Here is a 57,028-nt window from a genome sequence, read left to right on the forward strand (position 1 = left end):
ATCGGTGAAGTGGGCGTCCACCAGCAGGGCCGCGGCCTCCTCGGCCAGCGGGGTGTCCGCATCGGTCCCGGCCAGCGAGCGGCGCAGCAGCTCCGCCGTGCGGCCCGCGACCCGGGCCAGCGTCGGCGGCGGCAGGGCCAGCCCCTGGCCGGAGCGGAGCAGCCGGTACCAGGCCTCGGTGAAGTCGCGGGTGCCCACGGGGGTCAGCGGCTCCGTCACGGCCGTATCCCCACCCCGGTCAGGCCCGACAGCAGCTCCGGGTGCGGTCCGACCGACTCGGGGTCGTCCGGGTGCCACTCGTTGAGCCACACGATGCCGGGCTCGACCATCTCGAAGCCCTCGAAGAACGTCGCCACCTGCTGCCGGGTGCGCATGGTCAGCGGGGTCGCGGTCCGGGCGTAGAGCGCCTCCAAGGGGGCGGCCTTCTCGGGGCGCGACTCCTGGGAGGCGTGCGAGAGCACCAGGTAGCTGCCGGGGGGCATGGCCTCCCTCAGCGTGGCCACGATCTTGGCGGGCGCGGCCGAGTCCGGCACGAAGTGCAGGACGGCGACGAGGAGCACGGCGACCGGTTCCCCCGGCCGCAGCAGGTCCTCGATCTCGGGCCGGGACAGCAGGTCGACGGGGTCGGTCATGTCGGCCGCCACCATCGCGCAGCGCGGGTCGTCCTTGAGCATCAGCCGGCTGTGCGCCACGGCGATCGGATCGTCGTCGACGTACACCACCCGGGTGTCGGGGCGCACCGGGCGCGCCACCTCGTGGACGGCGCCGTACGTCGGGATGCCCGACCCGATGTCGATGAAGCGGCTCACGCCCTGGGCCGCGACGTAACTCACCGACCGGCGCAGGAACGCGCGGTTGGCGCGCATGATCTCCGGGAGGTCGGGCCAGAGCGCCAGGGCCTCGCGGGCCATGTCGCGGTCGGCCGCGAAATTGTGCGACCCGCCCAGGTAGTAGTCGTAGACCCGGGCGGCGTTGGGGGTCTCCACGTCGGTCCCGGCCGGCACCCATTCCGGACGTTGCATCGTGCACCTCTCCCGAGCCGGTCGGACGTCCCGGCTCCCCGGATCAGCCTAAAGTCCCTAGTGTCTTATATGTACGTATTCTCGCAGTGATCGGTTCACCATGAGCAGGCTCATCGAGGACTACGGCCTCATCGGGGACCTCCAGACGGCCGCGCTTGTCGGCCGGGACGGCTCCGTGGACTGGCTCTGCCTGCCCCGCTTCGACTCGCCGAGCTGCTTCGCCGCGCTCCTGGGCGACGAGCGCCACGGGAGCTGGCGGCTGGCCCCGGTGGGCGGCGGACAGTGCGAGAGCCGCGCCTACCGCGCCGGCACCCTGGTGCTGGAGACCTACTGGCGCACGGCCGGCGGCGCCGTCAAGGTGATCGACTTCATGCCCCAGCGCGAGCGCGCGCCGCACCTCATCCGCATCGTGGAGGGCCTGAGCGGCACCGTGGACATGCGCAGCGAACTGCGCCTGCGCTTCAACTACGGCCGCACCGCCCCCTGGGTGCGGCGCACCGGGCACCACCGCGTCGCGGTCGCGGGCCCCGACTCGGCCTGGCTGCGGGCGACCCCCGGCGTGCACACCTACGGCTCCGACGGCTGCACCCGCTCCGACGCCACCGTTGAGGCGGGGCAGCGGGTGCCCTTCGTCCTCACCTGGCAGCCCTCGCACCTGAGCGCCTCGCACCGTACCGACCCCGAGGCCGCGCTGCGCGCCACCGTCGCCCGGTGGCAGGACTGGGCCGCCGGGTTCCGCTACGCGGGCGACTACCCGGACGCCGTACTGCGCTCGCTGATCACCCTCAAGGCCCTGGCCTACCAGCCCACCGGGGGCATCGTCGCCGCCCCGACCACCTCGCTGCCCGAGCTCATCGGCGGGGTCCGCAACTGGGACTACCGCTTCTGCTGGCTGCGCGACTCCAGCATGACCCTGTCCGCCCTGCTGCGCGGCGGCTTCCGCGAGGAGGCCGCGGCCTGGCGCCAGTGGCTGCTGCGGGCGATCGCCGGCGACCCCGGCGACCTGCGCAGCCTGTACGGCGTGGCGGGGGAGCGCCACCTGCCCGAGACCCACGCCGACTGGTTCCCCGGCTACGAGGGCTCCGGCCCGGTCCGGCTCGGCAATGCCGCGGTCGGGCAGTTCCAGCTCGACGTGTACGGCGAGGTCGTCGACACCCTGCACCTGGCGCTGCGGGCCGGCATCCCCATGGAGCGCCAGGTGTGGGCCTTCCTGCGCAGGATGCTGACGCACCTGGAGGGCCACTGGCGCGAGCCCGACGAGGGGTTGTGGGAGGTGCGCGGCGGCCGCCGGCACTTCGTGCACTCCAAGGTGATGTCCTGGGTCGCCGCCGACCGGGCCGTGCGCATGGCCGAGGCCACGGGACTGCCCGCCCCGGTGGAGCGCTGGCGGGAACTGCGCGACGCCATCCACGCCGACGTCTGCGCCCACGGCTACGACGCGCGGCGCGGGGTCTTCGTCCAGCACTACGGCGGCCGGGCCCTCGACGCGGCGACGCTGTTCATCGTCAAGACCGGTTTCCTGCCGCCCGGCGACCCCCGGGTGGCCCGCACCGTCGACGCCGTCCGCGACGAGCTGGACCTGCACGGCTTCGTCCGCCGCTACACGGGCCCCGACGGCGTCCCGGGAACGGAGGGGGCCTTCCTGGCGTGCTCCTTCTGGCTGGCCGACGCCCTGGCCGCGCTGGGCCGGGAGGACGAGGCCCGGGTGCTGTTCGCCCGTGTCCTGGACAGCGCCAACGACCTCGGACTGCTCCCGGAGGAGTGGGATCCGCTCGCGGCGCGGCACCTCGGTAACACTCCGCAGGCGTTCACACACGTAGCGCTCGTCAACACGGCGTTCACTTTGTCTCGTTGTCCCTCGTACGGGGGACACGGCACCATGGAACCCGGCACTTCCCGCGCATGACACGCGTTGGGCAGTGCGGCAGATCCCCGACCAACGGAACGGCGACATGGTGACTTCGGCGGTAGACACGACCCGCACCGACGGCGAGGACCTGGAGCAGCCCGCCCAGGACCGCATCGGCGCAGGCAGGGCGTACACCTGGCTGCTCGTGGTCTGCGGTGCCCTCGGCCTGCTCGCCTCGTGGGTCATCACGATCGACAAGTTCAAGCTGCTGGAGGACCCGAACTTCGTCCCCGGCTGCAGCCTGAACCCGATCATCTCCTGCGGCAACATCATGAAGAGCGAGCAGGCGCACGCCTTCGGCTTCCCCAACCCGATGATCGGCATGGTGGCCTACCCGGTGGTCATCGCCATCGGCATGGGTATCTTCGCCGGGGCCCGCTACCGCAGCTGGTACTGGCTGGGCCTGCAGGCCGGCACGCTCTTCGGCGTCGGCTTCGTCACGTGGCTGCAGTACCAGTCGCTGTACAGCATCGGTTCGCTGTGCCTGTGGTGCTCGCTGGCCTGGGTCGTCACGATCGCGCTGTTCTGGTACACGCTCGTGCACAACGTGAAGCACCGGATCATCCCGGCACCGGCGGCCCTGCGCAACGTCGTGCTGGAGTTCCACTGGGTCGTCCCCGTGCTCTGGTACGGCGTGCTCGTCCTGCTGATCCTGACCCGCTGGTGGTCGTACTGGAGCAAGCATCTCCTCTGACCGGGCTGTCGGTGCGGTGACATAGGCTTTCCTGCCGTGGAGCCCGACCTGTTCACCGCAGCCGCAGAGGAACGTCAGTCGAGGGAGCCGGGAGGCAGTCCCCTCGCCGTACGGATGCGTCCGCGCACGCTGGACGAGGTCGTGGGGCAGGGGCACCTGCTGCGCCCCGGCTCGCCGCTGCGCCGGCTGGTCGGCGAGGGCGGCGGCGGTCCCGCCGGTCCCTCCTCGGTGATCCTGTGGGGGCCGCCCGGCATCGGCAAGACGACGCTGGCGTACGTGGTCAGCCACGCCACCAACAAGCGCTTCGTCGAGCTCTCGGCGATCACCGCGGGCGTCAAGGAGGTCCGCGCGGTCATCGAGAGCGCCAAGCGCGAGTCCGGCGGCTACGGCAGGGACACCGTCCTCTTCCTCGACGAGATCCACCGCTTCAGCAAGGCGCAGCAGGACTCGCTGCTGCCCGCCGTCGAGAACCGCTGGGTCACGCTGATCGCGGCGACCACGGAGAACCCGTACTTCTCGATCATCTCCCCGCTGCTGTCGCGGTCGCTGCTGCTCACCCTGGAGTCGCTGACCGACGACGACCTGCGCGGCCTCGTGCGGCGCGCCCTCGACGACGAGCGCGGCCTGAAGGACGCCGTCACGCTGTCCGAGGAGGCCGAGGCCCACCTGCTGCGCATCGCCGGCGGCGACGCGCGGCGGGCGCTGACCGCCCTGGAGGCCGGCGCGGGCGCGGCCCTCGCCAAGGGCGAGGGGGAGATCTCGCTGGCCACGCTGGAGGAGTCCGTCGACCGTGCCGCGGTGCGGTACGACCGGGACGGCGACCAGCACTACGACGTGGCCAGCGCCCTGATCAAGTCCATCCGCGGCTCCGACGTGGACGCGGCGCTGCACTACCTGGCGCGCATGATCGAGGCGGGGGAGGACCCGCGGTTCATCGCGCGCCGGCTGATGATCTCGGCGAGCGAGGACATCGGCCTCGCCGACCCGACCGCCCTGCAGACGGCGGTCGCCGCCGCTCAGGCGGTGGCGATGATCGGCTTCCCCGAGGCGGCCCTGACCCTCAGCCACGCCACCATCGCGCTGGCCCTGGCCCCCAAGTCGAACTCCGCGACCACGGCCATAGGCGCGGCGCTCGCGGACGTCCGCGCGGGGAAGACCGGGCCGATCCCGGCGCATCTGCGCGACAGCCACTACAAGGGCGCGGCCAAACTCGGCCACGGGAAGGGCTATCTGTACCCGCACGACCTGCCCGGCGGCATCGCGGCCCAGCAGTACGCCCCGGACGACATCCACGGCACGCGCTACTACGAGCCCACGCGCCACGGCGCGGAGGCGCGCTACGCCGACGTCCTGGACCGGGTCCGGGAGCGCCTTGCGGGGGAGTAGCGGCGTGGGCGGCGTGCCCGCCGACGGCCGGTCAGCGGTCCCGCCGACCGGCGGCCGCCTCCTCGGCGGCGTCGAACAGCGCGTGCATCGCCCGGTGCAGCTCCTGGTGGCCGCGGACCGGTTCGGGGAACTCGAAGCGGGCGTCGAAGCTCCCCTCCGCCCCGGTGAAGCGCACCCGCAGCCCGAACCGGTCGAGTGCCAGCGGCACCGCACCGGTGGGCGCCCGCCGGCGGCCGGACGCGTCCGCGGCGAGCGCGCACAGCCAGGCCACCTGGTCGGCGTGGGACGCGGCCAGGTGCTGCAGCAGTTCCGCCTCGTGGGCGATCAGCGGGTCGGCCTCGGCCGCGGCGAAGTCGTCGGGCTCGACCCGGCCCGCGCCCCACAGGTCGTCCAGAAAGGCCTCGCCGACCTCCAGGCGCAGCCGGACGCGTCCGGCGGGGGCCGGCAGCTCGCGGGCCGCCGTGAGCCACCCCGCGATCCGGGCCCGCCCGCGGATGCGTTCGCGCACCGCCACGGGAGCCACATCGGTGATCTCCAGCACAGCGGTCAGCTCGTCGGCCTCGGCGTGCGCGGCGGCCCGTACGGCCGGGGAATCCGCGGGCAGCAGCAGGAAGAGATCGCCGTCGGTGCCCACGATGCGTTCCAGGGGGATCATCGACTCCGGGCGGTCCGCGGGGAGGCCTGGAACGACCAGTACCGCGGAGGCGGTACCCTGTACGAGAGTTCGTGTGCGTTCGGCTGCTGACGGCAACCGGACGATTTCATGCCCGCTGGGACGCGGCTGACCATGAGCTGATCGGACCTCCGTCAAGTCGGCGCCTGATGAGGCGTCGACGGCGCCCTGTGCGGCGTTGGCTTCGTCTGTGATGCGCGTGGTGTTCCCAGGGCGAGACATACGATCTCCTTCGCTAAGGTAAGGCTAACCTAACTTACATGGAGGTCCGGGAAACGTGAACCAGTCGCGTCCCAAGGTCAAGAAGTCGCGTGCGCTCGGCATCGCCCTGACGCCGAAGGCCGTCAAGTACTTCGAGGCCCGTCCCTACCCGCCGGGCGAGCACGGCCGCGGCCGCAAGCAGAACAGTGACTACAAGGTCCGTCTGCTCGAGAAGCAGCGCCTGCGCGCCCAGTACGACATCTCCGAGCGCCAGATGGCCCGCGCCTACGACCGCGCCCGCAAGGTCAGCGGCAAGACCGGCGAGGCCCTGATCGTCGAGCTCGAGCGCCGCCTGGACGCCCTCGTCCTGCGCGCCGGCCTGGCCCGCACCATCTACCAGGCCCGCCAGATGGTCGTCCACGGCCACATCGAGGTCAACGGCCACAAGGTCGACAAGCCGTCCTTCCGCGTGACCCCGGACGACGTCGTCATGGTCCGCGAGCGCTCCCGCGCCAAGACCCCGTTCCAGGTCGCCCGTGAGGGCGGCTGGGCCGGCGAGGGCGAGACCCCGAAGTACCTGCAGGTCAACCTGCAGGCCCTGGCGTTCCGCCTCGACCGTCTGCCGAACCGTCGTGAGGTCCCCGTGATCTGCGACGAGCAGCTCGTCGTCGAGTACTACGCCCGCTGACGCGAAACCCTCGCGGCACGTCGTACGAAGGCCCGCCGCGCACTGCCCCCCGGGGCGTGCGCGGCGGGCCTTCGCCGTTCGCCGCGGACCGCCGTCAGTCCGGCGGCGCCGTGCGCGGCCGGGCGGTGCCGCGGTGACACCTGGCGGCGTCCCCCACCGGGTCCGGGCCCCGGGGGCGGCTCCGGTTGCCCGCGAGCGCCGGCGGGCACCCGTCGAGGGCGCGGGCCACGGCGGAGTCCAGATCCAGGGCGCCGCCCTCCGCGAAGGCCCGCTCGTAGCCCGCCCGCCCCAGCTCCGCCCGGCTGAGCTCCTTGCAGTGGCTGTGCGGGATGCCGAAATAGCGCGAACCGAAGACCGGCAGGCCCACCGCGTCCCAGATGCCGCCCGCGGCCCCCTGGAGGACCGCCGCCTCCTGGGCGTCGTACGAGGCCGTCAGCGCCGCCAGCAGCTCGATGCCCAGCACGATGCCGACCAGGTCGCGGAAGGCGTGGTTGATCCGGACGCACTCCGCCGCGAGCTCCGCGGCCAGGCACGGGTCCTCCTGCCACCAGGCGATGACCGCCCGCGTGTACAGCGCGTACGCCAGCGCCCAGCGCTCCCCGTGGTCCTCGCAGGTCTCCCTGATGTGCTCGCACAGCTCGATCCCGCCCTCCAGGTCTCCCAGGAAGGCCACCGCCATGGCGAGTTCGACCTCGGCCATGATGACGTTGCTGTTGAGCTCGCCCAGCGTCCGGTAGTGGCCCAGCGCCTCCTCGAACAGCGCCTTCGCCCGCGGCAGGTCGTCACTGAGCAGCGCCCCGCAGCCCATCCGGTGCACCGCGTACGCGACCGCGGCGGCGTTCCCGGTCTCCAGGGCCTGCGCGCGGCACTCGTCGAGCATCCCTCGCGCCGCCGTGCCGTCGCCCTGCAGGATCGAGACGTAGCCGCACACCCACAGCGCCTTGGCGCGCTGCCCGGTCGGCGAGGCGTCGGCCGTCAGCGCCCGCTCCAGCCAGTAGCGCCCCTCGGCGAGCCGGCCGCAGCCGACCCAGAAGAACCACAGGCTCGCCGCGAGGTACTGACCCGTGCGGAACTCCTCGGGGACCTCCAGCGAGAACTCCAACGCGGCCCGCAGATTGGCCAGTTCGCGTTCGGTGCTCGACGAGACCTCCGCCTGCCGGGAGCCGAACCACTCCAGCTCGCCCCAGGTGGCGAAGCCCAGGTACCAGTCGCGGTGCCGGCCCCGCAGCCGCTGCTCCTCGCCCAGCGCGCGCAGCCACCCGAGCCCGTACTCCCGCACCGTGTCCAGCAGCAGGTAGCGGACCGCGCCCGCCGCGTCGCGGCGCAGCACCACCGACTTGTCCACCAGGTCGGCCAGCAGGTCGGCCATGCCCTCGGCCGGCACCTCCGCACCGGCGCACACGTACTCCGCGGCCTCCAGGTCGAAGTCGCCCGCGAAGACCGACAGCCGTGCCCAGAGCAGGCGTTCCTGGGGGGTGCACAGCTCGTGGCTCCATCCGATCGCGGTGCGCAGCGCGCGGTGCCGTTCGGGGCCGCCGGAGCTGCCGGGGCCGCGCCGGGTCAGCAACCGGAACCGGTCGTCGAGCCGTCCGGTGATCTGCCGCACCGACAGCGCCCGCAGCCGGCCCGCCGCCAGTTCCAGCGCCAGCGGGATGCCGTCCAGTCGGCGGCACAGCTCCTCGACCTCGGGGCGGTTCCCGGCGTCCACCCGGAACCCCGGCTGCGCGGCGGTCGCGCGCTCGGCGAACAGCTCCACCGCCTCGCGCGGATCGGCGAGCGGCTCCACGGGAAGCACGTGCTCGCCCGGCACCCCGAGCGGCTGCCGGCTGGTGGCCAGCACCTTCAGGCCGGGCGCCTGCCGCAGCAGCGCCTCCGCGAGGTCGGCGGCCGCGTCCACCTGCCCCTCGCAGCAGTCCAGCACGAGCAGCAGTTCGCGGCCGGCCAGAAAGCCGACGAGCGCGGCCCGCGGGCCGCGCATCGTGTGGTCGGTCAGGTCGAGGGCGGCGGCGACCGCATGGTCCACCAGGCCCGGATCCCGGACCGCGCCGAGTTCCGCCAGCCAGACCCCGGCGCCGAAGCCGCGCGCCGACGATGCCGCGCGCAGCGCGAGTCGGGTCTTGCCCACCCCGCCGACCCCCGTCAGCGTCACCATCCGGGCCGTGCCCAGCAGGCGGTCCACCTCGGCGAGTTCATGCCGCCTGCCGACGAAGTGGTTCAGCTCGCTCGGCAGGTTGCCGGGCGTCCTCTCATGATGCATGGGTCACGGAGGGTATCGTCAAATAAGCGGAACGTACAGTCCGAACGGTGCCGCGGGGGGTAATGCGGTACGGAGTGCGGGGCCCGTCACGATAAGGTCGTTACCTGGTTGACGTGGCGATCCGAGGGAGCAGCAGCGTGTCCGGTGGAGAGGTGGCCGGCCTCATCGTGGCGGTCTTCTGGGCGATCCTGGTGTCGTTCCTCGCCGTGGCGCTGGTGCGGCTCGCCCAGGCGCTCCGGCAGGCCACCCGGCTGGTCGCCGAGGTGACCGACCGGGCCGTACCGCTGCTCGGCGAGGCCTCCGAGGCGGTGCGCTCCGCGCACGCGCAGCTGGCCCGCGTGGAGACCATCACCTCCGACGTCGCCGAGGTGACCGCCAACGCCTCCGCGCTGTCCACGACCGTCGCCTCCACGTTCGGCGGCCCCCTGGTGAAGGTCGCGGCCTTCGGCTACGGGGTGCGGCGCGCGGTCAACCTGCAGACCAAGGGCGCCGCCAAGAAGCGCACCGTGGTCCTCGGCCGGACGCTCCCGTCCGCCCGCAGCCGTAAGTCGAGGGGCTGACCTGCCATGTTCCGCCGTGCTTTCTGGTTCACCGCCGGTGCCGCCGCCGGAGTCTGGGCCACCACCAAGGTCCAGCGCACCGTGCGCGGCCTGACCCCCGAGAGCCTCGCCGCGAAGGCGGCCGACAAGGCCCTGGAGGCAGGGGGCCGGTTGCGCACCTTCGCCCAGGACGTCCGCGCCGGCATGGCCGAGCGCGAGGACCAGCTGAACGACCAACTGGGCCGTACGGCCCCCGATCTCGACATGCCGGCTCAGCGGCCGGCGATCGCGTACCACCACCGGAAGGACGATCACTGATGGAGTCGGCAGAAATCCGCCGCCGCTGGCTGCGCTTCTTCGAGGAGCGCGGGCACACCGTCGTGCCGTCGGCGTCGCTCATCGCCGACGACCCGACCCTTCTTCTGGTGCCCGCGGGCATGGTCCCGTTCAAGCCCTACTTCCTGGGTGAGGTCAAGCCGCCCTTCCCGCGCGCCACCAGCGTGCAGAAGTGCGTCCGCACGCCCGACATCGAAGAGGTCGGCAAGACCACGCGGCACGGCACGTTCTTCCAGATGTGCGGCAACTTCTCCTTCGGGGACTACTTCAAGGAAGGCGCCATCAAGTTCGCCTGGGAGCTGCTCACCAGCTCCGTGGCGGACGGCGGTTACGGGCTCGACCCCGAGCGGCTGTGGATCACCGTCTACAAGGACGACGACGAGGCCGAGCAGATCTGGCGCGACGTGGTGGGCGTGCCCGCCGAGCGCATCCAGCGCCTGGGCATGAAGGACAACTTCTGGTCCATGGGCGTCCCGGGTCCCTGCGGCCCGTGCTCCGAGATCAACTACGACCGCGGTCCCGAGTTCGGCGTCGAGGGCGGCCCGGCCGTCAACGACGAGCGGTACGTGGAGATCTGGAACCTGGTCTTCATGCAGTACGAGCGCGGGGAGGGCACGGGCAAGGAGGAGTTCCCGATCCTCGGCGACCTGCCCGCCAAGAACATCGACACCGGCCTCGGTCTCGAGCGTCTCGCCATGATCCTGCAGGACGTGCAGAACATGTACGAGACCGACACCCTGCGCGTGGTCATCGACAAGGCCACCGAGCTCACCGGCGTCGCCTATGGTGCCGCCCACGAGTCCGACGTCTCCCTGCGCGTGGTCGCCGACCACATGCGCACGTCCGTCATGCTCATCGGCGACGGTGTCACGCCCGGCAACGAGGGCCGCGGCTATGTGCTGCGCCGCATCATGCGCCGTGCCATCCGCAACATGCGCCTGCTGGGCGCCACCGACCCGGTCGTCCTCGACCTGGTCGACGCCGTCATCACGACGATGGGGCAGCAGTACCCGGAGCTGGCCGACGACCGCAAGCGCATCGAGACGGTCGCCGTCGCCGAGGAGAACGCCTTCCTCAAGACGCTCAAGGCCGGCACGAACATCCTCGACACGGCCGTCACCGAGACCAAGGCCGCCGGCTCCTCCGTGCTCCCCGGCGACAAGGCCTTCCTGCTCCACGACACCTGGGGCTTCCCGATCGACCTCACCCTCGAAATGGCCTCCGAGCAGGGCCTGTCGGTGGACGAGGACGGCTTCCGCCGCCTGATGAAGGAGCAGCGGGACCGCGCCAAGGCCGACGCCATGGTGAAGAAGAGCGGCCACGCCGACCTGTCGGCCTACCGCGCCGTCGCCGACTCCGCCGGCACGACCGTGTTCACCGGCTACACCGACAACGAGGGCGAGGCCAGCGTCGTCGGCCTGCTGGTGGACGGCGTGCCGTCGCCGGCCGCCAACGAGGGCGACGAGGTCGAGGTCATCCTCGACCGCACCCCCTTCTACGCCGAGGGTGGCGGCCAGCTCGCCGACACCGGCCGCATCCGCACCGACTCCGGCGCCGTCATCGAGATCCGGGACGTGCAGCAGCCCGTGCCGGGCGTCACTGTGCACAAGGGCAGTGTCCAGGTCGGCGAGGTGACGGTCGGCTCCGGCGTCCTCGCCAGGATCGACCTGGGCCGCCGCCGCGCCATCGCCCGCGCCCACAGCGCCACGCACCTCACGCACCAGGCGCTGCGCGACGCCCTCGGCCCCACGGCCGCCCAGGCCGGCTCGGAGAACTCCCCGGGCCGCTTCCGCTTCGACTTCGGCTCGCCGGCCGCCGTACCCGGCAGCGTGCTCACGGACGTCGAGCAGAAGATCAACGCCGTGCTCGCCCGTGAACTCGACGTCACCGCCGAGGTCATGAGCATCGACGACGCCAAGAAGGCGGGCGCCATCGCCGAGTTCGGCGAGAAGTACGGCGAGCGCGTGCGCGTGGTGACCATCGGCGACTACTCCAAGGAGCTGTGCGGCGGCACGCACGTCCACAACACCGCCCAGCTGGGCCTGGTGAAGCTGCTCGGCGAGTCCTCGATCGGCTCCGGCGTGCGCCGCGTCGAGGCCCTGGTGGGCGTGGACGCGTACAACTTCCTGGCCCGCGAGCACACGGTCGTCGCCCAGCTCCAGCAGCTGGTCAAGGGCCGCTCGGAGGAGCTCCCGGAGAAGATCGCCGGCATGCTCGCCAAGCTCAAGGACGCCGAGAAGGAGATCGAGCGCTTCCGCGCCGAGAAGGTCCTGCAGGCCGCCGCGGGCCTCGCGGAGTCCGCCCAGGACGTCAAGGGCGTCGCCGTGGTGACCGGCCAGGTCCCGGACGGCACGAGCGCGGACGACCTGCGCAAGCTCGTCCTCGACGTCCGCCAGCGGATCACCGGCGGCCGCCCGGCCGTCGTGGCGCTGTTCACCGTGGCCAATGACCGCCCGCTGACCGTGATCGCCACCAACGAGGCCGCCCGTGAGCGCGGTCTGAAGGCCGGCGACCTGGTCCGCACCGCCGCCAAGACCCTCGGCGGCGGTGGCGGCGGCAAGCCGGACGTCGCCCAGGGCGGCGGTCAGAACGCCGACGCCGTCGGCGACGCCGTCGCCGCGGTGCAGCGTCTGGTCGCCGAGACGGTCTGATGTCGCTCGTACGCAGGGGTCGCAGGATCGCGATCGACGTCGGGGACGCCCGCATCGGGGTCGCCTCGTGCGACCCCGACGGGGTCCTCGCCACACCGGTGGAGACGGTGCCCGGCCGGGACGTCCCGGCCGCGCGCCGGCGCATCGCGCAGATCGTCGAGGAGTACGAGCCGATCGAGGTCCTGGTCGGCCTGCCCCGCTCGCTCAGCGGGCGGGAAGGGCCGGCCGCGGCCAAGGCGCGTGGGTTCGCCGAGGATGTGGCTAAGATCATCTCGCCGGTCCCGGTGCGGCTGGTGGACGAGCGAATGACCACGGTGACCGCCACCCAGGGGCTGCGCGCTTCGGGTGTGACGGCGAAGAAGGGACGTTCGGTCGTCGATCAGGCCGCTGCTGTCGTTATCCTGCAGAGTGCCCTGGAGACCGAACGGGTGTCCGGGAAAGCTCCCGGAGAGAGCGTCGAACCTTTTATCTGATCGCGGTACGGTAACGTTCCGCGCGACACAGCGGCTCCATCGCGGAGCCGAGGTGCCCAGGGCCGGTCGACCTGGGCCGTGCCACCGGCGCCGGCCTGCTGCCGCCTCGCGAACCGAACCGTAGGGGATCGATGACTGACTATGGCCGGAGCTCAGGCTCCGAAGCATGGCACCCCGAAGACCCTCTCTTCGGTGATCAGTGGGGTCAGCAGCAGCCTCAGCAGCATCCCCACCAGCAGCAGCCGCACCCTCAGGCCCAGCAGCAACAACAGCAGTACCCGCAGCAGCATTCCCAGCAGCAACAGCAATATCCCCAGCAACACCCGCAACAGCAACCGCAGCAGTACCAGCAGCAGGGCGGCTGGGACCCGTACGCCGGCACCGGCCAGCAGCCGCAGTACCCGTACGACCCCCAGCAGCAGCAGTACGACCCCTCCTGGGGCAATCCGGCCGGCTACGGCGGCGACCCCTACGCCGGCGGCCAGCCGCAGCCCGACTACTACGGCCAGAACGGCTACCCGCCGCCGCAGCCGCCGGACCAGCGGTACCAGGAGCAGCAGCAGGTCCCGCAGGGCTACGAGCAGACGCCGCCGGAGCAGGTCCCGCAGCGGCCGCAGCCCCAGCCCCAGCGCCCGCAACCGCAGCGCCGGCAGCAGGAGCCGTCCCGTCCCGAGTGGGACGACGAAGCGGAGGCCGCCGACGACCACGCCTTCTTCTCCGGCGGCGGTGACGACGACGAGGACGACGACGACCGCGCCGGCGGCCGCGGCGACCGTCGCGGGGGCAAGGGCGGCAAGGGCAAGGGCGGCAAGAAGCGCCGCAGCGGCATGGCCTGCCTGGTCGTGCTCGTGGTGCTCGGCGGCGGCCTGGCCGGCGTGACGTACTTCGGCTACGGGTACTACCAGTCGCACTTCGGCCCGGCCCCCGACTTCGCGGGCCAGGGCTCCGGAGAGGTGCAGGTCGAGATCCCGCAGGGCGCCAGCGGTATCGAGATCGGCAACATCCTCAAGAAAGCCGGCGTGGTCAAGAGCGTCGACGCGTTCACCACCGCCAGCAACCAGAACCCCAAGGGCAACTTCATCCAGGCCGGCGTGTACGTCCTCAAGAAGCAGATGTCCGCCGCCAGCGCCGTCAAGATGATGCTCGACCCCACGTCCCAAAAGGTCCTGATCATCGCCGAGGGTCTGCGGGACGCGCAGATCTACTCGACCATCGACGCCAAGCTGGGACTGGACGAGGGCACCACGAAGAAGGTCGCCACGGCCCAGGCCGACAAGCTCGGCATGCCGTCCTGGGCGGACGACGGGGCCGACATAAAGGACCCGCTGGAAGGCTTCCTCTTCCCCTCGCGCTACAGCATCGCCAAGGACATGAAGCCCGAGGAACTGCTGAAGCAGATGGTCAAGCAGGCCACGGCGGAGTACGAGAAGGACGACCTGCAGGGGCAGGCGAAGAAGGCCGGCATGTCGCCGCACGAGGTCATCACCATCGCCAGCCTGGTACAGGCCGAGGCGAAGGAGGACGACGAGTTCGGCAAGGTCTCGCGGGTCATCTACAACCGCCTCGACCAGGACATGTTCCTGGGCTTCGACTCGACGATCAACTACGCCAAGGGCCGCAGCACCCTCAACACGTCGACGGCCGACACCAAGGACCCGTCGCCCTACAACACGTACAACCACAAGGGCCTGCCGCCGGGCCCGATCGGCAACCCCGGCCACCAGGCGATCGAGGCGGCGCTGCACCCGACGAAGGGCAACTGGCTCTACTTCGTGACGGTCAAGCCCGGTGACACGCGCTTCACCAACAGCCAGGCCGAGCACGACAAGAACGTCAAGGAGTTCAACGAGTACCAGCGGGAGCACGGCGGTTGATGAGCGACGGCAAGCGGGCGGCGGTCCTCGGATCGCCGATCGCCCACTCCTTGTCGCCTGTGCTGCACCGCGCCGCCTACGCGGAGCTGGGGCTGGACGACTGGACGTACGACCGGTTCGACGTCGGTGAGGAGGCCCTGCCCGGATTCCTGGAGGAGCTGGGGCAGGGCGGCCGGCGCTGGGCCGGGCTGTCGCTGACGATGCCGCTCAAGCGTGCGGTGATCCCCCTGCTCGACGTGGTCAGTGACACCGCGGCGTCGGTGGAGGCCGTGAACACCGTGGTGTTCGCCGAGGACGGCCGCCGCACCGGCGACAACACCGACATCCCGGGCATGGTCGCGGCCCTGCGGGAACGCGGGGTCGGGCGGGTGGCATCGGCCGCGGTCCTGGGAGCGGGCGCGACCGCGTCCTCCGCGCTGGCCGCGCTGGCGCAGATCTGCGACGGCGAGGTCACCGCCTATGTGCGCAGCACGGCCCGTGCGGCCGAGATGCGGCAGTGGGGCGAGCGGCTGGGTGTGACCGTGCGCACGGCCGCATGGGAGGACGCGCACCGCGCGTTCGGCGCGCCCCTGGTGATCGCCACGACCCCGGCCGGCACCACGGACGCGCTCGCCGCGGCGGTGCCCCAGGCCCCCGGCACGCTGTTCGACGTGCTCTACGACCCGTGGCCGACCGCACTGGCCGCCGCGTGGTCCGAACGCGGGGGAGCGCTGGTCGGCGGGCTCGACCTGCTCGTGCACCAGGCGGTGCTCCAGGTGGAGATGATGACCGGCCGCCGGCCCGCCCCCCTGGCGGCGATGCGCGCCGCGGGCGAGGCGGCGCTGCACCGCTCCTGAGCCCCGCGGACCGACGGCGCCCGGTGTCCGCTCGGCGGACCGTGCTCGGCCCTTGCACGGATACGTGAAAGGATCGCAGTACGCACGGCCGGTCCGGCCCGCCCTGCCGCGGGACGGCCCATGGAGAAGGAGCGAGCACCGTTGAGCACGTTGCGCTGGCTGACCGCGGGGGAGTCGCACGGCCCCGCACTCGTCGCGACGCTGGAGGGGCTGCCCTCCGGCGTGCCGATCACCACCGCCATGGTGGCGGACCACCTCGCGCGGCGGCGGCTGGGCTACGGCCGCGGTGCCCGCATGAAGTTCGAGCAGGACCAGGTCACCTTCCTCGGCGGCGTGCGCCACGGGCTGACCATGGGCTCGCCGGTCGCGATCATGGTCGGCAACACCGAGTGGCCCAAGTGGGAGCAGGTCATGTCGGCCGACCCGGTCGACCCCGAGATCCTCGCCGGACTCGCCCGCAACGCCCCGCTGACCCGTCCGCGCCCCGGTCACGCCGACCTCGCCGGCATGCAGAAGTACGGCTTCGACGAGGCCCGGCCGATCCTGGAGCGCGCCTCCGCCCGCGAGACCGCGGCCCGCGTGGCGCTCGGCGCCGTGGCCCGCTCGTACCTCAAGGAGACGGCCGGCATCGAGATCGTCTCGCACGTCGTGGAACTCGCCTCCGCCAAGGCCCCGTACGGCGTCCTGCCCACGCCGGCCGACGTCGACAAGCTCGACGCCGACCCCGTGCGCTGCCTCGACTCCGACGCGAGCAAGCGGATGGTCGCGGAGATCGACCAGGCCCACAAGGACGGCGACACCCTCGGCGGCGTCGTCGAGGTGCTGGCGTACGGCGTGCCGGTCGGTCTCGGCAGCCACGTCCACTGGGACCGCCGCCTCGACGCGCGTCTTGCCGCGGCCCTCATGGGCATCCAGGCGATCAAGGGCGTCGAGGTCGGCGACGGCTTCGAGCTCGCGCGAGTCCCCGGCTCCAAGGCGCACGACGAGATCGTGGCCACGCCCGACGGCATCCGCCGCTCCTCCGGCCGCTCCGGCGGCACCGAGGGCGGCCTGTCCACCGGCGAACTGCTGCGGGTGCGCGCCGCGATGAAGCCCATCGCCACCGTGCCGCGCGCCCTGGCCACCGTGGACGTGACCACCGGCGAGGCCACCCAGGCCCACCACCAGCGTTCCGACGTCTGTGCCGTCCCGGCCGCGGGCATCGTGGCCGAGGCGATGGTCGCCCTGGTGCTCGCCGACGCGGTCGCCGAGAAGTTCGGCGGCGACAGCGTCACCGAGACCCGCCGCAATGTGCGCGGCTACCTCGACCACCTGGCGATCCGGTGAGCGCCCCGGTCGTCGTCCTGGTCGGGCCGATGGGCGTGGGCAAGACCACCGTGGGCGAACTGCTGGCCGAACGGCTCGGTGTGAGCTGCCGCGACACCGACGCCGACATCGTCGAGGCCGAGGGCCGGCCGATCTCCGACATCTTCGTGGAGGACGGCGAGGAGCACTTCCGGGCCCTGGAGGCCCGGGCGGTGCGCGCCGCGCTGGCCGAGCACCCCGGAGTGCTCGCGCTCGGCGGCGGTGCCGTCCTCGACGCGGACACGCGCGGGCTGCTCGCGGGCCTGCCCGTGGTCTTCCTCGACATGGACGTCGCCGAGGCCGTCAAGCGCGTCGGTCTCGACGCCGCCCGCCCGCTGCTCGCCGTCAACCCGCGACGGCAGTGGCGGGAGCTGATGGACGCCCGGCGACCGCTGTACACCGAGGTCGCCCGCGCCGTGGTCAGCACGGCGGACCGCACCCCCGAGGACGTCGCCGACGCCGTCCTGGACGCACTGGAGCTGAAGACCGCATGACCGAGCACGCCGCCCACGCCACCGTCCGCATCCCTGTCGGGGGCAGCCAGGGCACCGAGCCGTACGAGGTCCTGGTCGGCCGGCAGCTCCTCGGCGAGCTGCCCGGCCTGATCGGCGACAAGGCCGTACGGGTGGCCGTCATCCATCCCGAGGCGCTGTCCGCCACCGGCGAGGCGCTCCGCGACGACCTGGCGGAGCAGGGCTACGAGGCCGTGGCGATCCAGGTGCCCAACGCGGAGGAGGCCAAGACCGCCGAGGTCGCCGCGTACTGCTGGAAGGCGCTCGGCCAGTCCGGGTTCACCCGCACGGACGTCGTCGTGGGCGTCGGCGGCGGCGCCACCACCGACCTGGCCGGCTTCGTCGCCGCCACCTGGCTGCGCGGCGTCCGCTGGATCGCCGTCCCCACCACGGTGCTCGGCATGGTGGACGCGGCCGTCGGCGGCAAGACCGGCATCAACACCGCCGAGGGCAAGAACCTCGTCGGTGCCTTCCACCCGCCGGCCGGTGTGCTGTGCGACCTCGCCGCCCTGGAGTCGCTCGCGGTCAACGACTACGTCAGCGGCCTCGCGGAGATCATCAAGGCGGGCTTCATCGCCGACCCGGTCATCCTCGACCTGATCGAGGGCGACCCGGCCGCCGCCCGCACCCCTGACGGCGCCCACACCGCGGAGCTGATCGAGCGGGCCATCCGGGTCAAGGCCGAGGTGGTCTCCGCGGACCTCAAGGAGTCGGGCCTGCGGGAGATCCTCAACTACGGCCACACCCTCGGCCACGCCATCGAGAAGAACGAGCGGTACGACTGGCGGCACGGTGCGGCCGTCTCCATCGGCATGGTCTTCGCCGCCGAACTCGGCCGCCTCGCCGGGCGGTTGGACGACGCCACCGCGGACCGCCACCGTGCGGTGCTGGGGTCCGTGGGGCTGCCGCTGACCTACCGCGGGGACCAGTGGCCGCGGCTGCTGGAGACCATGAAGGTCGACAAGAAGTCCCGCGGCGACCGGCTCCGCTTCATCGTCCTCGACGCCCTCGCCAAGCCCACCGTCCTGGAGGCGCCCGACCCCGCGGTGCTCCTCGCCGCCTACGCCGAGATCTCCAAGTAGCCACCGGCACCACTGCCGCAGAACGGCCGGGCACCTCGCGGGTGACCCGGCCGTTCACACAACTGCGGCCGTTGACGGTACCGTTCGGTCGAACCTGAAAGCACTTGTACGGGACGGAGTGGCCGCGATGCAGCATGGCGTGGGCGCGCCTCTGCCACCGCCGCACGGCGGGCAGCCGGTGTCCGGCCCGCCGGGACCGCCGCCGCAGCAGCCACCGGCGGCGACCGGTCACTTCCCGATGGCACCAGGAGCCCCCGTCCAGCACCCGGGACGGCCGCCCGAGCAGGTCCACCAGGCCGGTGCCCACCCCGGCGCGGATCCCGGTACGAGCCCCGGCGCCCCCCGTCCGCGCCCCGGGTACGGCCCCGTGGCCGTCCTGCTGATCGGCGCCGCGGGAGCCGGGAAGACCACGATCGCCCGCCACTGGGCCGACCACCGCGGTGTCCCCACCGCCCACATCAGCCTGGACGACGTGCGCGAATGGGTGCGCTCCGGCTTCGCCGACCCCCAGTCGGGCTGGAACGACAACTCCGAGGCGCAGTACCGTCTCGCCCGCCGCACCTGCGGCTTCGCTGCCCGCAACTTCCTGGCGAACGGCATCTCCTGCATCATCGACGACGCCGTCTTCCCCGACCGCCCCGTCGTCGGCCTCGGCGGCTGGAAGCGCCACGTCGGCCCGGGCCTGCTGCCCGTCGTCCTGCTCCCCGGCCTCGACGTCGTGCTGGCCCGCAACGCGCAGCGCACCGGCAACCGGCGGCTGACCGACGAGGAGGTCGCCCGCATCCACGGCCGCATGGCCGGCTGGTACGGGTCCGGGCTGCCCATCATCGACAACTCGCACCTGGACGTGGCGGCGGCGGCCGCCGCCCTCGACAGCGTCGTCGCGCGCAGCCTGCAGGGACCGCCCGCCTGGTAGGCGGCCGGGCGGCCCGCCTCGACAGGCCGAGCGGCGGGACCCGACGTACGCTCACCACATGTCCGAGGTGCACGCTGCCCGCAGGGAACGACTGCGGGACCGTTGCGCGGCGTCCGGAGCGGCGGCGGCGCTGGTCTCCCGCCCCGCGAACGTCCGCTACCTGACCGGCTGCGCCCCGCCGGGCACGGTGCTGCTGATCACCCCGGGGCCCGAGGACGTGCTGGTGCACGGCCGCCATCCCTCCGGCGACCTCGCGGAGGGCCGCCTCCCCGACGACGTGCGCACCGTCGTGCTGCCGTCCCCCGACGCGGACCCGGCGGTGGCCGCCGCCGCCCTGGCCGGCGAGCGGAAGGCCGCGACCGTGGCCGTGGAGGAGCACCACCTCACGGTCGCCCGGCACCGCGCGATGGGCGAGGCCGCGCCCGGCGTCCGCCTGACCGACCTGGGGACGGCCGTCGAGCAGCTCCGGCTGGTCAAGGACGAGCAGGAGATCTCCGCCCTGCGCATCGCCGCCGAGATCGCCGACCAGGCCCTCAGCGAGCTGCTGGAGTCCATCCTGGTGGGGCGGACCGAACGCCATCTCGCGCTGGAGCTGGAGCGCCGCCTCATCGACCACGGCGCCGACGGCCCGGCCTTCCCCACCTGCGTCGGCACCGGGCCGCACTCCGGCGCCTCGCGCCATCTGCCCACCGACCGGCGGGTCGAGGAGGGCGACTTCCTGACCGTGCGGCTGGGCGCCTGCTACCGCGGCTACCGCTGCGAGGTCGGCCGGACCTTCGTCATCGGCACGTCCCCCGCCGACTGGCAGATCGAGCTGTACGACCTCGTCTTCGCCGCCCAGCGGGCCGGCCGGGAGGCGCTGGCACCGGGGGCCGCCTGCCGCGACGTGGACCATGCCGCCCGGCACGTCCTGGAGTCCGGCGGCTACGGGGACGCGCTGGGGGAGAGCACGGGACACGGGGTCGGCCTGGAGATCGGCGAGGACCCTCGGTTGTCGCCTGCCGCCATGGGTAAACTGGACGCTTGCGTGCCGGTCACCGTCGAACCGGGGGTTCACCTCCCGGGCCGCGGCGGTGTCCGGATCGACGACACACTCGTCGTGCGTCCCCCGACGGACGGCGGGCCCGAGCTACTCACCATCACGACCAAGGAGCTGCTCGCCCTGTAGCGGGCGGGCACCTGTTTGGTCCCCGAAGCAGCAGTGCAGGAGATTCCGCAACCGTGGCCACCACGAACGACCTCAAGAACGGCATCGTGCTCAAGCTCGACGGCGGCCAGCTCTGGTCCGTAGTCGAGTTCCAGCACGTCAAGCCCGGCAAGGGCCCCGCCTTCGTCCGTACGAAGCTCAAGAACGTGCTCTCCGGCAAGGTCGTCGACAAGACCTTCAACGCCGGCGTGAAGGTCGAGACGGCCAACGTCGACAAGCGCGGGATGCAGTTCTCCTACAAGGACGGCGAGAGCTTCGTGTTCATGGACATGGACACGTACGACCAGATCTACATCACCCCCGAGGTTGTCGGCGACGCCGCCCACTTCCTCCTGGAGGGCTTCGAGGCCGTCGTCGCCATGTACGAGGGCGCGCCCCTGTACATCGAGCTCCCGGCCGCCGTCGAGCTGGTCATCGAGTACACCGAGCCGGGCGTCCAGGGCGACCGCTCCACCGGTGGCACCAAGCCCGCCAAGCTGGAGACCGGCTACGAGATCGGTGTCCCGCTCTTCATCACCACCGGTGAGAAGATCAAGGTCGACACCCGCACGGGTGAGTACCTCGGCCGGGTGAACGGCTAACCGTGGCCGCTCGTAACAAGGCCCGCAAGCGTGCCTTCCAGATCCTCTTCGAGGCGGAGCAGCGGGGCGTGGACCCCAAGTCAGCCATGGCGGACTGGATCAGGCTCGCCCGCACTGACGACCGGCAGCCGCCGGTCAGCGAATACACCATGAAACTCGTCGAGGGTTACGCCGAACGGGCGAAGCGCATCGACGAACTGCTCTCGAAGCACGCCGTGGGCTGGACGCTCGACCGGATGCCGGTCGCCGATCGCAACATCCTGCGGCTCGGTGCCTACGAGCTGCTGTGGGAGGACGACGTCCCCGATGCCGTCGCCCTGGACGAGGCCGTGCAGCTGGCCAAGGAGTTCTCCACGGACGACTCGCCGTCGTTCGTGAACGGCCTGCTGGCCCGTCTGAAGGAGCTCAAGCCGGGCCTGCGCGAGGATCTGCGCGAGGACTGAGCCGCCGTCCCGCGACACCGGCCCGGAACGCACCGCGTTCCGGGCCCGTCGTACGCCCGGGTGCGGCGGGCCAGGACGGCACACTGCCGCGGGCGCGGAACACAAGCGCCCCTGTGCGGTGTCCCAGGGGGCCACCGCACAGGGGCGTGAACGTTTCTGCTTCCCGAGGGTGTCAGCCCTCCTCGTGCTGCACCGCGCGCCGTGCGTCCGCGTCGAGGACGCCCCAGCCGATGAGCTGCTCGGTCAGGACCGAGGGCGACTGGTCGTAGATGACGGCGAGGGTGCGCAGGTCGTCCTGGCGGATCGACAGCACCTTGCCGTTGTAGTCGCCGCGCTGGCTCTGGATCGTCGCGGCGTACCTCTGCAGCGGGCCGGCCTTGTCGGACGGCACCTGGCTGAGGCGCTCGAGATCGAGGACGAGCTTCGGCGGCGGCTCGGCGGCACCACCAGGTGCGGAACCGGGCAGCAGCTCCTGGACCGGCACGCCGTAGAAATCGGCGAGCTCGGCGAGCCGCTGCACCGTCACCGCGCGGTCTCCACGCTCGTACGAGCCGACCACGACGGCCTTCCAGCGCCCCTGGGACTTCTCCTCGACGCCGTGGAGGGAGAGTCCCTGCTGTGTGCGGATGGCGCGGAGCTTCGCTCCGAGCTGTTTGGCGTAATCGCTGGACATAACGCTCCCCGGACGGAAACTCAGTAACTCACTGTGAGGTTACGCAGCGTAATTGGAATCCGTCAAGCCGAATGGTCCACACCGGTACCCCCGGACGAGCGAGGTCGTCGGCGCGTCACCCGTGACAGAGCAGGTCAGCGGGCCTGGTACGGTGGTCTCGTACGTTTTGGCGTCCTTTAAGGCCCGTCCAGTGAGGCGGGGAAGGAGGTCCATTTTTCATGGCCGCACACAGCGAGGCCTCAACGGTGCCGTCCCGGCCCGTGCTGGAGGCGCAGGACATCGAGCGGGTGCTGACCCGCATCGCCCACGAGATCGTCGAACGCGCCAAGGGCGCCGACGACGTGGTGCTCCTCGGCATTCCGACCCGCGGCGTCCACTTGGCCCGCAGACTCGCCGACAAGCTCGACGGCATCACCGGCGGCAAGGTCCCGGTCGGCTCGCTCGACATCACCATGTACCGCGACGACCTGCGGCTCGGCCCGGCCCGCGCGCTCGCCCGCACCGAGATCCCGGCCGACGGCGTGGACCGCCGCCTGGTCGTCCTCGTGGACGACGTGCTCTTCTCCGGCCGCACCATCCGCGCCGCCCTCGACGCTCTGGGCGACATCGGCCGCCCGCGGGCGGTGCAGCTGGCCGTCCTGGTCGACCGAGGCCACCGCGAGCTGCCCATCCGTGCCGACTACGTCGGCAAGAACATCCCCACCTCGCTGCGCGAGACCGTCAAGGTCCATCTGACCGAGGAGGACGGGCGCGACTGCGTCCTGCTCGGCGTGCGCGACGGCTCCCCGGCGGACGAGTAGCGCGGCTCCGCCCCGCCTCCCGGGGCACAGCCATGCCCGCCCGTCCCCGGCACGAGCCGTCCGGGAGACGCCGCGTGCCGCCCCTTCGCCCGCCCCCGCACGCATCCTCCGGAGTGACCGATGAAGCGCCACCTGATCTCGGCGGCCGACCTCACCCGCGACGACGCCCTCCTCGTGCTCGACACCGCCGAGGAGATGGCCCGCGTCGCCGACCGCCCCATCAAGAAACTCCCCACCCTGCGCGGCCGCACTGTCGTCAACCTCTTCTTCGAGGACTCGACCCGCACCCGCATCTCCTTCGAGGCCGCCGCCAAGCGGCTGTCGGCCGACGTCATCAACTTCTCCGCCAAGGGGTCCTCGGTCTCCAAGGGCGAGTCGCTGAAGGACACCGCGCTCACCCTGGAGGCGATGGGCGCCGACGCCGTCGTCATCCGCCACCACATGTCCGGCGCCCCGCACCGCCTCGCCTACTCCGACTGGATCGGCGGCAGCGTGGTCAATGCGGGCGACGGCACCCATGAGCACCCCACCCAGGCGCTGCTGGACGCCTTCACCATGCGCCGCCACCTGTCGGGCCCCGGCCGCGACCTGGCGGGCCGGCGGGTCACCGTCGTCGGCGACGTGCTGCACAGCCGCGTGGCGCGCTCCAATGTGCTGCTGCTGAACACCCTGGGCGCCGAGGTCACCCTGGTGGCGCCGCCCACCCTGCTGCCGATCGGCGTCGAGAACTGGCCCTGCGAGGTCTCGTACGACCTGGACGCGGTGCTCTCCAAGACCGACGCCGTCATGATGCTGCGCGTCCAGCGCGAGCGCATGAACGCCGCCTTCTTCCCTACGGAGCGCGAGTACGCGCGCCGCTACGGCCTCGACGGCATCCGCATGGCCGCCCTGCCGGAGCACGCCGTCGTCATGCACCCCGGACCGATGAACCGCGGCATGGAGATCACCGCCGAGGTCGCGGACTCGCCGCGCTGCACCGCCGTCGAGCAGGTCAGGAACGGCGTCAGCATCCGGATGGCCGTCCTGTACCTGCTGCTCGGCGGCGCCGAGCCCGCCGTCTCCGGCCCCGTCCCCGCCCGCACCGCTGAGGAGAGCAAATGAACACGAGCGCGACCCCGAGGACGCTGATCCGCGGCGCGAGGATCCTGGGCGGCGACCCGCAGGACGTCCTGATCGAGGGCGAGACGATCGCCGAGGTGGGCACGGACCTGGCCGCCCCCGGGGGCGCCACCGTGGTCGAGGCCGCGGGCAAGGTCCTCCTGCCGGGCCTGGTCGACCTCCACACCCATCTGCGCGAGCCGGGCCGGGAGGACTCCGAGACCGTCCTCACCGGCACCCGCTCCGCCGCCGCCGGCGGCTACACCGCTGTGCACGCGATGGCGAACACCTTCCCGGTCGCCGACACCGCCGGCGTCGTCGAGCAGGTCTGGCGGCTCGGTCGCGAGCACGGCTACTGCGACGTGCAGCCGGTCGGTGCCGTCACCGTGGGCCTGGAGGGCAAGCAGCTCGCCGAACTCGGCGCGATGGCGGACTCCGCCGCCGGGGTGCGGGTCTTCTCCGACGACGGAAAGTGCGTCGACGACGCGGTCATCATGCGCCGCGCCCTGGAGTACGTGAAGGCCTTTGACGGCGTCGTCGCCCAGCACGCCCAGGAGCCGCGGCTGACCGAGGGTGCCCAGATGAACGAGGGCGTCGTCTCCGGCGAGCTGGGCCTGACCGGCTGGCCTGCCGTCGCCGAGGAGTCGATCATCGCCCGCGACGTGCTGCTTGCCGCGCACGTCGGCTCCCGCGTGCACATCTGCCACCTGTCCACGGCCGGTTCCGTCGAGATCGTGCGCTGGGCCAAGTCCAAGGGCTGGGACGTGACCGCCGAGGTCACCCCGCACCACCTGCTGCTGACCGACGAGCTGGTGCGCTCGTACAACCCGGTCTACAAGGTCAACCCGCCGCTGCGCACCGAGGCCGACGTCATGGCGCTGCGCGAGGCGCTCGCCGACGGCACCATCGACTGCGTGGCCACCGACCACGCCCCGCACCCCCACGAGGACAAGGACTGCGAGTGGGGCGCGGCCGCGATGGGCATGATCGGCCTGGAGACCGCGCTGTCGGTCGTCCAGCACGCCATGGTCGACACCGGCCTGCTGGACTGGGCGGGCGTCGCCGACCGGATGTCCTTCCGGCCCGCCGTCATCGGGCGCCTGGCCGGACACGGCCGCCCCGTCTCGGCCGGTGAACCCGCCAACCTGACGCTGGTCGATCCGGCATACCGTGGTGAGGTGAATCCCGCGGGCTTCGCCTCCCGCAGCCGCAACACCCCCTACGAGGGTCTGGAGCTGCCGGGCCAGGTGTTCGCGACGTTCCTGCGGGGCAAGGCGACGGTCATGGACGGGAAGCTCTCGTGACACCTCTGGTACTCATCGCGGCGGAGGGCAAGCACTCCGCCCAGGTCACCGACTGGTCCGCCCGCATCGGCTGGGTCGTCGGGCTGCTGCTCCTCATCGCCCTCGTCTACTGGCTGATGCGCCAGGGCTGGAAGTGGCGCGGCACCCTCCAGGGGGACGTGCCCGGCCTCCCCACAGCCCCGGAGGAGCCCGGCGACGAGCCGCGGCCGGTCCTGCTGGCCATGGACGGCCGCTACCACGGCAGCACGACCGCGGGGCAGTGGCTGGACCGCATCGTGGCCCACGGCCTGGGGGTGCGCAGCCGTGCCGCGCTGACCCTGACGGACCGCGGCGTGGACGTCGTCCGCGCCGGAGCCCCGGACTTCTTCATCCCGGCCGAAGCCCTGCGCGGCGCCCGCCTCGACAAGGGCATCGCGGGCAAGGTCCTCACCGAGGGCGGCCTGCTGGTGATCACCTGGGCGCACGGCGACCGGGAGATCGACTCCGGCTTCCGCTCCGACCGCTCCGCCGAGCACAGCGCGTGGGTCGAGGCCCTGAACACCCTTACGCACGACCAGGAAGGCGCACGATGACGACCTCCGCCCAGCGGCCCGCGAGGGTCCCCGCCGTACTCGTCCTGGAGGACGGCCGCACCTTCCGCGGCCGTGCCTACGGGGCCGTGGGGGAGACCTTCGGCGAGGCCGTCTTCTCCACCGGCATGACCGGCTACCAGGAGACGCTGACCGACCCCTCGTACCACCGCCAGGTGGTCGTGATGACCGCCCCGCACGTGGGCAACACCGGCGTCAACGACGAGGACCCCGAGTCCTCCCGCATCTGGGTGGCCGGCTACGTCGTCCGCGACCCCGCCCGCGTGCCGTCCAACTGGCGCTCCCGGCGCACCCTGGACGAGGAACTGACCCGCCAGGGAGTCGTCGGCATCAGCGGCATCGACACCCGCGCCCTCACCCGCCACCTGCGCGAGCGCGGCGCCATGCGTGTCGGCATCTTCTCCGGCGACAAGGCGCACACCGACGAGGCCGCACTCCTCGCCGAGGTGCAGGCCGCCCCGCAGATGTCCGGGGCCGACCTCTCCGCGGAGGTCGCCACCAAGGAGCCGTACGTCGTCCCGGCCGTCGGGGAGAAGAAGTTCACCGTCGCCGCCCTCGACCTCGGCATCAAGGGCATGACGCCGCAGCGCATGGCCGAGCGCGGCATCGAGGTGCACGTCCTGCCCGCGGCCGCCTCCCTGGAGGAGGTCTACGCGGTCCGGCCCGACGGCGTCTTCCTCTCCAACGGCCCCGGCGACCCGGCCACCGCCGACCTGACCGTCATCCGGGGCGTCCTGGAGCGCGGCACCCCGCTGTTCGGCATCTGCTTCGGCAACCAGCTGCTCGGCCGGGCCGTCGGCTTCGGCACGTACAAGCTCAAGTACGGCCACCGCGGCATCAACCAGCCGGTGCAGGACCGTTCCACCGGCAAGGTCGAGGTCACCGCCCACAACCACGGCTTCGCCGTGGACGCGCCGCTCGACCAGGTCACCGACACCCCGTACGGGCGGGTCGAGGTCTCCCACGTCTGCCTCAACGACAACGTGGTCGAGGGCCTGCGGCTGCTCGACACCCCCGCGTTCAGCGTCCAGTACCACCCCGAGGCCGCCGCAGGTCCGCACGACGCCGCGTACCTCTTCGACCGCTTCGTGAAGCTCATGGAGGGCCAGCGTGCCTAAGCGCACCGATATCCAGTCCGTCCTGGTCATCGGCTCCGGCCCGATCGTCATCGGCCAGGCCGCCGAGTTCGACTACTCCGGCACCCAGGCCTGCCGCGTCCTGCGCGCCGAGGGCCTGCGGGTGATCCTGGTCAACTCCAACCCGGCCACGATCATGACCGACCCGGAGATCGCCGACGCCACCTATGTGGAGCCGATCACCCCGGAGTTCGTCGAGAAGATCATCGCCAAGGAGCGCCCGGACGCCCTGCTGCCCACCCTGGGCGGCCAGACCGCGCTCAACACCGCGATCTCGCTCCACACCGCGGGTGTCCTCGACAAGTACGGCGTCGAGCTGATCGGCGCCAATGTCGAGGCCATCAACAAGGGCGAGGACCGCGACCTGTTCAAGGACGTCGTCGCGGCCGTCAACGCCAAGATCGGCCACGGCGAGTCCGCCCGCTCCGTCATCTGCCACACCATGGACGAGGTGATCGCCGGAGTCGGCACCCTGGGCGGCTACCCGGTCGTCGTCCGCCCGTCGTTCACCATGGGCGGCGCCGGCTCCGGCTTCGCCCACGACGAGGAGGAGCTGCGCCGCATCGCCGGCCAGGGACTCACGCTCTCCCCGACCACCGAGGTGCTCCTGGAGGAGTCCATCCTCGGCTGGAAGGAGTACGAGCTGGAGCTCATGCGCGACAAGCACGACAACGTCGTGGTCGTCTGCTCCATCGAGAACTTCGACCCCATGGGCGTGCACACCGGTGACTCCATCACGGTCGCGCCCGCGATGACCCTGACCGACCGCGAGTACCAGATCCTGCGCGACATCGGCATCGCCGTGATCCGCGAGGTCGGCGTGGACACCGGCGGCTGCAACATCCAGTTCGCGGTCGATCCCGAGGACGGCCGGGTCATCGTCATCGAGATGAACCCGCGGGTCTCCCGCTCCTCCGCGCTCGCCTCCAAGGCGACCGGCTTCCCGATCGCCAAGATCGCCGCCAAGCTGGCGGTCGGCTACACCCTCGACGAGATCCCCAACGACATCACCGAGCAGACGCCGGCGTCCTTCGAGCCGACCCTCGACTACGTCGTCGTCAAGGTGCCGCGTTTCGCCTTCGAGAAGTTCCCCGCCGCCGACGCCACCCTCACCACCACCATGAAGTCGGTCGGCGAGGCCATGGCGATCGGCCGCAACTTCCCCGAGGCGCTGCAGAAGGCGCTGCGCTCGCTGGAGAAGAAGGGCAGCCAGTTCGCCTTCACCGGCGAAACCGGCGACAAGGGCGAGCTGCTGCTCACCGCGGGACGCCCCACCGACGGCCGGATCAACACCGTCATGCAGGCGATCCGGGCCGGGGCCACTCCCCAGGAGGTCTTCGACGCGACGAGGATCGACCCCTGGTTCGTCGACCAGCTCTTCCTGATCAAGGAGATCGCCGACGAGCTGGCCGCCGCGGGCAAGCTCGACCCCGAACTGCTCGCCGAGGCCAAGCGCTACGGGTTCTCCGACGCCCAGATCGCCGCGATCCGCGGGCTGCGCGAGGATGTCGTCCGCGAGGTCCGGCACGCGCTCGGCGTCCGCCCGGTCTACAAGACGGTCGACACCTGCGCCGCCGAATTCGCCGCCCGCACCCCGTACTTCTACTCGTCCTACGACGAGGAGACCGAGGTCGCGCCGCGCGAGAAGCCCGCCGTGATCATCCTCGGCTCCGGCCCGAACCGCATCGGCCAGGGCATCGAGTTCGACTACTCCTGTGTGCACGCCTCCTTCGCGCTGCACGACGCGGGCTACGAGACCGTCATGGTCAACTGCAACCCGGAGACCGTCTCCACCGACTACGACACCTCCGACCGGCTCTACTTCGAGCCGCTCACCCTGGAGGACGTCCTGGAGATCGTCCACGCCGAGCGGCAGGCCGGCCCCGTCGCCGGCGTCGTCGTCCAGCTCGGCGGCCAGACCCCGCTCGGCCTGGCGCAGGCTCTGAAGGACAACGGCGTGCGCGTCGTCGGCACCTCGCCCGAGGCCATCCACCTTGCCGAGGACCGCGGCGCCTTCGGCCGCGTCCTGGACCGGGCCGGCCTGCCCGCCCCCAAGCACGGCACGGCCACCACCTTCGAGGAGGCCAAGGCCATCGCCGACGAGATCGGCTACCCGGTCCTGGTGCGCCCCTCGTACGTGCTCGGCGGCCGCGGCATGGAGATCGTCTACGACGAGACCCGCCTCGCCTCCTACATTGCCGAGTCCACCGAGATCGGCCCGGACCGCCCCGTCCTGGTCGACCGCTTCCTCGACGACGCCATCGAGATCGACGTCGACGCGCTCTACGACGGCCACGAGCTCTACCTCGGCGGCGTCATGGAGCACATCGAGGAGGCCGGCATCCACTCCGGCGACTCCGCCTGCGCCCTGCCCCCGATCACGCTGGGCGGCCACGACATCAAGCGGCTGCGCGCCTCCACCGAGGCCATCGCCAAGGGCGTCGGCGTACAGGGCCTGATCAACATCCAGTTCGCGCTGGCCGGGGACATCCTCTACGTGCTGGAGGCCAACCCGCGCGCCTCCCGCACCGTGCCCTTCACCTCCAAGGCGACGGCGGTGCCGCTGGCCAAGGCCGCCGCGCGCATCTCGCTCGGTGCCACCATCGCCGAGCTGCGCGCCGAGGGACTGCTCCCGGCCCACGGCGACGGCGGCACCCTGCCGCTCGACGCGCCGATCTCCGTCAAGGAGGCCGTGCTGCCGTGGAGCCGCTTCCGCGACGTGCACGGCCGCGGCGTCGACACCGTCCTCGGCCCGGAGATGCGCTCCACCGGCGAGGTCATGGGCATCGACTCGGTCTTCGGCACGGCGTACGCCAAGTCGCAGGCCGGAGCCTACGGCGCGCTGCCGACCAAGGGCCGCGCCTTCGTCTCGGTGGCCAACCGCGACAAGCGGGCGCTGATCTTCCCGGCCCGGGCCCTGGTGGAGCACGGCTTCGAGCTGCTGGCCACCTCCGGCACCGCCGAAGTGCTCAAGCGCAACGGCATCGAGGCCACGATCGTCCGCAAGAAGAGCGAGGGCACCGGCCCGAACGGCGAGCCGACCGTGGTCGACCTCATCCACGACGGCGCGATCGACCTCATCGTCAACACCCCGTTCGGCACCGGCGGCCGCCTCGACGGATACGACATCCGCACCGCCGCCGTGGCCCGCGGCGTCCCGTGCCTGACCACCGTGCAGGCGCTCGCCGCCGCGGTGCAGGGACTGGACGCGCTCGCCCGGGGCGACGTCGGGGTCCGCTCCCTCCAGGAGCACGCGGAACGCCTGACCGCGGCCCGCGAGGCATAGGCCCGCGAGGGGGGCACCGCACACCGGTGCCCCCCTCGTCACGAGCCCCCCCGCCGGCCGCACCACCGCAGAAGGCCTCACATGTACGCGCTCCTGTTCCGCCTGATCTTCAAGCGCCTCGACCCCGAGCGGGCGCACCACCTCGCCTTCGGCTGGATCCGGCTCGCCGCCCGGATCCCCGTCCTGCGCACCTTCGTCGCCGCGCTGCTCGCGCCCCGCGACCCCGCGCTGCGGATCGAGGCCCTGGGCCGCCGCATGCACGGCCCCTTCGGGCTCGCCGCCGGGTTCGACAAGAACGCGGTCGGCATCGACGGGCTGACCATGCTGGGCTTCGACCACGTCGAGATCGGCACCGTCACCGCCCAGCCGCAGCCCGGCAACCCGCGGCAGCGGCTGTTCCGCCTGGTCGAGGACCGGGCGCTGATCAACCGCATGGGCTTCAACAACGAGGGATCCGCCGCGGTGGCCGAACGCCTGGAAGCCCGCACGGCGGTCTTCCCGACGACCGTCGGCGTCAACATCGGCAAGACCAAGGTCGTCCCCGAGGACGAGGCCGTCGCGGACTACGTGGCCTCGACGGAGCGACTGGCCCGCTACGCCGACTACCTGGTCGTCAACGTCTCGTCGCCCAATACCCCCGGACTGCGGAACCTGCAGGCCGTCGACCACCTGCGGCCGCTGCTCACCGCCGTGCGCGAGGCCGCCGACCGCACCGTGCCCGGCCGCCGGGTCCCGCTGCTCGTCAAGATCGCGCCCGACCTCGCCGACGCGGACGTGGACGCCGTCGCCGACCTCGCCCTCGAACTCGGCCTGGACGGCATCATCGCCACCAACACCACCATCGCCCGCGACGGGCTCGGCCTGCGCGCCGATCCCTCCCTGGCCGCGGAGACCGGCGGGCTGTCCGGCGCCCCGCTGAAGGCCCGCTCCCTGGAGGTGCTGCGCCGCCTGTACGCCCGGGTCGGCGACCGGATCACCCTGGTCGGCGTCGGCGGCGTGGAGACCGCGGACGACGTCTGGCAGCGCATCCTCGCCGGGGCGACGCTGGTCCAGGGCTACAGCGCCTTCGTCTACCAGGGCCCCTTCTGGTGCCGGACGATCCACCGCGGCCTGGCGACCCGCCTCGGGAACAGCCCGTACGCGACCCTCGCCGACGCCGTCGGCGCCGACACCCGGAAGGCAGCCGCCCCGTGATGACCCCCGAGCCCTTCGGCGCACGCCTGCGCCGCGCCATGGACACCCGCGGCCCGCTCTGCGTCGGGATCGACCCGCACTCCTCCCTGCTCACCGCCTGGGGCCTGGACGACGACGTCGCCGGCCTGGAGCGCTTCACCCGCACTGTGGTGGAGGCCCTGGCCGACCGCGTGGCGGTGCTGAAGCCGCAGAGCGCCTTCTTCGAGCGCTTCGGCTCGCGCGGGACCGCCGTCCTGGAGCGCGCGGTCGCCGACGCCCGTGAGGCGGGCGCGCTCGTGTTGACGGACGCCAAGCGCGGCGACATCGGCTCCACGATGGACGCGTACGCCGCCACCTACCTCGACCCGGCGTCACCGCTCTTCTCCGACGCCGTCACCGTCAGCCCCTACCTGGGCTTCGGCTCCCTGCGCCCGGCCCTGGACGCGGCGCGCGCGAGCGGCAGCGGGGTCTTCGTCCTCGCGCTGACCTCGAACCCGGAGGGCGCGGAGGTCCAGCGGTCAACCGCGCCGGACGGCAGGTCGCTCGCACAGGTGATGCTGGACCACATCGCCGCCGAGAACGCGGGCGCCGCGCCCCTGGGCTCCGTCGGCGCGGTCGTCGGCGCGACCCTGGACCGGGCCGGCGTCGGACTGGCCGTGAACGGTCCGCTCCTCGCCCCCGGAATCGGCGCCCAGGGGGCCACGGCCCAGGACCTGCCGAGGGTCTTCGGCGACGCGGTGCGCAATGTCGTACCCAGCGTGAGCCGGGGCGTTCTGCGGCACGGTCCGTCGGTCTCCGCGCTGCGTGAAGCGGCCCTCCAGCAGGCCGCGGAACTCGCCGAAGCCGTCAAGTAGGAGTCAAGACGTCCGGAAACCTGCTCAGTTTTGTCCGGAAAGTCCTGGTCGATTGACGCTGACCAGGACTTTTCTTCTTGTTTGCGCTGACTGTGAGCGTTCGGGCCGCTAGTCTCCGACGAGAGCGCGCAAGGTGCGCGTTTCACGTTGCCCCTGCAGGTGGGGGGCAGCTAGGTTCCACACCGATCCGTATCCGACAGTTCTACTTCCGAGGTGACGTAGGCGTGGCTCTTCCGCCCCTTACCCCTGAACAGCGCGCTGCCGCGCTCGAGAAGGCCGCCGCGGCTCGCCGGGAGCGCGCCGAGGTCAAGAATCGGCTCAAGCACTCCGGCGCCTCGCTGCACGAGGTCATCAAGCAGGGCCAGGAGAACGACGTCATCGGCAAGATGAAGGTCTCCGCCCTCCTGGAGTCCCTGCCCGGCGTGGGCAAGGTCCGTGCCAAGCAGATCATGGAGCGGCTCGGCATCTCCGAGAGCCGCCGGGTCCGTGGGCTCGGCTCCAACCAGATCGCTTCCCTGGAGCGCGAGTTCGGCAGCCCCGCTGCCTGACGTTCCCAGCACCCCCCGGGAACCGGGATAATCGCTCCATGAGTGAACGTCCGCGGCTGACCGTGCTCTCCGGCCCCTCGGGGGTCGGCAAGAGCACGGTCGTCGCTCATATGCGCACAGTCCACCCCGAGGTCTGGCTCTCGGTCTCGGCCACCACCCGCAGGCCGCGGCCCGGGGAGGAGCACGGGGTGCACTACTTCTTCGTCGACAGTGACGAGTTCGACAAGCTCGTCGCCAACGGCGAACTGCTCGAGTGGGCCGAATTCGCCGGCAACCGCTACGGCACCCCGCGCCAGGCCGTCCTGGAGCGACTGGACGCCGGCGAGCCGGTCCTGCTGGAGATCGACCTCCAGGGCGCACGCCAGGTCCGGGAGTCGATGCCCGACGCCCAGCTGATCTTCCTCGCACCGCCGAGCTGGGACGAGCTGGTCCGCCGGCTCACCGGCCGCGGCACCGAGCCGCCGGACGTCATCGAGCGCCGCCTGGAGGCCGCCCGCGTCGAGCTGGCGGCCGAGACGGAGTTCGACACCACCCTGGTCAACACCTCCGTCGAGGACGTCGCGCGTGAGCTGCTAGTCTTGATGACCGTAGACTGATCTTTTGCGGCCTTTTCCGGGCCCCACCGGGAGCCGACCAGCGAGTCCGGCCCGCGGGACCGCCCGGGGCGCAGCAGGTCGTCCATGTTGATCAAGGTTCATCCAGTCCATCCAATCGGAAGGTAGAGCGTGTCCTCTTCCATCACCGCGCCCGAGGGCATCATCAACCCGCCGATCGACGAGCTGCTCGAGGCCACCGACTCGAAGTACAGCCTCGTGATCTACGCGGCCAAGCGCGCCCGTCAGATCAACGCGTACTACTCGCAGCTCGGCGAAGGCCTGCTCGAGTACGTCGGCCCCCTCGTGGACACCCACGTGCACGAGAAGCCGCTGTCGATCGCGCTGCGCGAGATCAACGCGGGTCTGCTGACCTCCGAGGCCATCGAGGGCCCGGCGCAGTAGTACGACCCACGCACGCACCAGGGGGCCCGGCGGCCGAGCCGCCGGGCCCGTGGTGTGTCATGGGCGGGTACGCACACGGGTCCACACAGCGCGGGAGAGACGATGGGGAAGCCACAGGTCGTCCTGGGCGTGAGCGGCGGGATCGCCGCGTACAAGGCGTGCGAGCTGCTGCGCCGGTTCACCGAGTCCGGCCACGAGGTGCGGGTCGTGCCCACCGCCTCGGCGCTGCACTTCGTCGGTGAGGCGACCTGGTCCGCGCTGTCGGGCAACCCCGTCTCGACGGAGGTCTGGGAGTCCGTCCACGAGGTGCCGCACGTGCGCATCGGGCAGGGCGCCGACCTGGTCGTGGTCGCCCCCGCCACCGCCGACGTGCTGGCCAAGGCGGCCCACGGGCTCGCCGACGACCTGCTGACCAACACCCTGCTGACCGCACGCTGCCCGGTGGTGTTCGCGCCCGCCATGCACACCGAGATGTGGGAGCACGCGGCCACCCAGGAGAACGTGGCCACGCTCCGCCGCCGCGGCGCGATCGTGATCGAACCCGCCGTCGGCCGGCTCACCGGCGTCGACACCGGCAAGGGCCGGCTGCCCGACCCCGCCGAGATCTTCGAGGCCTGCCGCCGGGTGCTGCTGCGCGGCCCGCGCGCCCTGGCGGCCGACTTGGCCGGACGCCACGTCGTGGTCAGCGCCGGCGGCACCCGTGAGCCGCTGGACCCCGTCCGCTACCTGGGCAACCGCTCCTCCGGCAAGCAGGGCTACGCCCTGGCCCGCACCGCCGTCGCGCGCGGGGCCAGGGTCACCCTGATCGCCGCGAACACCGCGCTCGCCGACCCGGCGGGCGTCGACGTGGTCCGGGTCGGCACCGCCGTGCAACTGCGCAAGGCGGTCCTGAAGGCCGCCGCCGACGCCGACGCGGTGGTCATGGCGGCGGCCGTCGCCGACTTCCGTCCGGCCCACTACGCCGAGGGCAAGATCAAGAAGAAGGACGGCGAGGAGCCCGCGCCGGTCGCGCTGGTGCGCAACCCCGACGTCCTCGCCGAGCTCTCCGCCGAACGGCCCAACGCCGCGCAGGTCGTCGTGGGCTTCGCCGCCGAGACCGATGACGTCCTGGTCAACGGCCGTGCCAAGCTCGCCCGCAAGGGGTGCGATCTGCTCGTCGTCAACGAGGTCGGCGACTCCAAAGCCTTCGGGACCGAGGAGAACGAGGCTGTGATCCTCGGCGCCGACGGCAGTGAGACCCAGGTGCCGCACGGTCCCAAGGAGGCCCTGGCCGAGCAGGTCTGGGACCTGGTCGCCCGGCGTCTTGCCTGATCATCGCCCCGGCGGCGGTACGACATTGCGTGTCGTGCGAGCGAGCTACTGGCGTTCGGGGCCGGGGTGATGGACAGTGTTGCAGGTCACGGCCTTCCCAACCTTCGAGATGCCGTGTCCGTCTTCGTGGTACGAACGATAAACTGACCCCTGGCCAGCCGGGCGCAGCCCCGCGCGAGCCACCCATGATCAGCCAGCAGCCGCTGCAACCCCAGGGAGCGATGTGTCCCGCCGCCTGTTCACCTCCGAGTCCGTGACCGAGGGCCACCCCGACAAGATCGCCGACCAGATCAGCGACACGATCCTCGACGCACTGCTCAAGGAGGACCCCACCTCCCGCGTCGCCGTCGAGACGTTGATCACCACCGGTCTGGTGCACGTCGCGGGCGAGGTCACCACCAAGGGCTACGCGGACATCGCGACCCTGGTGCGCAACAAGATCCTCGACATCGGTTACGACTCCTCGAAGAAGGGCTTCGACGGCGCCTCCTGCGGTGTCTCGGTGTCCATCGGCGCGCAGTCCCCGGACATCGCGCAGGGTGTCGACACGGCGTACGAGAACCGGGTCGAAGGCGATGAGGACGAGCTCGACAAGCAGGGCGCGGGCGACCAGGGCCTGATGTTCGGCTACGCCTGCGACGAGACCCCCGAGCTGATGCCGCTCCCGATCACGCTCGCCCACCGGCTCTCCCGGCGCCTGACCGAGGTCCGCAAGAACGGGACCATCCCGTACCTGCGCCCCGACGGCAAGACGCAGGTCACCATCGAGTACAACGGCGACAAGGCCGTCCGCCTGGACACCGTCGTCGTCTCCTCGCAGCACGCCAGCGACATCGACCTGGACTCGCTGCTCGCGCCCGACATCCGCGAGTTCGTCGTGGAGCCGGAGCTGCGGGCTCTCCTGGACGACGGCATCAAGATCGACACCGAGGGCTACCGCCTGCTGGTCAACCCGACCGGGCGTTTCGAGATCGGCGGCCCGATGGGTGACGCCGGCCTCACCGGTCGCAAGATCATCATCGACACGTACGGCGGCATGGCCCGCCACGGCGGTGGCGCGTTCTCCGGCAAGGACCCGTCCAAGGTCGACCGCAGCGCCGCCTACGCGATGCGCTGGGTCGCCAAGAACGTCGTCGCCGCGGGCCTCGCCTCGCGCTGCGAGGTCCAGGTCGCGTACGCGATCGGCAAGGCGGAGCCCGTCGGCCTCTTCGTCGAGACCTTCGGCACCCACACCGTGGACCCCGAGCGCATCGAGCAGGCCATCGGCCAGGTCTTCGACCTGCGTCCCGCGGCGATCATCCGCGACCTCGACCTGCTGCGCCCGATCTACTCCCAGACCGCTGCGTACGGGCACTTCGGCCGTGCCCTCCCGGATTTCACCTGGGAGCGCACCGACCGCGTCGACGCGCTGCGCGAGACGGTCGGCCTGTAAGGCCGCACCGCACAGGGCATCGGGGACGGCCCCGGACCGAACGGTCCGGGGCCGTCCCCGTTCTCGTCCCCGCCCCGGGCAGCGGGCAGCGGGCGGCACCGCGCTGTCCGAGCCTTCTGGTAACACTGAGGCTGTGAGCAGCGAGGACCAGCACGGCACACCCCCGGCGGACGGGCCGCAGGGGGGAGAGCAGCTCGCGCTCATCCGGGAGACGGTGCGCAAGGCCAAGGAGCCCCGGGCCAAGCCGCGGACCTGGCGGGGGGCCGCACTGGCCGACGGGCTGCCGGTGGCCCGGGTCCTGGTCGACAAGGGGCTGCTCCACCTCGACCAGTACTTCGACTACGCCGTGCCCGCCCAGATGGACGCCGAGGCGCGTCCCGGCGTGCGGGTCCGCGTGCGCTTCGGCGCGCGCGTGGTGAAGGGCCGCCGCGAGGGCGGGGAACTGCACGACGGCTTCATCGTCGACCGGCTGGCCGAGAGCGACTACCGGGGACCGCTCGCGCCGCTCGCCCAGGTGCTCTCCCCGGAGGAGGTGCTGACCCCGGAGCTGCTGCGGCTGTGCCGCGCGGTCGCCGACCGCTATGCCGGGGCGCTCGCCGACGTCGTCCAGCTCGCGGTGCCGCCGCGGCGGGCGAAGGCCGAGGCCGAACCGGCCCGCGACCCGCTGCCCGCCCCCGCGCCGGTGGACCCCGGACCGTGGCGGCGGTACGCCACCGGCCCCGCCTTCCTGCAGGCCCTGTCCCGCGGCGACACCCCGCGGGCAGTGTGGACCGCACTGCCCGGACCGACCTGGCCCGAGGAGATCGCCCGCGCCATGGCGGCGGCCCTGGCCTCGGGGCGCGGAGCGCTCGCGGTCGTCCCCGACGGCCGTGCCGCCGCCCGCGTCGACACCGCGCTGACCGCGCTCCTCGGTGGCGGACACCATGTGCTGCTCACCGCGGACGCCGGGCCCGAGGAGCGGTACCGCCGCTGGCTCGCCGTGAGCCGGGGCAGTGTCCGTGCCGTCGTGGGCACCCGGGCCGCCATGTTCGCGCCCGTGGCCGGCCTCGGGCTGACCGTGCTGTGGGACGACGGCGACTCCAGCCACGCGGAACCGCACGCCCCGCAGCCGCACGCCCGCGACGTCCTGCTGCTGCGCGCCGCCGAGGAAGGTGCCGGATTCCTTCTCGGCGGTCTCACCTGCACCGTCGAGGGCGCCCAACTCGTCGACAGCCAGTGGGCGTTGCCCATCACGGCGCCGCGCGAACGGGTGCGGGCCACGGCGCCGCTGGTGCGCACCGTCGGCGAGGGCGACGAGGCGCGGGACGCCGCGGCGCGCGCCGCGCGCCTGCCGAGCGTGGCGTGGCAGGTCACCCGGGAGGCCCTCCAGCGCGGACCGGTGCTCGTGCAGGTGCCGCGGCGCGGCTATGTGCCGCGGCTGGCCTGCGAGCGCTGCCGGGAACCCGCGCGCTGCGCGCAGTGCGCCGGGCCGCTCCAGCTCGGCGACGGCGACAGCGCGCCGCACTGCGGCTGGTGCGGACGGCCCGAGGCCGCCTGGCACTGCACGGAGTGCGGCGGCTTCCGGCTGCGCGCCCAGGTGGTGGGCGTCCGCCGCACCGCCGACGAACTCGGCCGCGCCTTCGCCAAGGTGCCCGTGCGGACCTCCGGCCGTGACGGGGTGCTCGCCTCGGTGCCGGAGACGCCCTCGCTGGTGATCTCGACGCCCGGCGCCGAGCCGGTCGCCGACGGCGGGTACGCGGCCGCGCTGCTGCTCGACGGCTGGGCCCTGCTCAACCGGCCCGATCTGCGAGCGGGGGAGGAGACCCTGCGCCGCTGGGCCCACGCCGCCGCCCTGGTGCGCCCGGCCGGGGAGGGCGGCACCGTCGTGGTCATGGCGGAGCCGACGCTCCGTCCGGTGCAGGCCCTGGTGCGGTGGGACCCGGTCGGTCATGCCGTGCGGGAGCTGGCGGAACGCGCCGAACTGGGCTTTCCCCCGGTCTCCCGGATGGCTTCGGTGAGCGGGCGCCCCGCTGCCGTCGCGGACCTGCTGGACACCGTCCGCCTCCCGGAGGGCACCGACATCCTGGGGCCCGTGCCGCTGCCCGTCGTCGACCCGGCGCGTCCGCGCCGCAGCGGCGACACCCCGCCCGGTGAGCGGTGGGACCGTGTGCTGCTGCGTGTGCGTCCTGGGAACGGCGCGGCGCTCGCCGCCGCGCTCAAGGCCGCGCAGACCGCGCGGATCGCCCGCAAGGAGGCCGACCCGGTGCGGGTGCGCATCGACCCGCCCGACATCGGCTGAGTCGCGCCCGGACACGCTTCCGCCCCGGCGTCCGGCCTGGTGAGGCGCGGTGGGCGGCGGGGCGGGAAAGCGTATGAGGGGGGAGCGGGAAGTCAGCCGGTGCGGGGAGCGGGGACCGCGCCGGGGATGCTGTCGTCGCGGGGCGCGGCGGAGGGCATGGCGCGGGCCGCGGGGACGGTCGGCGCGGGGATGGTCGGCGCCGGGACCGACGCGACGGCCGACGCGGGGGAGTCGGGCTCGCCGTGCGGCTCCGCCGATGCCGCGGCGGCGGCACGACGGGTGCCGTAGCGGCGGTGGACGGCCTGCTTGGTCACGCCCAGCGCGGAGCCGACGGCGTCCCAGGAGAAGCCCAGGGAGCGGTCGAACTCCACCGCCGCGGTCACCAGGGTCTCGACGCTGTCCCGCAGTTCCTGGGCGAGCCGTACGGTGGGTGCGGGCGCCCGGCCGTAGACGACGAATCCGGCGGACGGGCCGCTGCGCCGGGGGCGGTAGACATTGCCCAACTGGGTGGTGAGGGTGCGCAGCGCGTCGACCTGTCGGCGGACCCGCTCGATGTCCCGCACCAGCAGGTGAAGGCTCGCCCTGGCCTGGGCGTCGTGAGTTGCGTGTTCGGGCATCAACTGGCCTCTCGAGCCGGCTCGTGTCGGTCAATCTCCTTTGACATCAACGCGCCAGCCGCCCGCGGAGTCACGCAGCAGGGGCGCATCCCGTTCGCCGGGGGGCGCGAGAAGCCGTGCGCGCCCCCACCCTGTCGGCCCATAGACTGGTGCGGTTGCCCACCCGCCGACCACCGCCGTCCACCCATGGAGCCCGCCGCGTGTCCGTCCAGCCGATCCGCCTCTTCGGCGACCCCGTGCTGCGCATCAAGGCGCAGCCCGTGACCGTGTTCGACAAAGAGCTGCGCACCCTCGTCAAGGATCTCGAGGAGACGATGCGCGACGCTCCCGGCGCGGGCCTGGCGGCCCCTCAGATCGGTGTGTCGCTGCGGGTGTTCACGTACCACGTCGACGGGGTGGTCGGCCATCTGGTCAACCCCGACCTGAGCCTGAGCGACGACGAGCAGGACGGCCCCGAGGGCTGCCTCTCGCTGCCCGGACTGCGCTTCGACACCAAGCGCGCGCACGGCGTCGTGGCCAGCGGCTTCACCATGTACGGCGACCCCGTCACCATCGAGGGCACCGAGCTGCTCGCGCGCTGCATCCAGCACGAGACCGACCACCTCGACGGGATCATCTTCATCGACCGGCTCGATCCCGAGCAGCGCAAGGCCGCCATGAAGGCGATACGGGAGGCGGAGTGGACCGGGCAGCCCGCGCCCGAGGTCCGCGTCTCGCCGCACAGCACCTTCGGCCGCGCTCTGTAGCGCCGCGTTCCGCAGAAAGGCACCGCACCCGCATGAGGCTCGTCTTCGCCGGCACCCCCGAGGTCGCCGTTCCCGCACTCGACGCACTGATCGCCTCCGGCCGCCACGAGGTCGCCGCCGTCGTCACACGGCCCGACGCCGTCGCGGGCCGCGGGCGCAAGCTCGTCGCCAGCCCGGTCGCCCAGCGCGCCGAGGAGGCCGGGATCGAGGTGCTCAAGCCCGCGCGTCCCCGTGACGAGAACTTCCTGGCGCGGCTGCGCGAGATCGCGCCCGACTGCTGCCCGGTCGTCGCCTACGGCGCCCTGCTGCCCCGCGTGGCCCTGGACGTACCGGCCCGCGGGTGGGTCAACCTGCACTTCTCCCTGCTGCCCGCCTGGCGCGGGGCGGCGCCCGTCCAGCACGCGGTGATGGCCGGCGACGAGGTCACCGGCGCCTCCACGTTCCTCATCGAGGAGGGCCTGGACTCCGGCCCGGTCTACGGCGTCGTCACCGAGGACGTGCGGTCCCGGGACACCAGCGGCGACCTGCTCACCCGGCTCGCCCACAGCGGGGCGAAGCTGCTGGCGGCCACCATGGACGGCATCGAGGACGGTTCGCTGGTCGCCCGCCCGCAGCCCGCCGAGGGCATCACGACGGCCCCCAAGATCACCGTCGAGGACGCCCTGATCGACTGGAAGGCGCCCGCGCTGCGCGTGGACCGCTTGGTCCGCGGCTGCACCCCGGCCCCGGGGGCCTGGACCCTCTTCGGCGGCGAGCGGATGAAGATCGGCCCCGTGACCCTGCTGCCTGAGCACACCGGCCTCGCCCCCGGCGAGCTGGAGGTCACCAAGCGGGCCGTGCTCGTCGGCACCGGCAGCCACGCCGTGGAACTGGGCGAGGTGCGCCCGCAGGGCAAGAAGCCGATGGCCGCCGCCGACTGGGCGCGCGGCGTCCGCGTTCCCTCCGGGGAGCGGCTGGGCGCGTGACCGCGCGTCCCACGTACGCTCGGAACCGGGGCACGACGCCCCGCCGTACCACCGACCTTCCCGGAGCACCTTTCACGTGAGCGAACCGTCACGCCGCCGATCCCAGCCCGCCGCCCGGCAGGGCCGCTCGCAGGGCGCGCCGCCGCAAGGCGGCCGGCCCTACCGCAAGCCGCAGCGCGACCCCGTGCGCATCCTGGCCTTCGAGGCACTTCGGGCCGTCGACGAGCGCGACGCGTACGCCAACCTCGTCCTCCCCTCGCTGCTGCGCGAGGCCGAGGCCGAGGCGGTGCGCAAGGGCAGGGAGTTCGACCGGCGGGACGCCGCGCTGGCCACCGAGCTGGTCTACGGAACGCTGCGCCGCCGGGGCACCTACGACGCGGTGATCGCGGCCTGCGTGGACCGCCCGCTGCGCGAGGTGGACCCGCCGGTGCTGGACGTGCTCTCGCTCGGCGCCCACCAGCTGCTGGGCACGCGCATCCCGACGCACGCCGCCGTCTCCGCGACCGTGGAGCTGGCCCGGGTCGTGCTGGGCGACGGGCGGTCGAAGTTCGTCAACGCCGTCCTGCGCCGCATCGCCGCGCAGGACCTGGACGCGTGGCTGGACGAGGTCGCCCCGCCCTACGACGAGGACCCGGAGGACCACCTCGCCGTCGTCCACTCCCACCCTCGGTGGATCGTCTCCGCCCTGTGGGACGCCCTCGGCGGCGGTCGCGCCGGCATGGAGGAACTGCTCGCGGCGGACAACGAGCGCCCGGAGGTCACGCTGGTCGCCCGGCCGGGCCGCGTCACACCGCAGGAGCTGGCCGACGCGCTGCCCGCGGACGCCACCGCGCCGGGCCGCTGGTCGCCGTACGCCGTCCGCCTCGCCGAGGGCGGCGACCCGGCGGCCGTCGAGGCGGTGCGCGAGGGCCGGGCCGGCGTGCAGGACGAGGGCAGCCAGCTCGTGGCCGCGGCCCTGGCCGCGGCGCCGCTCGGGGACGGCCCGGACCGGTTGTGGCTGGACGGCTGCGCGGGTCCCGGCGGCAAGGCGGCGCTGCTGGCCGCGCTCGCGGCGCAGCGCGGGGCGGCGCTGGTCGCCTCGGAGAAGCAGCCGCACCGTGCCCGTCTCGTGGCCCGCACGCTGGCGGGGAACCCGGGGCCGTACGGGGTGATCGTCGCCGACGGCACCCGTCCGGCGTGGCGGCCGGGCGCCTTCGACCGCGTCCTGGTCGATGTGCCCTGCACGGGTCTGGGGGCCCTGCGGCGCAGGCCGGAGGCCCGCTGGCGGCGCCGCGCCGAGGACCTCGCGGGCTTCGCGCCGTTGCAGCGCGGGCTGCTGGAATCAGCGCTGCGCGCGGTGCGGGTCGGCGGCGTCGTCGGCTACGCCACCTGCTCGCCCCATCCGGCGGAAACCCGGGCCGTCGTCGAGGACGTGCTGGCCGCCCCCGGGGCCGTCCCCGTCGAGTGGGTCGACGCCCGGCCGCTGATGGCCGGTGTGGCGGACCTCGGGGAGGGCCCCGACGTCCAGCTCTGGCCGCACCTGCACGGCACGGACGCGATGTACCTCGCGCTCCTGCGACGCACTGGCTGAGCGCGCCGAACCGCGGGTTCCTCACGGCCCCGGGGCGGGTGCAGCCGTGCTCGGCGGTTGCACCACGTCCGGGTGTCGGCACGCCGAGGGCGGCCGGCTCAGTCGCGAACGAAGTTCGCGGACTCGTTCCGCCACAGGTCGGTGCCGCTGAAGGGGTTGCGCTGGAGCCGCCCCTGGAACGTACGCACCAGGAACTCCACGATGCCGCACTCGTAGCGGGTCCACGCCGGTTCGTCGGGACCGGGGTGCCTGCGGCGGACGACGACCGGCCACTCGTCCGGTTCGCCGGAGGTGGCCCAGAACGTGGCGTCGCCGTCAGGGGTGCCGCCCCACAGGAAAAGGCCGCCGGGCACCAGGTATTTCCGGATAGAGGCCCTCCACGCCTTCTTCCTGGTAGGCCCCGCTCGGAAGGACCCCGGAGAGCTTTCCGACCTCGTCGGCGGGGACCGGCGGCACGATCTGGAGGTAGCGCGCGATCTCGCCCGGCCCGTACGTCTCCATCAGCCACAGGTAGTCGGCGGGCAACCGGGTCCCGTAGCCCCGCACGATCTCGTCCGGGCTCAGCAGCGCCGCCCACGTGTCGGCCGGCGGCTCGAGGAGCCGCACCAGCTCGTCCCTCAAGGACCTGCATCCTCCGGTCTCGCCCTGCCTCCGCGGCGCGGCCCGCGGAGCGCACCCATGTCGCCCGCGCATGCCGTCGTGCGCGCCCGGCGGATTCTGCCACCCGCTGCGGCGGGGGCGATACGCATGGTCGGCACGCACTCGAAGAACGTGCCTGCCGGGTGTGCCGCTTCTAGACTGAGGCTGGTCGAAATGTCCTTGATGAGAGAGTTGGGCACCATGTCCAAGCGAGGAAACAAGAGGCGCGCCCGCAAGAAGAAGGGCGCCAACCACGGCAAGCGTCCCAACGCGTGAGGCCCGGGCGCACCGCCGCCCGGCCCACCGGGGACGTCCTGTCCCGTCCGTGACCGCCCGCGCCGCCGCGCGGGCGGTCACGGACGTTCCGGGGCCACCGCGTTCCGGGGCGGCGTGATCTGACGGAGCGGCACCCGCGCGACGGCGCCCGCGCACGGTGCCGGCGGGGCGCCGGGTTTTCCACAGGCGCGGCGCCCGAGTGCGCGGCCGGGGCGCCCGCACCGCCATACTGGGAGCATGGCCGTGCAGATCAACCCCAGCATCCTCTCCGCCGACTTCGCCCGGCTCGCCGAAGAAGCCCGTGCGGTGGAGGGAGCCGACTGGCTCCACGTCGACGTGATGGACAATCACTTCGTCCCCAACCTCACGCTCGGTGTGCCGGTCGTCGAGTCGCTGCGCAAGGCGACGGAGACCCCGCTCGACTGCCACCTGATGATCGAGGACCCGGACCGCTGGGCCCCGGCGTACGTCGAGGCGGGCGCCGGCTCCGTCACCTTCCATGTCGAGGCCGCAGCCGCTCCCGTGCGTCTGGCCCGCGAGATCCGCGCCATGGGCGCCCGGGCGTCGATGGCGCTCAAGCCCGCCACCCCGGTCGAGCCCTACGAGGACCTGCTGCCCGAGCTCGACATGCTGCTGATCATGACGGTGGAGCCGGGCTTCGGCGGCCAGGCCTTCCTCGACATCATGCTCCCCAAGATCCGCCGGGCCCGGCAGCTGATCGAGAGGCACGGCCTGGAGCTGTGGCTCCAGGTGGACGGCGGCGTGTCCGCGTCCACGATCGAGCGCTGCGCGGAGGCCGGCGCCGACGTCTTCGTCGCCGGTTCCGCGGTCTACGGAGCGGAGGATCCCGCCGAGGCCGTACGCGCGCTGCGCAAGCAGGCCGCGGCCGCCTGCGCGCACTGACCACTCCTTGGGCGGCGTGCTCCGGTACCCGTTAGTACGTGCGAGGATGAGCGCGGAGCCGATCAGATGGGCAACTGGGGAGAGAACGTGACCACAGGCCGCACAGGGGTGCGCATGGGCCCCGGCGAGATGGTCCAGGCGGCGGCGATGGCACGCCGTTTCTACTTGGAGGGGAAGTCCAAGATCCAGATCGCCGAGGAGTTCGGCGTGAGCCGCTTCAAGGTGGCACGGGTCCTGGAGACCGCCCTCGAACGCGATCTGGTGCGCATCGAGATCCGGGTCCCCGCCGAACTCGACGCCGAACGCTCCGACGCCCTGCGCGCCCGCTACGGCCTGCGGCACGCGGTCGTCGTCGAATCCCCCGCCGACGAGTCGGACGGCCCCGACCCGGAGAACCTGGGCGCGGTCGCCGCGCAGCTGCTCGGCGAACTGGTCAGCGAGGGCGACGTGCTGGGCCTGGCCTGGGGCCGCTCCATCATCACCATGGCCAACGCCCTCGACCGGCTCCCGCCCTGCACGGTCGTCCAGCTGACCGGCGTGTACGACGCGGGCACCGCCGACCGCGGGTCGGTCGAGGCGGTGCGCACCGCCGCGGCCGTCTCCGGGGGCGAGGCCCACCCCATGTACGCCCCGATGGTGCTGGCCGACCCGGCCACCGCCGCCGCGCTGCGGGCCCAGAGCGGCATCGCGGCCGCCATGAGCTACTTCGACAAGGTCACCGTCGCCGTCGTCTCCATCGGTTCGTGGGCGGCCGGCATCTCCACGGTGCACGACGCGCTCACCGACGCCGAGCGCGAGCACTACGCGTCGCTGGGCGTGGCCGCCGAGATGTCCTCGCACCTCTTCGACACCGAGGGCCGCCTCGTCGGGCGCGACCTGGGCGAGCGCTGCATCACCATCGAGGCGGACCGGCTGCGCCGCATCCCGGAGGTGCTGGCGATCGCGGGCGGGCGGCGCAAGGCCGTCGCCGTGGACGCGGTCCTGCGCTCCGGCCTGGTCACCAGCATCGTCACCGACACGTCGGCGGCGGACTATCTGCTGGAGTCCACCGAGCCCATGCCCCGCCCCGCGCTGGACCGCGCCGACCCCGCGGGCCCGTGAGCCTGTGAGCCTGTCCTAGCTCCCTGGTTCACGCCCCCGGACTGCGCTCGGGTGCGTCGGCCAGACGGTCGAGCCATTCGGTCAGCAGGGTGCGTTCGCCGGCCGTCAGCGCCGCGGTGCCCGGATCGCGCAGGGCCTCGCGCAGTGCGCCGGCCCGACCCGCCACGGTCGCGGGCCCCGCGACGACGTTCTCCTCGCCGCCGTCGGTCGTGATCGTGCGCATCACGCTCTCGCGGGCGAGTTCGGACAGCCCCTGCTCCCGCTCCTGCGGCGAAGCGGCCAGCAGGGTGAGGACAACCCCGACCCCGTTGGCGTGCATGAAGCGGGTGGCCCGCTCCACGCTCATGCGCAGCCGTCCCGCGGACGCGACCCGGGCGATCAGCTCGCGCAGCATGTCCACCGCCCGGGCGGCGGAGCCCTCCGCGGCGCGCGCGTCGCCGTAGATCAGCCGGTAGTACGCGGGCATCGACAGCCCGAACTCCACGTGCAGGTCCCAGGAGCGCCGCAGGTCGGCGACGGGGTCGTCGGTCCACGAGAGCGCCTGCTTGTCCGCCAGGTAGCCCTGGAAGCCGTACTCGGCGACCGCGTCGAGCAGGCCCTCCTTGTCCCCGAACACCCGGTAGAGGGTGGGCGCCTGGACCCCGGCCGCCGCGCTCACGGCGCGGGTGGACACCGCCTCCCGGCCTCCCTCGGTCAGCAGTTCCGCGGCGGCCCGCAGGAGCCGTTCCCGTGTGCCGGGCGTCGATGCCTGTGCTGCCGCTTCGCTCATGGTGCCAATGATAACGAATCGGACTTATCGTCGATAACGTATCGGTGTTACCTTTTATCCGATAACAGTGGAAATGGAAGGAGAGGTGGCATCCGTCATGCGATCGACAACCGAGCCCCACGACTTCGTCGTGGTCGGCGGCGGCACCGCGGGCAGCGTGATCGCCGCCCGCCTGTCCCAGGACGACCGTGTCCGCGTACTGCTGCTGGAGGCGGGAGCGGACCGCCCCACGGCGGCCATGACCTCGCCGCCGGCCTGGCCGTCCCTGATGGAGAGTCCGGCGAACTGGGGCGAGACCACCGTCCCCCAGACGGCCACCGGCACATCGGTCCTCCTGCCCCGCGCGCGTTTCCTGGGCGGCGGCTCCGCGATCAACGCCATGGTCTTCGCCCGCGGACACCGGTCCAGCTACGACGACTGGGCGGCCCTCGGCGCCCAGGGCTGGGGCTTCGACGACCTGCTGCCGTACTTCATGCGCAGCGAGAACACCGCCGGGCGCGACCCCGCGCTGCGCGGCATCGGCGGACCCCTCACCGTCGGGCCCGCCAACCCGCCGCACCCCGTCGTCGGCTCCCTGCTGAGGGCGGCGGAGCAGGCCGGCCACCCCCGCGCCGCCGACCCCGGCGGCGGCCTGGAGGAGGGGTTCGGCTGGTCCGACCTCAACATCGTCGACGGCAGGCGGCAGAGCGCGGCCGACGCCTACCTCGTCCCCGCCGCCGGCCGGCCCAACCTCACCGTCGTGACCTGCGCGCGGGTCGGCCGCCTGCTGCTGGAGAACGGCCGCTGCACCGGGGTCGAGTACCGCACGGAGGCCGGGACGCGCACGGCCAGGGCCCGCACGGAGGTGGTCCTCACCGCCGGTGCCATCGGCTCGCCGCAGCTGCTCATGCTCTCCGGGATCGGTCCCCGGGCACACCTGGGCGACCGCGGCATCGACGTCGTCGCGGACCTCCCCGGCGTCGGCGCCAACCTGCACGACCACCCGATCGCCAACATCGTCTACAGCGCCGGCCGGCCGGTACCCGCCGGCGTGAACAACCACGGCGAGGCCCAGGGCCTGGTGCGCTCCGGGCCCGGACTGGACGGCCCCGACCTCCAGTTGGTCTTCGTCGACGCGCCGGGCAACCTGCTCGACGGAATGTCGCCCGGCCAGGGCTGGACGATCGGCGTCTCGGCGATGCGCCCGCGCAGCCGCGGCACCGTACGCCTGGCGAGCGCCGATCCCGCGGACCCCCCGCTGCTGGACCCGGGCTACTTCGCCGACGACCGCGACCTGGTCACCCTGATCCGGGGCCTGCGGCTCGCCCGCGAGATCGGCCGGTCCCCCGCCATGTCCGCATGGCACGGGACGGAGGTGCTGCCCGGCCCGGCCGTCGAGGACGACCGGGGGCTGCGGGAGTACGTCCGGCGGACCGCCGCCTCGTACGCGCACCCCGTCGGCACCTGCCGGATGGGGGAGGGACCCGGGGCGGTCGTCCGCGACGACCTGCGGTTGCGCGGCATCGAAGGGCTGCGGGTGGCCGACGCCTCCGTCATCCCGTCCATCCCGTCGGCCAACACCAACGCGACCGTCTGCGCCATCGCCGAACGCGCGGCCGAACTGCTCACGGCCTGACGGCTGCAGGCACGGCCGGTGTGGGCGCGCCCCTGAAGGAGGCAGCCGTGACCACATCCCTACTCACCAGTCCGGAGGGCATCGTGCAATCCGCGGCGGCCGGCAGCGGGCCGGCTCTGGAAGCACTCCTCACCCGCTCACCCGTGGGTCTGGCCCTGTGGGGCACCGATCTGCGGTGCACCTGGGCCAACGCGACCCTGGAACACCAGGACGGCATCCCCGGTGACCGCCGGCTGGGGCGCCGGCCGTCCGAGGCCCTGCGGGGCGACAGCTGCGCCCTGGAGGCCGTGATGGCGAAAGTGCTGCGCACCGGAACCCCGGCACTCAGCCGCGAGTACCGGCACGCCGCCTCCGGGCGTGCCGGCCTCGCGCCCGCGTACTCCGTCTCCTTCTTCCGGCTCGACGACCCGGACGGATCGGTGCGCGGCGTGTGCTCCCTGGTCCTGGAGGCCGGCGGCCGGCGCTCGTCCGGTGAGCGCCTGGCTCTGCTCAGCGAGGCCGGCACCCGCGTCGGCACCACACTCGACACCATGCGCACCGGGCAGGAACTGGCCGACTTCACGGTGCCGTTCCTCGCCGACTACGCGGCCGTCGACCTGGTGGAGGCGGTCCATCTCGGCGAGGAGCCCCCGTACCGGACGTTCGCCGGGGGCGGCGGGGGACCCGTCCTCCGCCGGGCCGGACTCGCCTCGGTCCGCGCGGGTGCGCCGGAGGCACGCCGGCGCCCCGGCGAGGTGGTGACCGTCCCGGAGACCTCGCCGTTCACCGAGGTGCTGGCCTCGCGGCGCCCCTTCTTCGAACCGGTCCTCGGCTACCGCCCGGACGGCTGGCCCGCGGGGCACCCCGTGCCGGCCCGGGCGATCCGCGAGCACGGCATGCACTCGGTGATGGTGGTGCCGGTGCAGGCCCGCGGCATCGTGCTGGGTGTCGCCGCCTTCGTGCGCACCGTCAATCCCGCCCCCTTCGAGGAGGAGGACATGCTGCTCGCCGAGCAGATCGTCGCCCGCGCGGCGCTCAGCCTCGACAACGCCAGGCGGTACGCACGCGAGCGCGCCACCGCCCTCGCCCTGCAGCGCAGCCTGCTGCCGCGCGCGGTGTCCGGCGGCGCGGCCGTGGACGCGGTCTCGCGCTACCTCCCCGCCGACATCGAGGACGGCGTCGGCGGCGACTGGTACGACGTGATCCCGCTGCCCGGCGCGCGGGTCGCCCTGGTCGTCGGCGACGTGGCCGGCCACGGCATCAACGCCGCCGCCACCATGGGCCGGCTCAGGACCGCGGTGCACACGCTCGCCGACATGGACCTGGCCCCCGACGAACTGCTCGCCCACCTCGACGAGGTCGTGGGCCGGCTCGCCGACGAGGAGACCGGCGGCCACGCGGACGAGACCTGCGCCCTCGCCACCTGCCTCTACGCGGTCTACGACCCCGCCACCCGGCACTGCGTCATGGCGCGGGCCGGCCATCCGCCGCCCGCCGTCCTCCTGCCCGACGGGCACGTGGACTTCCCCGACCTGCCCGACGGCACACCGCTCGGGCTCGGGGTGCTGCCGTACGAGGCCGCCGAGCTGGAACTGCCCGAGGGCAGCGTGATCGCGCTGTACACCGACGGGCTCGTCGAGGACCGCCGCCAGGACATCGACGTGGGGATGGACCGGATGGCCGCGGCGCTCGCCCGCCCCGGCCTCCCGCTGGACGACCTGTGCGCCGAGGTGATGGGCACCCTCCGGGCGGGCACGGCGCCCCGCGACGACGTCACGCTCCTGCTGGCCCGTACCCGCGCGCTCAGCCCGGAGGACCTGGCCTGCTGGGAGCTGCCCTCGGATCCGGCCGCGGTCGGCGCGGCCCGCTCACTGGCCTCGCGGCAACTGGCCGCATGGGGCCTGGAGGGCATGGCGGAGACCACGCAGATGATCGTCAGCGAGTTGGTCACCAACGCGGTGGTCCACACGCCCGGGCCGGTCCGGCTGCGCCTGATCCGCCACCAGGTCCTGGTCGTGGAGGTCGCCGACCGCGACAACAACCTCCCGCGCACCCGCCGTGCCGGCGTCACCGACGAGGGCGGCCGCGGGCTCTGTCTCGTGGCCCGGCTGGGGCGGCGCTGGGGGATCCGGCTGACGCCCGAGGGCAAGCTCGTGTGGGCGGAGCAGGAACTCCCGCCCCCGGCGAGTGGGGAATGGCACGACGGAACACGCTGAGCCCGGGGGAGTTCTTGGAGGAAACTCCAAAGGGCCCTCCTGAGCACCGGACTTTCGTCCGTGGCCGAGGCCGCCCCCGTCGTGCAAAAATCAAGTACGTGCGTTTCCTCAATGATGCAAAGCCTCCGTACGACCTGACGTACGACGACGTGTTCATGGTCCCCAGCCGTTCCGCGGTGGGATCCCGCCAGGGTGTCGACCTCTCCGCCCCGGACGGCACCGGCACCACCATCCCCCTGGTGGTCGCCAACATGACCGCCATCGCCGGCCGGCGGATGGCCGAGACCGTCGCCCGCCGGGGAGGCCTCGTCGTCATCCCGCAGGACATCCCGATCGACGTGGTCACCGAGGTGATCGGCTGGGTCAAGCAGCGCCACCTCGTGCTGGACACGGCCATCTCCCTCGGACGGCACGCCACCGTCGCCGACGCGCTGGCCCTGCTGCCCAAGCGCGCGCACGGTGCCGCCGTCGTCGTGGAGGACGGCCGCCCGGTCGGCGTCGTCACCGAGCACGACCTGACCGGCGTCGACCGCTTCACCCAGGTGTCCGTGGTCATGTCCAAGGACCTCCTGCTGCTCCCCGCGGACATCGACCCGCGCGAGGCCTTCAACCGGCTGGAGGAGGCCAACCGCAAGCTGGCCCCCGCCGTCGGTGCGGACGGCAGGCTCGCCGGGATCATCACCCGCAAGGGCGCCCTGCGCGCCACCCTGTACACCCCCGCCACCGACGCGCAGGGCAGACTGCGCATCGCCGCGGCGGTCGGCATCAACGGCGACGTGGCGGGCAAGGCCAAGCTGCTGCTCGACGCGGGTGTCGACACCCTCGTCGTGGACACCGCGCACGGCCACCAGGAGTCGATGATCCAGGCCGTACGGGCCGTCCGGGCACTCGACCCGCGGGTGCCGGTCGTGGCCGGCAACGTGGTCTCCGCCGAGGGCGTGCGCGACCTGATCGAGGCCGGCGCCGACATCGTCAAGGTCGGTGTGGGTCCCGGCGCCATGTGCACCACGCGCATGATGACCGGCGTCGGGCGCCCGCAGTTCTCGGCGGTGCTGGAGTGCGCCGCCGAGGCCGCGAAGCACGGCAAGCACGTCTGGGCCGACGGCGGGGTGCGGCACCCGCGCGACGTGGCGATGGCGCTGGCCGCCGGTGCGTCCAACGTCATGGTCGGCTCCTGGTTCGCGGGCACGTACGAGTCGCCCGGCGACCTCCAGCAGACCGCCGACGGGCGTGTCTACAAGGAGAGCTTCGGCATGGCCTCCGCCCGCGCCGTGGCCAACCGCACCAGCGAGGAATCCGCGTACGACAGGGCCCGCAAGGCCCTGTTCGAGGAGGGCATCTCCACCTCGCGGATGTTCCTGGACCCCGCTCGGCCGGGTGTCGAGGACCTGATCGACTCGATCATCGCGGGCGTCCGCAGCTCCTGCACCTACGCGGGCGCCGCCAGCCTCGCCGAGTTCGCCGAGAAGGCCGTCGTCGGCATCCAGAGCGCGGCCGGCTACGCCGAGGGCAAGCCGCTGCACGCCAGCTGGCAGTGACCGGGTCCGCCGGCGGCGCGCGGGGGGAGCGGTCCGGGGGACGCCGCTCCCCGCCCCGGGCGCTCCGCGGCGGGGGACGGCGGCCGGGCTCGTAGGCTGTCCCCGGTACGGCACGCGCCGTGGCCGGCTCGCCCGCGAAGAGAAGTGACCCACCCCCCGTGCGCCTGAACGAACTCGACGAACGCATCGTCCACGCCCTCGCCGAGGACGCCCGCCGCTCGTACGCCGACATCGGCACCGTGGTCGGCCTCTCCGCCCCGGCCGTCAAACGCCGGGTGGACCGCCTGCGGGCCGAGGGCGCCATCACCGGGTTCACCGTCCGCGTCGAGCCCGCGGCGCTGGGCTGGGAGACCGAGGCCTTCGTCGAGCTCTACTGCCGCCACAACACCTCGCCGGAGGACATCCGGCGCGGCCTGTCGCGCTACCCGGAGGTGGCCTCCGCCTCCACCGTCACCGGTGAGGCGGACGCCGTCGTCCAGATCTACGCCTCCGACGTGCGCCACTTCGAACGCGTCCTGGAGCGGATCGCGGGCGAGCCCTTCGTGGAGCGCACCAAGTCGGTCCTGGTGCTCTCGCCCCTGCTGCGGCGCTACACCGCGGGCTCGCCGGCCTAGGCCGCCGGCCGCACGCAACGAATCGCCGGTGAGGGCGCCGATCGCGCAACGAATCGGCGGTCGATGCGCAATGGACGCGTCTTGTCGCCGCGGTGGGCGTGATCGTACGGTCGAGTCAGACCCCGAACCGGTACCCCACCAGGCGAAAGAGGCTCCATGGCGCCGCTGCGCACCGCTCTGTACCAAGGCCCGAGCGGCGTCCCCTCGTCCGTCGACGACAGCATGGCCGCGCTCGACGCGGCCGCACGCCGGGCCGCCGCCGCGGGGGCCCGGCTGCTCGTCACCTCCGAGATGTTCACGACCGGCTATGCCGTCGGCAGGGCGATCCCGTCCCTTGCCGAGGCCGCCGACGGTCCCACGGCCGGGCGCGTCGCCCGCATCGCCACCGAGCACGGCCTCGGCATCGTCTACGGCTACCCCGAGCGCGACGGCGACGACGTCTTCAACGCCGCCCAGCTGATCGGCCCGGACGGCGAGCGCCTGGCCAACTACCGCAAGACGCATCTCTTCGGCGACGGCGAGCGCGCCTGGTTCACCCCCGGCGACCGGGCCGTCGTCCAGGCCGAGCTCGACGGCACCCGCATCGGCATCCTGATCTGCTACGACGTCGAGTTCCCGGAGAACGTGCGGGCCCACGCCCTGGCCGGCACCGAGCTGCTCACCGTGCCGACCGCCCTCATGCGGCCGTACGAGTTCGTCGCGCAGACCCTCGTGCCGGCCCGCGCCTGGGAGAGCCAGCTGCACGTGGCCTACACCAACCGCTGCGGCCTCGAGGGAAAGTTCGACTTCGCCGGGCTCAGCTGTCTCGCCGGCCCCGACGGCGTGGTCCGCGCCCGGGCCGGGTCCGGGGAGGAACTGGTCGTCGCCGACGCCGACCCCGCCGTCCTGCGCGCCGCCCGCGAGGAGACGCCCTACCTCGCCGACCGCCGCCCCGAGCTGTACCGCTCGCTGGGCTGAACCCCCACCCCACCCCCTCATCACGGCCCCACCCCGTTCCACTGCCAGGAGAGTCACCCCATGACGTCCACGGTGCCCACCGCGGTCCACGACGAGCAGCACCCCGAGGTGCCCTCGGCCCCGCCCATCACCATGTTCGGCCCCGACTTCCCCTTCGCGTACGACGACTTCCTGGCGGACCCGGCCGGCCTCGGCTCCATACCCGCGACCGCCCACGGCACCGAGGTCGCGGTCATCGGCGGCGGCCTGTCCGGCATCGTGGCGGCGTACGAGCTGATGAAGATGGGCCTCAGGCCCGTCGTCTACGAGGCCGACACGATCGGCGGCCGGCTGCGCACCGTCGGCTTCGAGGGCTGCGACGAGAGCCTGACCGCGGAGATGGGCGCGATGCGCTTCCCGCCGTCCTCCACGGCGCTCCAGCACTACATCGACCTGGTCGGCCTGGAGACCCAGCCGTTCCCCAACCCGCTGGCGCCCGCGACCCCGTCGACCGTCGTCGACCTCAAGGGCGAGTCCCACTACGCCAAGACCATCGACGACCTGCCGCAGGTCTACCGCGACGTCGCGCACGCCTGGAACGCCTGCCTGGAGGAGGGCGCGGACTTCACCGACATGAACCGCGCCATGCGCGAGCGCGACGTCCCGCGCATCCGCGAGATCTGGTCGAAGCTGGTCGAGAAGCTCGACAACCAGACCTTCTACGGCTTCCTCTGCGACTCCGAGGCCTTCAAGTCCTTCCGCCACCGCGAGATCTTCGGCCAGGTCGGCTTCGGGACGGGCGGCTGGGACACCGACTTCCCCAACTCCATCCTGGAGATCCTGCGCGTCGTCTACACCGAGGCCGACGACCACCACCGCGGCATCGTCGGCGGCAGCCAGCAGCTCCCGGTGCGGCTGTGGGAGCGCGAGCCCGAGAAGATCGTGCACTGGCCGTACGGCACCTCGCTGAAGTCGCTGCACGGCGGCGCCCCGCGCCCGGCCGTCACCCGCCTGCACCGCACCGCGGGCAACCGCATCACGGTCACCGACGCCGACGGCACCATCCGCACCTACCAGGCGGCGATCTTCACCGCGCAGAGCTGGATGCTGCTCAGCAAGATCGACTGCGACGACTCGCTCTTCCCGATCGACCACTGGACGGCGATCGAGCGCACGCACTACATGGAGTCCAGCAAGCTCTTCGTCCCCGTCGACCGGCCGTTCTGGCTCGACAAGGACGAGGACACCGGCCGGGACGTGATGAGCATGACGCTCACCGACCGGATGACCCGCGGCACCTACCTGCTCGACAACGGCCCCGACCAGCCGGCCGTGATCTGCCTGTCGTACACCTGGTGCGACGACAGCCTCAAGTGGCTGCCGCTGAGCGCCTCCGAGCGCATGGAGGTCATGCTCAAGTCGCTCCGCGAGATCTACCCCAAGGTCGACATCCGCCGGCATGTCATCGGCAACCCGGTGACCGTCTCCTGGGAGAACGAGCCCTACTTCATGGGCGCGTTCAAGGCCAACCTGCCCGGCCACTACCGGTACCAGCGGCGCCTGTTCACCCACTTCATGCAGGACACCCTGCCCGAGGACAAGCGCGGCATCTTCCTCGCCGGCGACGACATCTCCTGGACGGCCGGCTGGGCCGAGGGCGCCGTGCAGACCGCGCTCAACGCGGTGTGGGGCGTCATGCACCAGCTCGGCGGTGCCACCGACGAGACCAACCCGGGCCCCGGCGACCGCTACGACGAGATCGCGCCGGTCGCGCTCGACGAGGACTGAGCCGCCACCGCTCAGCGGCCCAGCGGGGTCAGCAGGAAGCGGCCGACCAGCCCGGCACCCGCGTCGAGCTTCTCGGTGAACTCCTCGTACACCTCCGGCAGTCCGCGCAGCGACCACAGCACGCGGGACGCGGCCCACGCCGCGTCCCGCGCGCGCTCCAGGCTCCACGAACCCGCCAGATGGGTCAGCGGATCGGCCAGGTCCAGCAGGTCGGGGCCCGGCATCAGCTCCTCGCGCACCCGCTCCTCGACCGCCGTCAGCAACTCCCCGACCCGGTCGAAATCCGCCTCCAGCGATGCGGGCTCGCACGCCAGCGCCACGCAGGTGTCCACCACCGACAGCGCGAGATCGTGCCCCACATGGGCGTTGATGCCCGCGAGCGCGAACTGCACCGGGCGCACGCCCGGGTGCCCGCGCAGCAGGAGCAACGGCCGCCAGCAGGCCGGTACCGCACGCCCGTCCAGGCCGCCCTCGACCGCCCTCAGGTACCGGTCGGCGAAGCGGCCGCCCAGCTCGGCGGCGGCCGGCGGGTCGCCGAACGCGCCCGCGGCCAGCCGCCGGACCAGCTCCTCGGTGACCGACAGATAGACGCGGTTGAACACCGCCACGCCGTCACCCGGCGGCAGCGACGCGCCCAGCGCCCGCATCCGCGCCACCACCTGATCCACGCCCGCGGGCGCGGCCCGCCGTGCCGTCGTCATGCGCCCAGCGTCGCAGCAGGTCGCGCGGCCCGCGGGGAGCGGCGGCCGCGGCGTCCCCGGATCGGGTGAGTCAGAGCACGCCCGCGTCGCGCGCCGTCCACACCGACGGATACTGCGGGCGGAACCCCAGTTCGTCGCGGGCGCGCACCGTCGACACCACCCCGGCCCACGGGTCGGGCAGCGCCCGCTCCGCCATGCCGGGCGGTGCCTCCGCACCACCGAGCCAGTGCAGCTCCACCGCCGTCACCGGGGCGTCGTCGGCGATGTTGTACACCCGGCCGCCGATGCCCGGCGTGCGCAGCAGCCGCAGGAAACCCTGCGCCGCGTCGGCGTGGTGCACCATGTGCAGCCGCTGGTGCGCGGCCCAGCCGCCCGCCCACCGCAGCGACTCCGCCAGATGCGGGTCGCCGTCGCCGTACACGAACGCCAGGCGCCCGATGCGCACGTCCAGGCCCGCCGTGCGGTGCAGGTCCAGCAGGCCCCGCTCGGCCTCCGCCTTCGACTCCGGGTACGGGCCCCACAACGGGCCGCCCGGCAGCGGCTCGTCGTCCTCGAGCGACGGCCGGCCCCGGCCCGGTCCGTACACCAGGTTCGTGCCTGCCTGCACGAAGCGTGCCGCCCCGGCCCCGGCCGCCAGCCGGGCCAGCGCCAAGGTCGCCTCCCGGTTGACCGCCCACGCCCCGTCCCCCGCATCGCCGCGGAACACCGCGGCAAGATGCAGCACGGCGTCCGCCCCCGCGAGCGCCTTCCGCACGTCCTCCTCGTCCCGCAGATCGCCCGTCACCACCTGCGCTCCCCGCCGGGCGAACGGTGCGCCGCGCTCCGCGTCCCGCACCAGCACCCGCACCTCGTCCCCCGGGCGCCGCCACTGCAGCAGCCTCGGCACCAGACGGCTGCCCACCCGTCCCGTGGCGCCCGTCACCAATGTCAGCATCGATGTCTCCTCTCGC

The 57,028-nt window shown here is 72.8% G+C and carries 54 protein-coding genes (1 of these 54 running past the window's edge); 43 read left to right on the forward strand and 11 right to left on the reverse strand.

Annotated features, from left to right (window positions below; all coding sequences use genetic code 11):
* Both ACIP64_RS33245 and ACIP64_RS33250 read right to left on the reverse strand, forming a co-directional pair.
* Window positions 1-219 carry the beginning of a putative bifunctional diguanylate cyclase/phosphodiesterase gene (locus ACIP64_RS33245; RefSeq protein ID WP_401594147.1) on the reverse strand. 1,908 nt of this gene lie to the left of the window's left edge, so 219 of the gene's 2,127 nt are visible here — the first part of the coding sequence; it begins with the start codon at window positions 217-219; its stop codon lies beyond the left edge, outside the window.
* On the reverse strand, window positions 216-1,022 hold the full coding sequence (locus tag ACIP64_RS33250) for an SAM-dependent methyltransferase (protein ID WP_401594150.1): 807 nt from the start codon (window positions 1,020-1,022) through the stop codon (window positions 216-218). Before ACIP64_RS33250 ends, ACIP64_RS33245 begins: the two co-directional genes overlap by 4 nt.
* Before the next feature lie 100 nt (window positions 1,023-1,122).
* Here ACIP64_RS33250 and ACIP64_RS33255 point away from each other — a divergent pair, with 100 nt between their 5' ends.
* The 3 genes from ACIP64_RS33255 to ACIP64_RS33265 are packed head-to-tail and all read left to right on the forward strand — an operon-like array spanning window position 1,123 to window position 5,011.
* Window positions 1,123-2,928 carry a glycoside hydrolase family 15 protein gene (locus ACIP64_RS33255; RefSeq protein WP_401594152.1) on the forward strand — a complete coding sequence of 602 codons (1,806 nt, stop codon included), beginning with the start codon at window positions 1,123-1,125 and terminating at the stop codon, window positions 2,926-2,928.
* Between the two features lie 46 nt (window positions 2,929-2,974).
* Window positions 2,975-3,625 carry a vitamin K epoxide reductase family protein gene (locus tag ACIP64_RS33260; protein ID WP_401594155.1) on the forward strand — a complete coding sequence of 217 codons (651 nt, stop codon included), beginning with the start codon at window positions 2,975-2,977 and terminating at the stop codon, window positions 3,623-3,625.
* Between the two features lie 36 nt (window positions 3,626-3,661).
* Complete coding sequence (locus tag ACIP64_RS33265) at window positions 3,662-5,011, forward strand: replication-associated recombination protein A (RefSeq protein ID WP_401594158.1); 1,350 nt, start codon at window positions 3,662-3,664, stop codon at window positions 5,009-5,011.
* 31 nt (window positions 5,012-5,042) lie between these two features.
* On the opposite strand, the gene ACIP64_RS33270 is transcribed toward ACIP64_RS33265, so the two are convergent.
* Complete coding sequence (locus ACIP64_RS33270) at window positions 5,043-5,762, reverse strand: DUF2470 domain-containing protein (protein ID WP_401594161.1); 720 nt, start codon at window positions 5,760-5,762, stop codon at window positions 5,043-5,045.
* Between the two features lie 199 nt (window positions 5,763-5,961).
* Here ACIP64_RS33270 and rpsD point away from each other — a divergent pair, with 199 nt between their 5' ends.
* A complete protein-coding gene (rpsD, locus tag ACIP64_RS33275; protein WP_018564200.1) occupies window positions 5,962-6,573 on the forward strand; it encodes a 30S ribosomal protein S4 in 612 nt (203 codons plus the stop codon).
* A gap of 94 nt (window positions 6,574-6,667) precedes the next feature.
* Here rpsD and ACIP64_RS33280 read toward each other — a convergent pair whose 3' ends face one another.
* The gene (locus ACIP64_RS33280) at window positions 6,668-8,830 is read right to left on the reverse strand and encodes an ATP-binding protein (protein ID WP_401594164.1); all 2,163 of its coding nucleotides are present in this window, start codon (window positions 8,828-8,830) and stop codon (window positions 6,668-6,670) included.
* A gap of 137 nt (window positions 8,831-8,967) precedes the next feature.
* Between ACIP64_RS33280 and ACIP64_RS33285 the strand changes: the two genes are divergently transcribed.
* The 13 genes from ACIP64_RS33285 to nusB all read left to right on the forward strand — a co-directional run bounded on the left by ACIP64_RS33285 (window position 8,968) and on the right by nusB (window position 21,624).
* Entirely contained in the window at window positions 8,968-9,390 is a 423-nt protein-coding gene (locus ACIP64_RS33285) for a DUF948 domain-containing protein (RefSeq protein ID WP_401594167.1), read from the forward strand.
* A gap of 6 nt (window positions 9,391-9,396) precedes the next feature.
* Entirely contained in the window at window positions 9,397-9,687 is a 291-nt protein-coding gene (locus ACIP64_RS33290) for a DUF6167 family protein (protein WP_360914939.1), read from the forward strand.
* Window positions 9,687-12,356, forward strand: coding sequence for an alanine--tRNA ligase (gene alaS, locus ACIP64_RS33295; RefSeq protein ID WP_401594170.1), 2,670 nt, complete (start codon window positions 9,687-9,689; stop codon window positions 12,354-12,356). Before ACIP64_RS33290 ends, alaS begins: the two co-directional genes overlap by 1 nt.
* Entirely contained in the window at window positions 12,356-12,829 is a 474-nt protein-coding gene (ruvX, locus tag ACIP64_RS33300) for a Holliday junction resolvase RuvX (protein WP_401594173.1), read from the forward strand. The genes alaS and ruvX overlap by 1 nt, the downstream gene beginning before the upstream one ends.
* A 131-nt stretch (window positions 12,830-12,960) precedes the next feature.
* Window positions 12,961-14,703, forward strand: coding sequence for an endolytic transglycosylase MltG (gene mltG / locus ACIP64_RS33305; protein WP_401594176.1), 1,743 nt, complete (start codon window positions 12,961-12,963; stop codon window positions 14,701-14,703).
* Entirely contained in the window at window positions 14,703-15,539 is an 837-nt protein-coding gene (locus ACIP64_RS33310) for a shikimate dehydrogenase (protein ID WP_401594179.1), read from the forward strand. The genes mltG and ACIP64_RS33310 overlap by 1 nt, the downstream gene beginning before the upstream one ends.
* Before the next feature lie 141 nt (window positions 15,540-15,680).
* Window positions 15,681-16,865 (forward strand): chorismate synthase, encoded by a 1,185-nt coding sequence (aroC, locus tag ACIP64_RS33315; protein ID WP_401594182.1) that lies wholly within the window; start codon window positions 15,681-15,683, stop codon window positions 16,863-16,865.
* Window positions 16,862-17,377, forward strand: coding sequence for a shikimate kinase (locus ACIP64_RS33320; RefSeq protein ID WP_401594185.1), 516 nt, complete (start codon window positions 16,862-16,864; stop codon window positions 17,375-17,377). The genes aroC and ACIP64_RS33320 overlap by 4 nt, the downstream gene beginning before the upstream one ends.
* A complete protein-coding gene (gene aroB, locus ACIP64_RS33325) occupies window positions 17,374-18,477 on the forward strand; it encodes a 3-dehydroquinate synthase (protein WP_401594188.1) in 1,104 nt (367 codons plus the stop codon). The genes ACIP64_RS33320 and aroB overlap by 4 nt, the downstream gene beginning before the upstream one ends.
* Window positions 18,478-18,604: 127 nt before the next feature.
* Complete coding sequence (locus tag ACIP64_RS33330; RefSeq protein WP_401594191.1) at window positions 18,605-19,393, forward strand: AAA family ATPase; 789 nt, start codon at window positions 18,605-18,607, stop codon at window positions 19,391-19,393.
* A gap of 58 nt (window positions 19,394-19,451) precedes the next feature.
* Entirely contained in the window at window positions 19,452-20,561 is a 1,110-nt protein-coding gene (locus ACIP64_RS33335; protein ID WP_401594194.1) for an aminopeptidase P family protein, read from the forward strand.
* A 53-nt stretch (window positions 20,562-20,614) separates the two neighbouring features.
* Window positions 20,615-21,181, forward strand: a complete 567-nt coding sequence (gene efp / locus ACIP64_RS33340) for an elongation factor P (RefSeq protein WP_401594197.1) — start codon at window positions 20,615-20,617, stop codon at window positions 21,179-21,181.
* Between the two features lie 2 nt (window positions 21,182-21,183).
* A complete protein-coding gene (nusB, locus tag ACIP64_RS33345) occupies window positions 21,184-21,624 on the forward strand; it encodes a transcription antitermination factor NusB (protein WP_360914908.1) in 441 nt (146 codons plus the stop codon).
* Between the two features lie 172 nt (window positions 21,625-21,796).
* Here nusB and ACIP64_RS33350 read toward each other — a convergent pair whose 3' ends face one another.
* The gene (locus ACIP64_RS33350) at window positions 21,797-22,297 is read right to left on the reverse strand and encodes a transcriptional regulator (RefSeq protein WP_319134973.1); all 501 of its coding nucleotides are present in this window, start codon (window positions 22,295-22,297) and stop codon (window positions 21,797-21,799) included.
* Between the two features lie 218 nt (window positions 22,298-22,515).
* Here ACIP64_RS33350 and pyrR point away from each other — a divergent pair, with 218 nt between their 5' ends.
* The 14 genes from pyrR to ACIP64_RS33420 all read left to right on the forward strand — a co-directional run bounded on the left by pyrR (window position 22,516) and on the right by ACIP64_RS33420 (window position 39,105).
* Window positions 22,516-23,097, forward strand: coding sequence for a bifunctional pyr operon transcriptional regulator/uracil phosphoribosyltransferase PyrR (pyrR, locus tag ACIP64_RS33355; RefSeq protein ID WP_401594202.1), 582 nt, complete (start codon window positions 22,516-22,518; stop codon window positions 23,095-23,097).
* A 120-nt stretch (window positions 23,098-23,217) separates the two neighbouring features.
* Window positions 23,218-24,198: an aspartate carbamoyltransferase catalytic subunit gene (locus ACIP64_RS33360; protein WP_401594205.1), complete on the forward strand. Its 981-nt coding sequence runs from the start codon at window positions 23,218-23,220 to the stop codon at window positions 24,196-24,198.
* Entirely contained in the window at window positions 24,195-25,499 is a 1,305-nt protein-coding gene (locus tag ACIP64_RS33365; RefSeq protein ID WP_401594208.1) for a dihydroorotase, read from the forward strand. Before ACIP64_RS33360 ends, ACIP64_RS33365 begins: the two co-directional genes overlap by 4 nt.
* On the forward strand, window positions 25,496-26,071 hold the full coding sequence (locus tag ACIP64_RS33370; RefSeq protein WP_401594211.1) for a hypothetical protein: 576 nt from the start codon (window positions 25,496-25,498) through the stop codon (window positions 26,069-26,071). The genes ACIP64_RS33365 and ACIP64_RS33370 overlap by 4 nt, the downstream gene beginning before the upstream one ends.
* Entirely contained in the window at window positions 26,068-27,207 is a 1,140-nt protein-coding gene (gene carA, locus ACIP64_RS33375; RefSeq protein WP_401594213.1) for a glutamine-hydrolyzing carbamoyl-phosphate synthase small subunit, read from the forward strand. Before ACIP64_RS33370 ends, carA begins: the two co-directional genes overlap by 4 nt.
* A complete protein-coding gene (gene carB / locus ACIP64_RS33380) occupies window positions 27,200-30,511 on the forward strand; it encodes a carbamoyl-phosphate synthase large subunit (RefSeq protein ID WP_401594215.1) in 3,312 nt (1,103 codons plus the stop codon). The genes carA and carB overlap by 8 nt, the downstream gene beginning before the upstream one ends.
* 81 nt (window positions 30,512-30,592) lie before the next feature.
* Window positions 30,593-31,705, forward strand: a complete 1,113-nt coding sequence (locus ACIP64_RS33385; protein WP_401594218.1) for a quinone-dependent dihydroorotate dehydrogenase — start codon at window positions 30,593-30,595, stop codon at window positions 31,703-31,705.
* Window positions 31,705-32,538 (forward strand): orotidine-5'-phosphate decarboxylase, encoded by an 834-nt coding sequence (pyrF, locus tag ACIP64_RS33390; protein ID WP_401594221.1) that lies wholly within the window; start codon window positions 31,705-31,707, stop codon window positions 32,536-32,538. Before ACIP64_RS33385 ends, pyrF begins: the two co-directional genes overlap by 1 nt.
* Before the next feature lie 224 nt (window positions 32,539-32,762).
* Complete coding sequence (locus tag ACIP64_RS33395) at window positions 32,763-33,086, forward strand: integration host factor (RefSeq protein ID WP_018564176.1); 324 nt, start codon at window positions 32,763-32,765, stop codon at window positions 33,084-33,086.
* A 38-nt stretch (window positions 33,087-33,124) separates the two neighbouring features.
* The gene (gene gmk / locus ACIP64_RS33400) at window positions 33,125-33,682 is read left to right on the forward strand and encodes a guanylate kinase (RefSeq protein WP_401594225.1); all 558 of its coding nucleotides are present in this window, start codon (window positions 33,125-33,127) and stop codon (window positions 33,680-33,682) included.
* Between the two features lie 129 nt (window positions 33,683-33,811).
* Window positions 33,812-34,084 (forward strand): DNA-directed RNA polymerase subunit omega, encoded by a 273-nt coding sequence (gene rpoZ, locus ACIP64_RS33405; protein WP_005319902.1) that lies wholly within the window; start codon window positions 33,812-33,814, stop codon window positions 34,082-34,084.
* A 102-nt stretch (window positions 34,085-34,186) separates the two neighbouring features.
* Window positions 34,187-35,395 (forward strand): bifunctional phosphopantothenoylcysteine decarboxylase/phosphopantothenate--cysteine ligase CoaBC, encoded by a 1,209-nt coding sequence (gene coaBC / locus ACIP64_RS33410; protein ID WP_401594228.1) that lies wholly within the window; start codon window positions 34,187-34,189, stop codon window positions 35,393-35,395.
* 223 nt (window positions 35,396-35,618) lie between these two features.
* On the forward strand, window positions 35,619-36,827 hold the full coding sequence (metK, locus tag ACIP64_RS33415; RefSeq protein WP_401594231.1) for a methionine adenosyltransferase: 1,209 nt from the start codon (window positions 35,619-35,621) through the stop codon (window positions 36,825-36,827).
* Between the two features lie 133 nt (window positions 36,828-36,960).
* On the forward strand, window positions 36,961-39,105 hold the full coding sequence (locus ACIP64_RS33420) for a primosomal protein N' (RefSeq protein ID WP_401594234.1): 2,145 nt from the start codon (window positions 36,961-36,963) through the stop codon (window positions 39,103-39,105).
* Window positions 39,106-39,197: 92 nt separating this feature from the next.
* Here ACIP64_RS33420 and ACIP64_RS33425 read toward each other — a convergent pair whose 3' ends face one another.
* Window positions 39,198-39,722, reverse strand: a complete 525-nt coding sequence (locus ACIP64_RS33425) for a hypothetical protein (protein ID WP_401594237.1) — start codon at window positions 39,720-39,722, stop codon at window positions 39,198-39,200.
* Window positions 39,723-39,922: 200 nt separating this feature from the next.
* Between ACIP64_RS33425 and def the strand changes: the two genes are divergently transcribed.
* The 3 genes from def (at window position 39,923) to ACIP64_RS33440 (ending at window position 43,003) form a co-directional block, all read left to right on the forward strand.
* Window positions 39,923-40,468: a peptide deformylase gene (def, locus tag ACIP64_RS33430; RefSeq protein ID WP_401594240.1), complete on the forward strand. Its 546-nt coding sequence runs from the start codon at window positions 39,923-39,925 to the stop codon at window positions 40,466-40,468.
* Window positions 40,469-40,500: 32 nt separating this feature from the next.
* A complete protein-coding gene (fmt, locus tag ACIP64_RS33435) occupies window positions 40,501-41,433 on the forward strand; it encodes a methionyl-tRNA formyltransferase (protein ID WP_401594243.1) in 933 nt (310 codons plus the stop codon).
* Window positions 41,434-41,617: 184 nt separating this feature from the next.
* Complete coding sequence (locus tag ACIP64_RS33440) at window positions 41,618-43,003, forward strand: RsmB/NOP family class I SAM-dependent RNA methyltransferase (RefSeq protein WP_401594354.1); 1,386 nt, start codon at window positions 41,618-41,620, stop codon at window positions 43,001-43,003.
* A 98-nt stretch (window positions 43,004-43,101) separates the two neighbouring features.
* Here the strand turns inward: ACIP64_RS33440 and ACIP64_RS33445 are convergent, their stop codons facing one another.
* Both ACIP64_RS33445 and ACIP64_RS33450 read right to left on the reverse strand, forming a co-directional pair.
* Window positions 43,102-43,356, reverse strand: a complete 255-nt coding sequence (locus tag ACIP64_RS33445; RefSeq protein WP_401594246.1) for a hypothetical protein — start codon at window positions 43,354-43,356, stop codon at window positions 43,102-43,104.
* Window positions 43,319-43,624 (reverse strand): hypothetical protein, encoded by a 306-nt coding sequence (locus ACIP64_RS33450; protein WP_401594249.1) that lies wholly within the window; start codon window positions 43,622-43,624, stop codon window positions 43,319-43,321. The genes ACIP64_RS33445 and ACIP64_RS33450 overlap by 38 nt, the downstream gene beginning before the upstream one ends.
* 219 nt (window positions 43,625-43,843) lie before the next feature.
* Here ACIP64_RS33450 and ACIP64_RS33455 point away from each other — a divergent pair, with 219 nt between their 5' ends.
* From ACIP64_RS33455 to ACIP64_RS33465, 3 genes are all read left to right on the forward strand, one after another.
* Window positions 43,844-43,918, forward strand: coding sequence for a 50S ribosomal protein bL37 (locus ACIP64_RS33455; RefSeq protein ID WP_373297613.1), 75 nt, complete (start codon window positions 43,844-43,846; stop codon window positions 43,916-43,918).
* A gap of 237 nt (window positions 43,919-44,155) precedes the next feature.
* Entirely contained in the window at window positions 44,156-44,821 is a 666-nt protein-coding gene (gene rpe, locus ACIP64_RS33460) for a ribulose-phosphate 3-epimerase (RefSeq protein WP_360914847.1), read from the forward strand.
* 66 nt (window positions 44,822-44,887) lie between these two features.
* The gene (locus tag ACIP64_RS33465) at window positions 44,888-45,922 is read left to right on the forward strand and encodes a sugar-binding domain-containing protein (protein ID WP_360914844.1); all 1,035 of its coding nucleotides are present in this window, start codon (window positions 44,888-44,890) and stop codon (window positions 45,920-45,922) included.
* Window positions 45,923-45,950: 28 nt separating this feature from the next.
* Here ACIP64_RS33465 and ACIP64_RS33470 read toward each other — a convergent pair whose 3' ends face one another.
* Entirely contained in the window at window positions 45,951-46,691 is a 741-nt protein-coding gene (locus tag ACIP64_RS33470; protein ID WP_401594253.1) for a TetR/AcrR family transcriptional regulator, read from the reverse strand.
* A gap of 97 nt (window positions 46,692-46,788) precedes the next feature.
* On the opposite strand from ACIP64_RS33470, the gene ACIP64_RS33475 reads away from it, so the two are divergent.
* The 6 genes from ACIP64_RS33475 to ACIP64_RS33500 all read left to right on the forward strand — a co-directional run bounded on the left by ACIP64_RS33475 (window position 46,789) and on the right by ACIP64_RS33500 (window position 55,377).
* Entirely contained in the window at window positions 46,789-48,306 is a 1,518-nt protein-coding gene (locus ACIP64_RS33475) for a GMC family oxidoreductase (RefSeq protein WP_401594256.1), read from the forward strand.
* A 47-nt stretch (window positions 48,307-48,353) separates the two neighbouring features.
* The gene (locus ACIP64_RS33480; RefSeq protein ID WP_401594259.1) at window positions 48,354-50,501 is read left to right on the forward strand and encodes a SpoIIE family protein phosphatase; all 2,148 of its coding nucleotides are present in this window, start codon (window positions 48,354-48,356) and stop codon (window positions 50,499-50,501) included.
* An 89-nt stretch (window positions 50,502-50,590) separates the two neighbouring features.
* Window positions 50,591-52,039: a GuaB1 family IMP dehydrogenase-related protein gene (locus tag ACIP64_RS33485; protein WP_401594358.1), complete on the forward strand. Its 1,449-nt coding sequence runs from the start codon at window positions 50,591-50,593 to the stop codon at window positions 52,037-52,039.
* Between the two features lie 158 nt (window positions 52,040-52,197).
* A complete protein-coding gene (locus ACIP64_RS33490) occupies window positions 52,198-52,653 on the forward strand; it encodes an Lrp/AsnC family transcriptional regulator (RefSeq protein ID WP_401594261.1) in 456 nt (151 codons plus the stop codon).
* A 156-nt stretch (window positions 52,654-52,809) separates the two neighbouring features.
* A complete protein-coding gene (locus ACIP64_RS33495; protein ID WP_401594264.1) occupies window positions 52,810-53,610 on the forward strand; it encodes a carbon-nitrogen hydrolase family protein in 801 nt (266 codons plus the stop codon).
* A gap of 60 nt (window positions 53,611-53,670) precedes the next feature.
* Window positions 53,671-55,377, forward strand: coding sequence for a flavin monoamine oxidase family protein (locus ACIP64_RS33500; RefSeq protein WP_401594266.1), 1,707 nt, complete (start codon window positions 53,671-53,673; stop codon window positions 55,375-55,377).
* An 11-nt stretch (window positions 55,378-55,388) separates the two neighbouring features.
* Here the strand turns inward: ACIP64_RS33500 and ACIP64_RS33505 are convergent, their stop codons facing one another.
* Both ACIP64_RS33505 and ACIP64_RS33510 read right to left on the reverse strand, forming a co-directional pair.
* Window positions 55,389-56,078, reverse strand: coding sequence for a DUF5995 family protein (locus ACIP64_RS33505; RefSeq protein ID WP_401594269.1), 690 nt, complete (start codon window positions 56,076-56,078; stop codon window positions 55,389-55,391).
* 70 nt (window positions 56,079-56,148) lie between these two features.
* Window positions 56,149-57,012: an NAD-dependent epimerase/dehydratase family protein gene (locus ACIP64_RS33510; protein ID WP_401594272.1), complete on the reverse strand. Its 864-nt coding sequence runs from the start codon at window positions 57,010-57,012 to the stop codon at window positions 56,149-56,151.
* Window positions 57,013-57,028: the final 16 nt, after the last annotated feature.

This window comes from Streptomyces sp. NPDC088733 (genome assembly GCF_044751185.1).
Taxonomy (GTDB): Bacteria; Actinomycetota; Actinomycetes; order Streptomycetales; family Streptomycetaceae; genus Actinacidiphila.

Excerpts from the sequence above, each read along its gene's own strand:
- ACIP64_RS33250 (WP_401594150.1), bottom strand. The coding sequence starts at position 1,022 with ATGCAACGTCCGGAATGGGTGCCGGCCGGGACCGACGTGGAGACCCCC.
- ACIP64_RS33255 (WP_401594152.1), top strand. The coding sequence starts at position 1,123 with ATGAGCAGGCTCATCGAGGACTACGGCCTCATCGGGGACCTCCAGACG.
- ACIP64_RS33260 (WP_401594155.1), top strand. The coding sequence starts at position 2,975 with ATGGTGACTTCGGCGGTAGACACGACCCGCACCGACGGCGAGGACCTG.
- ACIP64_RS33280 (WP_401594164.1), bottom strand. The coding sequence starts at position 8,830 with ATGCATCATGAGAGGACGCCCGGCAACCTGCCGAGCGAGCTGAACCAC.
- ACIP64_RS33290 (WP_360914939.1), top strand. The coding sequence starts at position 9,397 with ATGTTCCGCCGTGCTTTCTGGTTCACCGCCGGTGCCGCCGCCGGAGTC.
- alaS (WP_401594170.1), top strand. The coding sequence starts at position 9,687 with ATGGAGTCGGCAGAAATCCGCCGCCGCTGGCTGCGCTTCTTCGAGGAG.
- ruvX (WP_401594173.1), top strand. The coding sequence starts at position 12,356 with ATGTCGCTCGTACGCAGGGGTCGCAGGATCGCGATCGACGTCGGGGAC.
- mltG (WP_401594176.1), top strand. The coding sequence starts at position 12,961 with ATGACTGACTATGGCCGGAGCTCAGGCTCCGAAGCATGGCACCCCGAA.
- ACIP64_RS33310 (WP_401594179.1), top strand. The coding sequence starts at position 14,703 with ATGAGCGACGGCAAGCGGGCGGCGGTCCTCGGATCGCCGATCGCCCAC.
- aroB (WP_401594188.1), top strand. The coding sequence starts at position 17,374 with ATGACCGAGCACGCCGCCCACGCCACCGTCCGCATCCCTGTCGGGGGC.
- ACIP64_RS33330 (WP_401594191.1), top strand. The coding sequence starts at position 18,605 with ATGCAGCATGGCGTGGGCGCGCCTCTGCCACCGCCGCACGGCGGGCAG.
- ACIP64_RS33335 (WP_401594194.1), top strand. The coding sequence starts at position 19,452 with ATGTCCGAGGTGCACGCTGCCCGCAGGGAACGACTGCGGGACCGTTGC.
- ACIP64_RS33350 (WP_319134973.1), bottom strand. The coding sequence starts at position 22,297 with ATGTCCAGCGATTACGCCAAACAGCTCGGAGCGAAGCTCCGCGCCATC.
- pyrR (WP_401594202.1), top strand. The coding sequence starts at position 22,516 with ATGGCCGCACACAGCGAGGCCTCAACGGTGCCGTCCCGGCCCGTGCTG.
- ACIP64_RS33360 (WP_401594205.1), top strand. The coding sequence starts at position 23,218 with ATGAAGCGCCACCTGATCTCGGCGGCCGACCTCACCCGCGACGACGCC.
- ACIP64_RS33365 (WP_401594208.1), top strand. The coding sequence starts at position 24,195 with ATGAACACGAGCGCGACCCCGAGGACGCTGATCCGCGGCGCGAGGATC.
- carA (WP_401594213.1), top strand. The coding sequence starts at position 26,068 with ATGACGACCTCCGCCCAGCGGCCCGCGAGGGTCCCCGCCGTACTCGTC.
- ACIP64_RS33385 (WP_401594218.1), top strand. The coding sequence starts at position 30,593 with ATGTACGCGCTCCTGTTCCGCCTGATCTTCAAGCGCCTCGACCCCGAG.
- pyrF (WP_401594221.1), top strand. The coding sequence starts at position 31,705 with ATGACCCCCGAGCCCTTCGGCGCACGCCTGCGCCGCGCCATGGACACC.
- gmk (WP_401594225.1), top strand. The coding sequence starts at position 33,125 with ATGAGTGAACGTCCGCGGCTGACCGTGCTCTCCGGCCCCTCGGGGGTC.
- coaBC (WP_401594228.1), top strand. The coding sequence starts at position 34,187 with ATGGGGAAGCCACAGGTCGTCCTGGGCGTGAGCGGCGGGATCGCCGCG.
- ACIP64_RS33425 (WP_401594237.1), bottom strand. The coding sequence starts at position 39,722 with ATGCCCGAACACGCAACTCACGACGCCCAGGCCAGGGCGAGCCTTCAC.
- fmt (WP_401594243.1), top strand. The coding sequence starts at position 40,501 with ATGAGGCTCGTCTTCGCCGGCACCCCCGAGGTCGCCGTTCCCGCACTC.
- rpe (WP_360914847.1), top strand. The coding sequence starts at position 44,156 with ATGGCCGTGCAGATCAACCCCAGCATCCTCTCCGCCGACTTCGCCCGG.
- ACIP64_RS33465 (WP_360914844.1), top strand. The coding sequence starts at position 44,888 with ATGGGCAACTGGGGAGAGAACGTGACCACAGGCCGCACAGGGGTGCGC.
- ACIP64_RS33470 (WP_401594253.1), bottom strand. The coding sequence starts at position 46,691 with ATGAGCGAAGCGGCAGCACAGGCATCGACGCCCGGCACACGGGAACGG.
- ACIP64_RS33475 (WP_401594256.1), top strand. The coding sequence starts at position 46,789 with ATGCGATCGACAACCGAGCCCCACGACTTCGTCGTGGTCGGCGGCGGC.
- ACIP64_RS33495 (WP_401594264.1), top strand. The coding sequence starts at position 52,810 with ATGGCGCCGCTGCGCACCGCTCTGTACCAAGGCCCGAGCGGCGTCCCC.
- ACIP64_RS33500 (WP_401594266.1), top strand. The coding sequence starts at position 53,671 with ATGACGTCCACGGTGCCCACCGCGGTCCACGACGAGCAGCACCCCGAG.
- ACIP64_RS33505 (WP_401594269.1), bottom strand. The coding sequence starts at position 56,078 with ATGACGACGGCACGGCGGGCCGCGCCCGCGGGCGTGGATCAGGTGGTG.
- ACIP64_RS33510 (WP_401594272.1), bottom strand. The coding sequence starts at position 57,012 with ATGCTGACATTGGTGACGGGCGCCACGGGACGGGTGGGCAGCCGTCTG.